Annotated in this window: 55 protein-coding genes and 1 tRNA gene; 26 read left to right on the forward strand and 30 right to left on the reverse strand. The window is 70.2% G+C overall.

Annotated elements, in window-relative coordinates; translation table 11 throughout:
• The 4 genes from G3I71_RS03450 to G3I71_RS03465 all read left to right on the forward strand — a co-directional run.
• A partial coding sequence (locus tag G3I71_RS03450; protein ID WP_164312415.1) for a phosphatase PAP2 family protein occupies positions 1 to 269 on the forward strand: 269 nt, incomplete at its 5' end.
• Entirely contained in the window at positions 266 to 976 is a 711-nt protein-coding gene (locus G3I71_RS03455) for a phosphatase PAP2 family protein (protein WP_164312416.1), read from the forward strand. The genes G3I71_RS03450 and G3I71_RS03455, both read left to right, overlap by 4 nt.
• Before the next feature lie 31 nt (positions 977 to 1007).
• The gene (locus G3I71_RS03460; protein ID WP_164312417.1) at positions 1008 to 1670 is read left to right on the forward strand and encodes a response regulator transcription factor; all 663 of its coding nucleotides are present in this window, start codon (positions 1008 to 1010) and stop codon (positions 1668 to 1670) included.
• Positions 1667 to 3046 (forward strand): HAMP domain-containing sensor histidine kinase, encoded by a 1380-nt coding sequence (locus G3I71_RS03465; protein WP_164312418.1) that lies wholly within the window; start codon positions 1667 to 1669, stop codon positions 3044 to 3046. The genes G3I71_RS03460 and G3I71_RS03465 overlap by 4 nt, the downstream gene beginning before the upstream one ends.
• Here the strand turns inward: G3I71_RS03465 and G3I71_RS03470 are convergent.
• The 14 genes from G3I71_RS03470 to G3I71_RS03535 form a co-directional block, all read right to left on the reverse strand.
• Positions 3027 to 3869 (reverse strand): hypothetical protein, encoded by an 843-nt coding sequence (locus G3I71_RS03470; protein WP_164312419.1) that lies wholly within the window; start codon positions 3867 to 3869, stop codon positions 3027 to 3029. The genes G3I71_RS03465 and G3I71_RS03470 overlap by 20 nt on opposite strands.
• A gap of 1167 nt (positions 3870 to 5036) precedes the next feature.
• Positions 5037 to 5330, reverse strand: coding sequence for a hypothetical protein (locus G3I71_RS50825; protein ID WP_239148896.1), 294 nt, complete (start codon positions 5328 to 5330; stop codon positions 5037 to 5039).
• Between the two features lie 306 nt (positions 5331 to 5636).
• Complete coding sequence (locus tag G3I71_RS03480; RefSeq protein WP_164312420.1) at positions 5637 to 6311, reverse strand: LysE family translocator; 675 nt, start codon at positions 6309 to 6311, stop codon at positions 5637 to 5639.
• A gap of 94 nt (positions 6312 to 6405) precedes the next feature.
• Positions 6406 to 7662 (reverse strand): aspartate aminotransferase family protein, encoded by a 1257-nt coding sequence (locus G3I71_RS03485; protein ID WP_164312421.1) that lies wholly within the window; start codon positions 7660 to 7662, stop codon positions 6406 to 6408.
• Positions 7663 to 7730: 68 nt separating this feature from the next.
• A complete protein-coding gene (locus G3I71_RS03490; protein ID WP_203729269.1) occupies positions 7731 to 8246 on the reverse strand; it encodes a flavin reductase family protein in 516 nt (171 codons plus the stop codon).
• Positions 8243 to 9868 (reverse strand): amino acid adenylation domain-containing protein, encoded by a 1626-nt coding sequence (locus G3I71_RS03495; RefSeq protein ID WP_343242835.1) that lies wholly within the window; start codon positions 9866 to 9868, stop codon positions 8243 to 8245. The genes G3I71_RS03490 and G3I71_RS03495 overlap by 4 nt, the downstream gene beginning before the upstream one ends.
• Before the next feature lie 5 nt (positions 9869 to 9873).
• Positions 9874 to 10890 (reverse strand): hypothetical protein, encoded by a 1017-nt coding sequence (locus tag G3I71_RS03500; protein WP_164312423.1) that lies wholly within the window; start codon positions 10888 to 10890, stop codon positions 9874 to 9876.
• Between the two features lie 73 nt (positions 10891 to 10963).
• Entirely contained in the window at positions 10964 to 11704 is a 741-nt protein-coding gene (locus tag G3I71_RS03505) for a 4'-phosphopantetheinyl transferase superfamily protein (protein WP_164312424.1), read from the reverse strand.
• Positions 11697 to 12866: an acyl-CoA dehydrogenase family protein gene (locus tag G3I71_RS03510; RefSeq protein ID WP_164312425.1), complete on the reverse strand. Its 1170-nt coding sequence runs from the start codon at positions 12864 to 12866 to the stop codon at positions 11697 to 11699. Before G3I71_RS03510 ends, G3I71_RS03505 begins: the two co-directional genes overlap by 8 nt.
• On the reverse strand, positions 12863 to 13120 hold the full coding sequence (locus tag G3I71_RS03515) for an acyl carrier protein (RefSeq protein ID WP_164312426.1): 258 nt from the start codon (positions 13118 to 13120) through the stop codon (positions 12863 to 12865). Before G3I71_RS03515 ends, G3I71_RS03510 begins: the two co-directional genes overlap by 4 nt.
• An 87-nt stretch (positions 13121 to 13207) precedes the next feature.
• Positions 13208 to 14527 carry a type III PLP-dependent enzyme gene (locus tag G3I71_RS03520; RefSeq protein WP_343242836.1) on the reverse strand — a complete coding sequence of 440 codons (1320 nt, stop codon included), beginning with the start codon at positions 14525 to 14527 and terminating at the stop codon, positions 13208 to 13210.
• A complete protein-coding gene (locus G3I71_RS03525) occupies positions 14520 to 16061 on the reverse strand; it encodes a class I adenylate-forming enzyme family protein (RefSeq protein ID WP_164312427.1) in 1542 nt (513 codons plus the stop codon). Before G3I71_RS03525 ends, G3I71_RS03520 begins: the two co-directional genes overlap by 8 nt.
• Positions 16058 to 17332, reverse strand: a complete 1275-nt coding sequence (locus G3I71_RS52575; protein ID WP_164312428.1) for an acyl carrier protein — start codon at positions 17330 to 17332, stop codon at positions 16058 to 16060. The genes G3I71_RS03525 and G3I71_RS52575 overlap by 4 nt, the downstream gene beginning before the upstream one ends.
• Entirely contained in the window at positions 17329 to 17598 is a 270-nt protein-coding gene (locus G3I71_RS03535) for an acyl carrier protein (protein ID WP_164312429.1), read from the reverse strand. Before G3I71_RS03535 ends, G3I71_RS52575 begins: the two co-directional genes overlap by 4 nt.
• Before the next feature lie 518 nt (positions 17599 to 18116).
• On the opposite strand from G3I71_RS03535, the gene G3I71_RS03540 reads away from it, so the two are divergent.
• From G3I71_RS03540 to G3I71_RS03560, 5 genes are all read left to right on the forward strand, one after another.
• Positions 18117 to 18269, forward strand: coding sequence for a hypothetical protein (locus tag G3I71_RS03540; RefSeq protein WP_164312430.1), 153 nt, complete (start codon positions 18117 to 18119; stop codon positions 18267 to 18269).
• Positions 18270 to 18664: 395 nt separating this feature from the next.
• A complete protein-coding gene (gene ectA, locus G3I71_RS03545) occupies positions 18665 to 19219 on the forward strand; it encodes a diaminobutyrate acetyltransferase (RefSeq protein WP_164312431.1) in 555 nt (184 codons plus the stop codon).
• Positions 19216 to 20007, forward strand: a complete 792-nt coding sequence (locus G3I71_RS03550) for an enoyl-CoA hydratase-related protein (RefSeq protein ID WP_164312432.1) — start codon at positions 19216 to 19218, stop codon at positions 20005 to 20007. Before ectA ends, G3I71_RS03550 begins: the two co-directional genes overlap by 4 nt.
• Before the next feature lie 62 nt (positions 20008 to 20069).
• A complete protein-coding gene (locus G3I71_RS03555; RefSeq protein WP_164312433.1) occupies positions 20070 to 20510 on the forward strand; it encodes a hypothetical protein in 441 nt (146 codons plus the stop codon).
• A gap of 185 nt (positions 20511 to 20695) precedes the next feature.
• Positions 20696 to 21565, forward strand: coding sequence for an alpha/beta fold hydrolase (locus G3I71_RS03560; RefSeq protein ID WP_164312434.1), 870 nt, complete (start codon positions 20696 to 20698; stop codon positions 21563 to 21565).
• A gap of 1068 nt (positions 21566 to 22633) precedes the next feature.
• On the opposite strand, the gene G3I71_RS03565 is transcribed toward G3I71_RS03560, so the two are convergent.
• Together G3I71_RS03565 and G3I71_RS03570 are read right to left on the reverse strand one after the other, a co-directional pair.
• Positions 22634 to 23314: a YdcF family protein gene (locus G3I71_RS03565; protein ID WP_164312435.1), complete on the reverse strand. Its 681-nt coding sequence runs from the start codon at positions 23312 to 23314 to the stop codon at positions 22634 to 22636.
• Positions 23311 to 24117, reverse strand: a complete 807-nt coding sequence (locus tag G3I71_RS03570; protein WP_164312436.1) for a GntR family transcriptional regulator — start codon at positions 24115 to 24117, stop codon at positions 23311 to 23313. The genes G3I71_RS03565 and G3I71_RS03570 overlap by 4 nt, the downstream gene beginning before the upstream one ends.
• 793 nt (positions 24118 to 24910) lie before the next feature.
• On the opposite strand from G3I71_RS03570, the gene G3I71_RS50170 reads away from it, so the two are divergent.
• The 16 genes from G3I71_RS50170 (at position 24911) to G3I71_RS03645 (ending at position 36812) form a co-directional block, all read left to right on the forward strand.
• Positions 24911 to 25060, forward strand: a complete 150-nt coding sequence (locus G3I71_RS50170) for a hypothetical protein (protein WP_203729430.1) — start codon at positions 24911 to 24913, stop codon at positions 25058 to 25060.
• 92 nt (positions 25061 to 25152) lie between these two features.
• Entirely contained in the window at positions 25153 to 25419 is a 267-nt protein-coding gene (locus G3I71_RS03575) for a DUF6284 family protein (protein ID WP_164312437.1), read from the forward strand.
• Complete coding sequence (locus G3I71_RS03580; protein ID WP_164312438.1) at positions 25416 to 25733, forward strand: hypothetical protein; 318 nt, start codon at positions 25416 to 25418, stop codon at positions 25731 to 25733. Before G3I71_RS03575 ends, G3I71_RS03580 begins: the two co-directional genes overlap by 4 nt.
• On the forward strand, positions 25733 to 25990 hold the full coding sequence (locus G3I71_RS03585) for a hypothetical protein (RefSeq protein WP_164312439.1): 258 nt from the start codon (positions 25733 to 25735) through the stop codon (positions 25988 to 25990). Before G3I71_RS03580 ends, G3I71_RS03585 begins: the two co-directional genes overlap by 1 nt.
• Entirely contained in the window at positions 25987 to 26889 is a 903-nt protein-coding gene (locus G3I71_RS03590) for a DUF2637 domain-containing protein (RefSeq protein ID WP_164312440.1), read from the forward strand. The genes G3I71_RS03585 and G3I71_RS03590 overlap by 4 nt, the downstream gene beginning before the upstream one ends.
• Positions 26889 to 27281, forward strand: coding sequence for an RRQRL motif-containing zinc-binding protein (locus G3I71_RS03595; protein ID WP_164312441.1), 393 nt, complete (start codon positions 26889 to 26891; stop codon positions 27279 to 27281). Before G3I71_RS03590 ends, G3I71_RS03595 begins: the two co-directional genes overlap by 1 nt.
• Positions 27282 to 27284: 3 nt before the next feature.
• The gene (locus G3I71_RS03600; RefSeq protein ID WP_164312442.1) at positions 27285 to 27602 is read left to right on the forward strand and encodes a hypothetical protein; all 318 of its coding nucleotides are present in this window, start codon (positions 27285 to 27287) and stop codon (positions 27600 to 27602) included.
• A 108-nt stretch (positions 27603 to 27710) separates the two neighbouring features.
• Positions 27711 to 29831: an FtsK/SpoIIIE domain-containing protein gene (locus tag G3I71_RS03605; RefSeq protein WP_164312443.1), complete on the forward strand. Its 2121-nt coding sequence runs from the start codon at positions 27711 to 27713 to the stop codon at positions 29829 to 29831.
• Between the two features lie 203 nt (positions 29832 to 30034).
• Complete coding sequence (locus G3I71_RS03610; RefSeq protein ID WP_164312444.1) at positions 30035 to 30499, forward strand: hypothetical protein; 465 nt, start codon at positions 30035 to 30037, stop codon at positions 30497 to 30499.
• 33 nt (positions 30500 to 30532) lie between these two features.
• Positions 30533 to 31033, forward strand: a complete 501-nt coding sequence (locus G3I71_RS03615) for a hypothetical protein (protein ID WP_164312445.1) — start codon at positions 30533 to 30535, stop codon at positions 31031 to 31033.
• A gap of 87 nt (positions 31034 to 31120) precedes the next feature.
• Entirely contained in the window at positions 31121 to 32404 is a 1284-nt protein-coding gene (locus tag G3I71_RS03620) for a DNA cytosine methyltransferase (protein ID WP_164312446.1), read from the forward strand.
• A gap of 87 nt (positions 32405 to 32491) precedes the next feature.
• Entirely contained in the window at positions 32492 to 33409 is a 918-nt protein-coding gene (locus G3I71_RS03625; protein WP_164312447.1) for a bifunctional DNA primase/polymerase, read from the forward strand.
• Complete coding sequence (locus G3I71_RS50175; protein WP_203729271.1) at positions 33406 to 33756, forward strand: hypothetical protein; 351 nt, start codon at positions 33406 to 33408, stop codon at positions 33754 to 33756. Before G3I71_RS03625 ends, G3I71_RS50175 begins: the two co-directional genes overlap by 4 nt.
• Positions 33753 to 34937 (forward strand): DUF3631 domain-containing protein, encoded by a 1185-nt coding sequence (locus G3I71_RS03635; RefSeq protein ID WP_164312448.1) that lies wholly within the window; start codon positions 33753 to 33755, stop codon positions 34935 to 34937. The genes G3I71_RS50175 and G3I71_RS03635 overlap by 4 nt, the downstream gene beginning before the upstream one ends.
• A gap of 204 nt (positions 34938 to 35141) precedes the next feature.
• Positions 35142 to 35342 (forward strand): helix-turn-helix domain-containing protein, encoded by a 201-nt coding sequence (locus G3I71_RS03640; RefSeq protein ID WP_164312449.1) that lies wholly within the window; start codon positions 35142 to 35144, stop codon positions 35340 to 35342.
• A 72-nt stretch (positions 35343 to 35414) separates the two neighbouring features.
• Positions 35415 to 36812 (forward strand): tyrosine-type recombinase/integrase, encoded by a 1398-nt coding sequence (locus tag G3I71_RS03645; protein WP_164312450.1) that lies wholly within the window; start codon positions 35415 to 35417, stop codon positions 36810 to 36812.
• Between the two features lie 46 nt (positions 36813 to 36858).
• Here G3I71_RS03645 and G3I71_RS03650 read toward each other — a convergent pair.
• The 11 genes from G3I71_RS03650 to bldG all read right to left on the reverse strand — a co-directional run bounded on the left by G3I71_RS03650 (position 36859) and on the right by bldG (position 53586).
• Positions 36859 to 36932, reverse strand: a tRNA-Thr gene (locus G3I71_RS03650).
• Between the two features lie 106 nt (positions 36933 to 37038).
• Entirely contained in the window at positions 37039 to 38568 is a 1530-nt protein-coding gene (locus G3I71_RS03655; protein WP_164312451.1) for an alpha/beta hydrolase, read from the reverse strand.
• Positions 38569 to 38724: 156 nt separating this feature from the next.
• A complete protein-coding gene (locus G3I71_RS03660) occupies positions 38725 to 39930 on the reverse strand; it encodes a DNA polymerase III subunit delta' (RefSeq protein WP_164312452.1) in 1206 nt (401 codons plus the stop codon).
• Positions 39931 to 40136: 206 nt separating this feature from the next.
• On the reverse strand, positions 40137 to 43406 hold the full coding sequence (gene tmk, locus G3I71_RS03665) for a dTMP kinase (protein ID WP_164312453.1): 3270 nt from the start codon (positions 43404 to 43406) through the stop codon (positions 40137 to 40139).
• 187 nt (positions 43407 to 43593) lie between these two features.
• The gene (gene topA, locus G3I71_RS03670; RefSeq protein ID WP_164312454.1) at positions 43594 to 46446 is read right to left on the reverse strand and encodes a type I DNA topoisomerase; all 2853 of its coding nucleotides are present in this window, start codon (positions 46444 to 46446) and stop codon (positions 43594 to 43596) included.
• A gap of 267 nt (positions 46447 to 46713) precedes the next feature.
• Positions 46714 to 46911, reverse strand: a complete 198-nt coding sequence (locus G3I71_RS03675; RefSeq protein WP_164312455.1) for a hypothetical protein — start codon at positions 46909 to 46911, stop codon at positions 46714 to 46716.
• Between the two features lie 521 nt (positions 46912 to 47432).
• Complete coding sequence (locus G3I71_RS03680) at positions 47433 to 48956, reverse strand: class I SAM-dependent methyltransferase (protein WP_164312456.1); 1524 nt, start codon at positions 48954 to 48956, stop codon at positions 47433 to 47435.
• Positions 48957 to 49074: 118 nt separating this feature from the next.
• Complete coding sequence (locus G3I71_RS03685) at positions 49075 to 49671, reverse strand: oligoendopeptidase F family protein (protein ID WP_164312457.1); 597 nt, start codon at positions 49669 to 49671, stop codon at positions 49075 to 49077.
• Between the two features lie 250 nt (positions 49672 to 49921).
• A complete protein-coding gene (locus G3I71_RS03690; protein ID WP_164312458.1) occupies positions 49922 to 52327 on the reverse strand; it encodes a sodium-translocating pyrophosphatase in 2406 nt (801 codons plus the stop codon).
• Between the two features lie 355 nt (positions 52328 to 52682).
• Positions 52683 to 53117 (reverse strand): ATP-binding protein, encoded by a 435-nt coding sequence (locus G3I71_RS03695; RefSeq protein ID WP_164312459.1) that lies wholly within the window; start codon positions 53115 to 53117, stop codon positions 52683 to 52685.
• 127 nt (positions 53118 to 53244) lie between these two features.
• On the reverse strand, positions 53245 to 53586 hold the full coding sequence (gene bldG / locus G3I71_RS03700; protein WP_005475923.1) for an anti-sigma factor antagonist BldG: 342 nt from the start codon (positions 53584 to 53586) through the stop codon (positions 53245 to 53247).
• A gap of 80 nt (positions 53587 to 53666) precedes the next feature.
• Here bldG and G3I71_RS03705 point away from each other — a divergent pair, with 80 nt between their 5' ends.
• Positions 53667 to 56141 carry a DEAD/DEAH box helicase gene (locus G3I71_RS03705; RefSeq protein ID WP_164312460.1) on the forward strand — a complete coding sequence of 825 codons (2475 nt, stop codon included), beginning with the start codon at positions 53667 to 53669 and terminating at the stop codon, positions 56139 to 56141.
• 56 nt (positions 56142 to 56197) lie between these two features.
• Here G3I71_RS03705 and G3I71_RS03710 read toward each other — a convergent pair whose 3' ends face one another.
• The 3 genes from G3I71_RS03710 to G3I71_RS03720 are packed head-to-tail and all read right to left on the reverse strand — an operon-like array spanning position 56198 to position 57181.
• Positions 56198 to 56611 carry an Rv3654c family TadE-like protein gene (locus tag G3I71_RS03710; RefSeq protein WP_164312461.1) on the reverse strand — a complete coding sequence of 138 codons (414 nt, stop codon included), beginning with the start codon at positions 56609 to 56611 and terminating at the stop codon, positions 56198 to 56200.
• On the reverse strand, positions 56608 to 56976 hold the full coding sequence (locus G3I71_RS03715; protein ID WP_164312462.1) for a TadE family type IV pilus minor pilin: 369 nt from the start codon (positions 56974 to 56976) through the stop codon (positions 56608 to 56610). Before G3I71_RS03715 ends, G3I71_RS03710 begins: the two co-directional genes overlap by 4 nt.
• Entirely contained in the window at positions 56963 to 57181 is a 219-nt protein-coding gene (locus G3I71_RS03720; RefSeq protein ID WP_164312688.1) for a DUF4244 domain-containing protein, read from the reverse strand. Before G3I71_RS03720 ends, G3I71_RS03715 begins: the two co-directional genes overlap by 14 nt.
• Between the last annotated feature and the right edge of the window lies 1 nt (position 57182).

Raw genomic sequence — 57182 nt, forward strand, 5'->3', positions numbered from 1 at the left:
GCAACCACGCGGCCATCGCCGCCGCCGCGGCCGTCGCCCTGCTCTTCGTCTCCCGCCGGCTCGGCACGGTCGCCGCAGTGGCCGCCGCCGCGATGGCGGCCTCGCGGGTCTGGGTCGGCGCGCACTACCCCCACGACGTGCTGGCAGGGTGTGTGGTGGGTGTACTCACCGTATTGCTTGCCATGTCCGCCCTGCGCAGGCGCGCGGAGGCCCTCGCTCTGCGGCTCGCGGCGACCCGCCTGCGTCCGCTGATCGCGGTGGAGTCATGAGGCGCAGCGACACCGCCGAACTGGCCGGCAGCTGCGGACTCGGCGCATGGACAGCGTTCGGTGTCCTGACCATGGTCGTGGTGGGCCACGACGGCATACCGCTGTTCACGGACATTGACCTCCTGTCGTGGTCCGTAGGCCACCGACCCGACGTGGCCGTGGCGTTCGCCCGCGGCCTGACCGTCACCGGAACAGGACTCATCCCGTTCACGCTGGCCGCGCTGGCCGGAGTCATCGTCGGGCGCACCCTCCGGCAGCGCGCGCTGGCAGCCGCGCTCTGCCTGGCCTGCCTCGGGGCGGGCCAAGCCCTGCGGTACGCGGTGATGGCGCTCATAGCCCGGCCGCGGCCACCCCTCACGGACTGGAAGACGCATGCCTCGGGATGGGCGTTCCCCTCCGGTCACACCACCACGGCGGCCCTCACCGCAGGACTGCTGATCATCGCCATCTGTGTGCGGAGGCCGCGCGGTAGGGCCCCACTGGTCCTGGTCATCGGAGGCTGGGGCGCGCTGGTCGGTCTGACCCGCGTCTACCTGGGAGTGCACTGGTTCACCGACGTGGTCGGCGGCTGGCTGTTCGCCCTCGGCTGGCTGGGCGTATGTCTGTGCGCCGTGGCCTGCTGGCTGCCCGAACAATGGACCCCCGGGACGACTGACACCGACACAGCACGCGGGACAACAGAAGCGACGGGCACTGCCGAAAGCTGAACGGACCCGGCACGAGAACAGGGGAAGCGCCATGCGTCAGACGATCCTGGTCGTCGAGGACGATCACGCCCTGCGTGATGTGCTGATGCGCGGGCTGCGCGACGAGGACTTCGACACCGTGCCCGCGCCGGACGGCGCCACCGCCCTGCGGCTGGCCAGCGCCGGCATCTCCGCCGCTGTCCTCGACATCGGGCTGCCCGACGCCGACGGGCGGGACGTGTGCCAGGCGATGCGCGCGAACGGATTCCTCTCCCCCGTCATCTTCCTGACCGCCCATCACCGGCTGGCCGACCGGCTGTCCGGGTTCTCCGCCGGGGGCGACGACTACCTGCCCAAGCCGTTCCATCTCGCCGAACTCGCCGCCCGTCTGCGGGCAGCCCTCAAACGGACCGCCCCGCCGCCCGTCGCCACAGCGGGAGACCTGCTCCTGGACGCCGTCCGGCACCTGGTCAGCGTCCGGGGCGTAGGGGTCGATCTGACGCCGACCGAGTTCCGTCTCCTGGCCGCGCTCATGGCGGCCTCCGGCGGTGTCGTGCGCCGCCGCGAGCTGGTCCGGGCGGGCTGGCACGAGGGCGCCCAGGTCCACGACAACACCCTCGACCAGTACCTGACCCGACTGCGCCGCAAACTGCGCGAGGCGGGCAGCGACAGGACGATCGCCACCGCCCGCGGGATCGGCCACCGCCTGTCATGAGCGGCGTCCGCCACCGGCCGCGGCCCACCGTGACCGCCGTCCTCCACCGTCTGGCGCCCCGCACCCTGCGCGGCCGGCTCTCCCTCGTGGCCCTCACCACGGCCGCACTGCTGATGCTGGTCCTCACCGTCGCCTTCAACGCCGTGGCCCAGCGCCGCCTCCAGCACCAGGCGGACGACGAACTGCGCACCCGCGCCGCCGCCGTCGCGACGACCATCGACACCAGCGGCACCAGCGTACGCGTCCTGGAGACCTCCCACGACGACCTCCTCGACACCAACGTGTGGATCTACGCCGGCCGCCGACTGCTGGAAGAGCCACCGAACGCCGGCCCCCTGACCCGCGTCGCCGACGCACTCGCCGGACGCGGCGGACGACGGTGCGTCACCGCCGCCGTCCACGGCCCCCTGCGGCTGTGCTCCCAGCCGGTGCCCGGCGACAGCAGCGAGGCCACGGTGGTCACCGCGCTCGACCTCTCCCCCTACCGCAGTTCGGCCGACACCCTGCTCCTGGGATCGCTCGCCCTGGACACCGTGATGCTCGCCTGCACCTACGCCCTGACCCGCCTGGCGGTCGGCCGTGCGCTGCGCCCCGTCCGCACGATGACCGACCAGGCCATCCAGTGGAGCGCCGTCGCCTCCGAGGAACGCTTCGGCAGCACCGGGCACCCGGCCGAACTCGCCCGCCTCGGCACGTCACTGGACGCCATGCTGGACCGCATCCGCACCCTCCTGCGCCACGAACGGCAGCTCACCGGGGAACTCTCGCACGAACTACGGACACCCCTGAGCCGGATCATCGCCGAACTCGACTGGTGGCACACCCGCCCCCGCACGGACGACCAAACCCGCGCCACCCACCAGGTCATCGCGGACGCCGCCGAGTCCATGCGCGCCATCTGCGACACCCTCCTGGACGACGCCCGCGACGGCACACTCACCACTCCGGACACCGCCGAAGTCCTGCCAACACTGCGTCACCTCACCGAACTCCTGGACGTACCAGGCCACTTGACGCTCACCACCGCCGGCCCGCACCTGCAGGCCGGCGTCCCGCCCGCCCTCCTCGAACGCATCGTCAGCCCACTCCTCGCCAACGCCTGCCGCTACGCCCACTCCAGCATCACCGTCCGCGCGTACCGCACACCCGACGGCGTACGCATCCACGTCACCGACGACGGACCCGGCGTACCGCCCCCGTTCACCTCACGGCTCTTCGAACCCGGCCGACGGGCCGATCCCGGCGACGGACACCACGGAGCGGGCCTGGGACTCCCGCTGGCTCGACGCCTGGCCCGCTCCGCCGGCGGCGAGGTGACGTACGACCCCGGGCACACACCCGGAGCGCGGTTCGTCGTCAGCCTGCCCGCCGGTTGACAGCAGCCTCGCTCGGCGGGAACCGCGCATCACTGCACGCCGCGTCGTGCCGGATGTCCTTGCGAGAGGCGGCCAGATAGCCGACGAAGCCGAGGATGGCCACCGTCCAGGACAGCGTGACCGGCCCCAGACCCAGGCCCAACCCGCCCCGGCTGTGGCCGACGGCCATCCAGTCGGCGACGGACGCACCGAGCGGCCGGGTGATGACGTACGCCACCCAGAAAGCGGTCACCGCGTTCAGACCGCCCCAGCGATGAGCGACAGCCGGAACAGCGATCGCGGCGGCGTACAGAACGGCGGAACCCAGATAACCGAAGCCGATCGTCGCGGTGAGGTCGCCCGCGGCGGTACCCAGCGCGAACGTGGCCAGCACGGCGGCCCAGTAGAAGCTCTCACGGCGCCGGGTGTCGATGCTGTGGATCGACAGGGTGCCTTCGCTGCGGTACCAGAGGGCGAAGACGGCAGCCAGCGCGGCCATGAAGAAGGGGGTCGACAATGTGTACGGCACGCCGAGACCGACATGCAGGACATCGGCGGCCATCGTGCCGAACACACTGACCATGACGATCGCCGTCCAGTAGATCCAGGCCACATACCGGCGGGCGGCGAACTGGACCACCAGGGCGACGACCAGGGCCATGCCACCGAGGCCGACCGCAGGGATCGGGCCGAACAGACGGGCCAGCCAGTCGGAGGCCGTCTCGCCCATGCCGGTCGTCAGCACCTTGATCATCCAGAAGTAGACGGTCACCTCCGGCACCTTGCTCGCCACCTGTCGTGCGTGGCGCGGAGGCCGGTCGTCAGTGAGGTGATCTGTCGTCATGGCAGGCACGATGACATGGCGCCCGACGGTTGCCCCAGCCCCCTTTGCCAGAGTTTTGGCGCTTCCGGTACCCGAGTTTCCCAAGGCCCGCCCGAGCCTGAACACAACCTGAACACAGGGACCGATCGGCTGGTCAGCGGCGCGCGACCGGTGATACCGGCGATCTCCCGACGTTGCCACAACGGCCGAGAAGCAGGAACGCAACACCGACCGCCCGAATGCTCAGTGGGCCGGGCAACCCTGTAGCGGCGTTCGAACTGACTGGGCGGTGATGATGAGCCTTTCGCTCCCCGGGTGCATTCGGCAGGCCGCTCGCGCCCAAGTCACCGTCCGTCCCGGCGTTCGGCCGGTAAGGGCTCACAGATCACTGCTGGCGACGACACCCGACGTTGAACAGCATGAGACAGACCTTCAGCGACCCGTTCCCGCCAGGCCGCCGGTCGCCGGCGTGCCTCCCAGCACAGGTGACCGGTGTGGTGAGAGACCGAGTGCCATGTCCGAGCCGCAGCCGGCATCCGCGTCGAGGTGACAAGGGTCCAAGACGGAAGTGAGACCTGTCAGTACCGGACAGTCCCGACGCCGCCGATCGCCCCATCGGAGACTGGTCCATTCCATCCGTCGTCCCATGGGCAGCAACAGACCCCTGATGGAGTGTCAAGCACGCCTGCCCACCGGTTGTCCACCGGGGCCCTTCGCACGAGCCCACTCCACTCATCCCGAACGAGCAAAAGACCAGGTCAGAGCCTTAGATCGCCTACGCCAACACAGAAGCCGCACCTCTGACCTACGCATTACGATGCATAGACCACACATGCCCGATTAGCCCAGATTCCAAGGTCACCTGAAACACAAAACCCCAGGTCATAGGCCTGACCTGGGGTTCACCATGGAGCCGCCTTCGGGATTCGAACCCGAGACCTACGCATTACGAGACCGTGAGGGATCGTGTTGTCTGGTGCCACGCCATGCTGTCGAGTGACGTTCTGCCTGATCAGATGGCATGCCGCGGGTTGTCCCGTGCCGCCTGGTATGACGTCGTCCAAAGGCATCCGGCCACCGAGCGGCCACCGCGAGCGCCACAGCCGTGAGCACTGCCGCCTCACGTGCCCGCCACACCGATTGTGGCAACCCTCCAAGTCCCAGGGGATTCACGCTGCGGCGTTCGGCCTACGAAACCTGCAGGGAGCGGCATCGGCAGTGACAGCAGCAGTCCGCTCTCGCTTCCTCTTGCGTGGGAATACTCCCGTGACCCTGCGACGGTGTAGTGGGCGCGTGCTCTTCTGCCGCCTCGTCGAGCGTCAGCAGACGCTGAAGGCCGGCGGTCACCACCCGATAGGCGTTACCCAGCTTCAGCACCTTGCACGGATACTCGCCCCGTTTCGCCAGACCGTAGCCGGTGCTCCTCCCGAGCGAAAGAATCCTGTTGGCCGTCCGCAAGCTCACTGTGGGCGGCAAAGCCATCACGTACCTGCGAGTAAGGGCAGCACTCTCAATTGTTCCGGGTTCCTCAGCCACCGCACCCTCCCAACGCCGCCGGGGTGACGTCGAAGCTTCTTCCATCTCCCGGGTTGATATCCAGAGTTACCAACACAAACGAAGAGAATCTCCCCGACCGGCCGATCCACCCATATGAGGTCGAGTAGTGAGCCCGGAGGCCGCTGATGCGGGTCATGAGGTCCCGGGCCCCGGAGGAAAGGCGGGGATCTCATGCAGTCGCGTTTCCGGTGAACTCTGTCGTAACTGCACAGAAGATCGACAACCCGTGTGTCAGGCGATCGTGGCGACGCCGATGCCGATGCCGATGAACAGCCATCCGGTCGTCAGCTCCCAGCGGTGACGGAACCTCGGTCGGGCGAGGAGCGCCCGTAGGCGTGTGGCGACGGCGACCAGGGCGAGCCAGTAGACGATGCCGATGAGGACGTCCAAGGTGCCGAGGAAGAAGATCTGCCGGGTCATCGATCCGTCGCCGTTGACGAACTGCGGCAGGATGCTGATGAAGAACAGTGCCGCTTTGGGGTTGAGCACGTTGGTGAGGAAGCCCTGCGTGAAGCCGGATCGCCACCGGCCTCGGACGGGATCGGCCGTCGCGGGGTCCTCCGGTGCCGGGCCGTCCTCCGGGCCGGCGGGCTTCGCCTGCCCCGCGGACTGCTCACGGGCGGCCCGTCGGGCTGCCAGCACGGTTCGTACCCCGAGGTAGACGAGGTAGGCCGCGCCGAGCAGTTTGATGGCGTCGTAGACCATGGGGGATCGGGCGGCGATCAGCGACAGCCCGGTGGCGGCGGCGAGCATGTGCACGCACAGCCCGGCCTGGGCGCCCAGCCCCGCGGCCCGGCCCTTCGACGGATGTTCGGTCGCGGACCGGAGCACCACGAGGAAGTCCGGCCCGGGCACGAGGTACGCCACCATCACCACACCGAGGAATCCGACGAGGTCGATCGACATCCGCTATCCGTTCGTCAGCCCCGTGGCCGGTCCGCCGCCGGGGGCGGTTGGTCCAAAAGCCTGAGCGCCTGGAGCTGGGACGTCGTGTCCAATGTCAGGCCGCGAAGGTCCGTACGCCTACCACCGAGGCGACGGCCTCGTCGAGTATCCCGAGGCCCTGCTCCAGTTGTCCGTGCGCCACTGTCAGTGGCGGCAGGATTTTGGCCACCTCGTCGTGAGCTCCGGCCGTCTCCAGCAGCAGGCCGTTGCGGTAGGCGGCGTCGCACACCTCGCGGGCCGCTCCCGGACGGTCGAAGGGCAGACCCCATGCCAGGCCGCACCCGCGAGGTGCGGGCAGTCCGTGTCGGCGGGCGGTCTCCGCGAGAGTGCGCCCCACTTGCCCGCCCAGCGCGGTGGTCCTTGTTTCCAGCATGCTGTCGGACCAGAACAGTTCCAGCGCCCGGGCGGCGGTGACGAACGCCGGGTTGTAGCCACGGAAGGTGCCGTTGTGCTCGCCCGGCTTCCACGCGTCGTACTCGGGGCGTATCAGCGTCAGGGCCATGGGCATCCCGTACCCGCTGATGGACTTGGACAAGCAGACGATGTCGGGGACGATCCCGGCCCGCTCGAAGGAGAAGAACGGCCCCGTGCGCCCGCAGCCCATCTGGATGTCGTCCACCACGAGCAGGGTGTCATGCTCCCGGGCCCAGGAAGCCAGAGCGCGCAGCCAGACCGGACGGGCCGGATTGATCCCGCCCTCGCCCTGCACGGTCTCCACCACGACGGCGGCGAGCGGCCCGTCCTGGGCGGCGGTGTCCAGTGCCCGGGTGAGCCGGGCCATCGCCTGGTCGTCGTCCGCGGGGTTGTCGAAGGGTACTGGCACGGTGTGCGGCAGCGGGACGCCGGCACCGGCGCGTTTCATCGGGTTGGAGGTGACCGCCAGCGCCCCGAGCGTCATTCCGTGGAAGCCGCGTTCGAAGTAGGCGACGGTGTGCCGCCCGGTGACCTTCCGGGCGAGCTTGAGGGCGGCCTCGACCGCGTTGGTACCGCCGGGTCCGGGGAACTGGACGCGGTAGTCCAGGCCGCGCGGTGTGAGGATCAGGTCCCTCAACCGCTCCAGGAAGACACGTTTGGCCGTGGTCTGCATGTCGAGCCCGTGTGTGACGCCGTCGCCGGACAGGTACTTGAGCAGTGCTTCTTTCAGCTCGGGCGGGTTGTGTCCGTAGTTGAGGGCGCCGGCGCCGGCGAAGAAGTCGATGAAGGACCGTCCGGACTCGTCCCGCAGCACGGCGCCGTGTGCGGTGGTGAACACGGTGGGCCAGGCCCGGCTGTAGGTGCGGACTTCTGATTCCATGGTGGTGAAAACGCTCATGCTCTTGTCCCTGTCAGACGTGGGTGCGGGTGTGTGTGCGGGGCCTGGCCACGCCGGTGGGGCGGGGGTCAGCCGGTCACGGCGTTCTGCTGATGCCGGTAGAGCACCAGGGCCCGTGCGTCGGGGTCCTGTGCGGTCCACAGGGCACGGCCGATCAGCAGGGTGTGATCGAGGACGGCGGGAGCCTGGTCGAGCCGGCACACCACGGTGGCGGCTGTCCCCGCCAGCACCGGGCAGCCCTCTTCCTGCCGGTGGGGGACGCCCTGGAAGCGCTCCGCCGCAGGCAGCCGGGCGAAACGGTCCATCAGGTCCCGCTGCTGCCAGCTGAGGATGTTGACGGCGAAACGGCCGTGGTCACGGGCGTGCCGCACGGTACGGCCGGCGCTGGCGAGCGAGACCAGTACCGAGGGCGGCTCGGTGGACAACGAGAGCAGGGCGTTGGCGGTGCAGCCGACGGGTCCGTCGGGGCCGGCGGTCGTGATGACGGCGACGCCGGTGGCGAGCTGCGCCATGGTGGCGCAGAACTCCTCACGTCCGGCCAGTTGAGCAGGGGCGGTCGTGGTCGTGGTCGTGGTCGTGGTCACGTCACCGGGTTCCTTTCGGAAGTGGGCCTGCGGCGGGCGCCGGAGGCGGTCTGGTCCGCGGGGCGGGATGCGGTGCCGGGCGCGGCCGGACAGGCGGTGTCCAGGGCGGCGAGTACGGCGTCGCGGTCGGTCTTTCCGTTGAGGTTGAGCGGCAGCGCCGGCAGGCGCAGCAGAGTGCGCGGCACCATGTAGGGGGGCAGCCGCTGCTGCAGTGCCTCCAGCAAGGGCGCCGTATCGGTGGCGTCCCCGGTGTAGACCGCCTGCAGGACGGGCGCGGACCGGTCGGTGCGGGCCACCACGACCGCGTCGACGACGTCGGGGCGCGAGCGCAGCGCCTCTTCGACCTCGCCCAGCTCGACCCGGTAGCCGCTGATCTTGACCTGGCTGTCGAGACGGCCCAGGTGCACCAGATCGTCGCCGTCCCATGTCACCCGGTCCCCGGTGCGGTACCAGTGCGCCTCGGTCAGCTGCCCGCCCGTGTAGGGGGCGAGGCCCTTGCCGGGTTCGCCGGCGGCGAACCGGCCCAGATCGTCGGCCGGGTCCAGGTAGCCGGGGAACCGCTGCGCGCCGCGTACCAGCAGTTCGCCCTCGGCATCGGGGCGCATCTCCCCGTCCGCCACCAGGGTCTCGGCACCTGGGTGGGCCGTGCCGATGGGGACGGTGCCGTTGGCGGTGCGCGGCCAGTCGGCCGGGGCGGCGGGAAGACGGTAGCCGGTGCAGGTGACGGTAAGCTCTGTGGGGCCGTAGAGGTTCTCCAGGCGGGCGCCGGGGGCGGCTGCGGCGAAGGACCGGGCCTGTTGCAGGGTGAGCGGTTCACCCGCGAAGGCCGCGTATCGCAGGGTTGGCATCGAGTTCGGTGCCAGCCGTCGCAGCCGGGCGGCGAGCGAGACCACCGACGGCACGGAGAACCAGTGGGTCAGCCCGTGTCGCGCCACGAACCCTGCCGGGTCCATCAGTTCGTCCCGGGTGGGCACCACGAGGGCCGCGCCGGTGCTCCAGGCCACGAACATGTCGAAGACGGAAGGGTCGAAGGTCAGGTCGAAGGTCTGCGACAGCCGACTCTGCGGCCCGGCTCCGGTCCGCTCGACGGCGTGGTCCAGGTAGGCGTCGGTGTTGGCGTGCTGGATCACCACCCCTTTGGGCCGCCCCGTGGAGCCGGAGGTGAACAGGATGTACGCGGTGTCCTGCGGGCCCGGGCCGGCGAGAGCGCGCAGGTCCGCACCGTCCGCGCGGTCGGTGAGGGCGACCGGAAGGAGCGGTGCGGCCCGGCCCGCCGGACGGGCGTCGCCTGCCGCGTCAGCCAGCACCAGCGCCGCGCCGGCCTGCCGTACGACGGCCTCGTTGCGGCCTGGCGGAGCGGCCGGATTGAGCGGCACCACTGCGGCTCCCAACCGCTGCACAGCCAGGTACGCGGCGTACGTCACGGGTGTCCGATCCGCCAGCAGGGCGACCCGGCGGGGCGGCGGTCCGTCGGCGCACAGCCGGGCGGCCAGTGCCTCGGCGCGGGTGCGCAGCTCCGCGTAGGACAGCGTGGTGTCTCCGGCGGTGAGCGCCGGGCGGTCGGGATGACGGTCGGCCGTGCGGGCGAAGCGGTCCCACAGGGTGAGCGTGGACGTCGGCACCGGAATCACCCTCCCTGCCGCGCGTGCGACCGGGCGGCAGGCCGGGCGGTGGGGACGCCGTAGCCATGAGCCGCGTGCACCGGAGAGGCCGCCGCCTCCAGCTCCGCCAGGGCGGTGAACGCGCCGTCGACCAAGGACGGCCTCGGACGGCCGCGGCGCGCGGAGTTCGCGGCGAACCGGAGCATCCGGGGCAGCTCGCGCCACTTCGCGGTGGTGGCCTCGACGGCCTCCCGCTCCGCTCGGGCGAGCGTGCCGCCCGTCCCGGCCAGCAGGTGGGCGTCGCGGAACAGATGGTGCTGCGCCGCCGCCCAGACGTCCTCCAGCACGCCTCGCGAGCCGTCGCCTTCCAGGTCCGCGGTGAGGAGCCGGGCGGTCTCCTCCAGGGCGGTGGCCCCGGTCGGCCAGGGACCGCCGGGCAACTGCTCCTCGGTGGTCCCCTCCTCCTCGGTCAGCCACTGGTAGGTCTCGTGCGACGGCAGTGCGATCGGGAAGCCGAAGGCCAGGGTGTTGCGGGTGCGGTGCACCTCCGAAAGCCCGCGGGGAAAGGCGAGCACTGCGCTGAACTCGGCCTCGGACAGCTCCCCGGCGAACGGGTCCTGGGAGCCGCCGTTGCTGAACAGGGCTGTGAAGCCGTCCGTCACGTGCCAGTTCCCGTCCGGCGCGCGGCCGTTCACCACGACCAGGTGCGGCGCGTGGCCGTCGGCCGTACCGGACAACCAGGGCAGCGCGCCGCTGTTGGCGACGACCAGGACCCTGCCGCGCTCGGCCAGTTCGGCGGCGATGCCCGTGAGGGCCGTCGCGGCGTCGGGGGCGCCCCGGTATCCGAGCCTGCTACCGCCGGGGAGGTTGTTCAGTGCGCGGTCGTGGTGGGAGAAGCGCCCGGTGGCCGGGTCTACCGCGAGCCGCACGGAGCGGGCCAGCAGGTCGAGGGAGCCGGGGACGCGTGCGGACAGGTAGCCGGCGAGGTTCTCCGTGTAGCAGCTCAGGCCCACGCTGGTGGGCGCGGTGGAATCAGTGCGCATCAGGGGTCCTCCACAAGAAATAGGGGGGATACGGCCGGCCTGTGGCCCCGGGCGGGGCACGGCCGTCGAGGTTCTACGGGGCGTCCGGTCGGTCGCCGGGGGCGTCGGCCGGGTCTTCGGGGCCCGTCTGCGCCGGGCCGAACGCGCAGGCCAGCGCGGCCGTCTCGGTGCCCGCCGCGGCCAGCCAGGCCAGTCGGCGCCAGTGCAGCGGGCCCCAGGTGCCGTCCGGGCCCTCCGGGTCGGCTCGCACCCGCCAGGGCGCGCCCGACAGGCCGGTGCCGCGCGCCTTCACGCACGCCTCCTGCACGGTCCATACCCGGGCGAAGTCGTGGGCGGCGTGGTCGGACTCCATGGACGCCAGCCGCGCCGCCGTCTCCGGCGGACAGCAGCGGCGCAGCATCCCGGCCGACGGCGGCCGGGGTACCTGCACGTCGACACCGATGTCCAGTCCGTCGCCCACGGCGGCCGCCTTGTAGGGACCACTGTGCGAGACGCTCACCCCGGTGTGGGGCGCGCCGGGCAGCCGGGGCCGGCCGGCCGGCTCGGGGACCACCGGCCCGCGGGCGTCCTCCTCATCCATGACCTTGGCGAGGAGCAGCCGCAGCAGCGTCCGGCCGGCCAGGTGCTCGCGGCCCCGCCAGGTCGCCATGTCGGCGGCTGCCCGGTGTTCCTCGGGGCGCAGCCGGTCCAGAGCCGCGGGGGTCGCCAGCACCCGGTCCACCCGGGCCAGGACGAGGGTGACGCCCGGCGCCGGCCTCCACAGGCGGGCGATGGGTTCGTCGGCGGGCGACGGGGCGGTGAGGATGTCAGACAAGGGTCGTCTCCTGGTCCAGCAAGCTGAGCGAGCCGTTGGCCAGAAGCAGCCGGTCGTTGCCGTAGTTCAGCGAGGCGGACCGCAGGTCGCGCAGGGCGCGCTCCAGTGCGAGCGGCTGGTTGCGCAGGTAGCCGTGTCGCAGTCCGACCAGCTCGATCAGTTCCTCCACGGCGGCCGGGCACTGCTCCGAGGCCGTCACCTTCAGGGAGTTGACCAGCAGCTGCCAGGGCGCGCCGCCGCGCTCCTGCTCGGAGAGGGTGCCGTAGACGTCGGCCGTGTGGCTCAGCATGGCCTGCACCGTGTCGATGCGTTGGCGGGCCCGGGACAGGCGGGTCAGCAGCAGCTCACTCTTGAGGTCCCGGCGGCGCCGCTCGTCGGGGCTGCGCAGCAGCCGCAGGGTGCGGGAGAGGGCACCGGCGGCCGTCCCCAGCCAGCAGGCGCTCCAGCCGAGGTGGGCCAGTGGGGCGAAGACGTCGACGGTGACCCGGCGGAAGTCGCCGTGCGCGCCGACGACCTGGTCGTGCGGTATCGCCCCGGTGAAGCGCATCGGCACACTGTGCGTGCCGCGCATGCCCATCGGGTCCCAGCCGCCGAGGACCTGCACGTCCAGCTGGTCGCGTTCGGCGTAGACCAGCGACACCTGTCCGTCGGAGGTGGCCCCGGGGGCCAGGGCGGTGATCAGGTAGGCGTCCGCGTGAGCGCCACCGGTGACGATGGGCGCCATCCGGTCCAGTTCGATCAGGTCGCCCTCACGCCGGGTACCGGTCTGTGAGCTGAGCAGGTGCCCGCCCTTGCCGGCCTCGGTGGTGACCGAGCCCAGGTACAGATCGCCCCGGGCCACCCCCGGCAGCACCCGCTCGCGCAGTTCCTCGGAGGCGTGGTGGACCAGCGCGGCGACCTGCTGGCCGTGCATGGCGAACACCATGGCCGCCGACATGTCCTGCCGGGCGATCGCCTGGGAGACGGCCAGCAGGTCGGGGACAGTGCCGTCCAGGCCCCCGTAACGGGCCGGGACCAGCAGGCCCAGGAGGCCCGAGGTCCGCATCGCGGTCAGGCCCTCCAGCGGGAAGGCCGCCTTCTCGTCGCTCTCGGCCGCGTGCCGCTCGACCGTGTCGAGGACAGGCGCGAGGCGCTGGGCCAGTGCGGGGTCGAGGGACCTCACCGGGTGTCCGTCTCAGTGGCGGAGCGGGCGGTTTCCATGGCCGCCCACAGGGCGCCGGCGGTCTCGAAGTTGGTGTCCGAGAGCTGGTCGTCGGGGAGGGCCACCCCGCAGTTGTCCTCCAGGTCGAAGACGAGGTCGATGGCCTGCATGGAGTTGAGTCCCAGGTCGCGCAGCCGGTCCTCGGGCTGCAGTTCCTGGTCGGGGGTGAGGTAGCGCAGGTGGGGGCGGAGGGTGTCGACGAAGGCCTGGTTCATGGTGGTTCTCCTCAGGACAGGTGGGTCGGACGGTGTGCGTGGTGGTGCGTCAGGTCCTCGGACGGTGCCGAGGGGTCGTGCGGGCGCTCACCCGGCGGCGGCGCGCCGGACGAAGGTCAGCCGGTCGCTGCGCAGCACCCGGTCCCCGTCGGTGACGACTTCGAGCGGGGCCGGGTGGCCGAGGAAGAGCACGAGGCTGGCGTGCAGTCCGTAGGCGCCGGTGTTCGGTACGGAGAGCAGGTCACCGGGAGCGACGGCGGGCAGCGGGTGCGACCTTGCCCAGGTGTCGAGCGGGGTGCACAGCGGGCCGCAGATCATGGCGGGGCCCGGCGGTTCGGCGATGCCCGCCGAAGCGCCGTCCCCGGCCCCGGTGTCTTCTGCCTCGGCGCCGTCCGGCCGGACCACGTCGGGATGGAGCGGCGGCACCCGCCGCAGTCCGGCCATGCCGCCGAGGTGGTTGATGCCTGTGTCCAGGACGACGACCCGCTGCCCGTGCGAGTCCTTCACGTCCAGTACCCGGGTCAGCAACTGTCCGCAGGTGGCCGTCAGGTAGCGGCCGGACTCGAAGGCCACCGTGGGGGCGTTCTGCCGCCAGCCGGGCAGCGCCTCGTCCAGTTCGCCCGCCAGCCGATCGGCCAGCCCCGGATAGGCGGGCAGCTCTCCGGCACGGGCGTAGGGGGCTCCGAAGCCGCCACCGAGGTCGATGGTGTGCAGCGGCACCCCGAGCGCCTTTCGCAGGGTGCGCGCCACGGCGATCGCTTCGCTGAAGGAGTCGCCGAGTGCCTGTTCGTCGGCGATGTTGGTGGCCAGGTAGAGGTGCAGACCATCGATACGGGCGTGCTCGCCGCCGGTGTACCACTCGGGGTGCGCGGCGATGTCCTCGGCGTCCGCGCCGAACGCGGAGGGGTCCCCGGTCATCCGTAGTCCGGCTCCCCGGCTGCCGCCCCCGGGGTTGACGCGCAGCAGATAGGTGACGCGTACGCCGTACCGGGCGGCGGCGCGGTCGAGTTGGCCGACGCCGTGCACGGAGTCCACAGCGAAGTCGCGCACCCCGCCCTTGAGCGCTCCGTCCAGGTCCTCGTCGCGCTTTCCGGGGCCGGTGTACAGGATGTCGTGGGCCGGTACGCCGGCCTCCAGGGCCGCGTCCAGTTCGCCGGGCGAGGTGACTTCGGCCCGGCAGCCGAGGCCGTGCAGCGCGGAGATGATCGCCGGGTGCGGGTTGGCCTTGAGCGAGTAGTACAGCTCGCTCGGCTCCGGCAGACAGGACCGCAGCCGGGCGTGTGCGGAGCGCACCGCGGCCAGGTCGTAGACGTACGCCGGGGTCGGTACGGGCGGTATGGGCGCGGCGGACGGCCGAGGAACGGGGACACGTACGGCAGGCCCGGTAGGGGGCGCGGTGTCAGTCACGGCCGGCCTCAGCGAGCTGCCCGGCCAGTACGGCCTTCGCGGTCTTGCCGTTGGCGTTGACCGGCAGCGCGTCGACGCGGTGGCACACGCGGGGCACTTTGAAGTCCTCCAGGTGCTCACGCAGCCGGGGCAGGACGGTGACGGGATCGGCGGTGCCGGTGACCACCAGAACAGCCTCGGGCCGAGAGCTGTCGGGCGTCAGGACAGCGGCGGTTTCCACGTCGGGCAGCCGACGGGCGGCGGCCTCGACCTCGATGGCGCTGACCCGGAAGCCGTCCTGCTTGTAGACGTCGTCGCGGCGGCCGGCGAAGTACAGCCGCCCCTCCTCGTCGGTCCATCCGTAGTCGCCGGTGCGCAACTCGGGGAAGAGGCCGTCGCGCCGGGGGAAACGTGCGGCGTTGAGCTCGGGGCGCCGCCAGTATCCGGCCATCACGTGCGGTCCACGCACGGTGATCTCACCGACCTCTCCGGCGGGCTGCCGTTCACCCGCCTCGTCGATCACGAAGACCTCGGTGCCGGTGAGCGGAAGCCCACAGCTGCCCGGGCGGATCAGGTCCTCGTCCGGCTCGGCGATGGTGAGCCGCTTGCACTCGGTGAGCCCGAACATCAGCTGCACGCGCAGGCCGGGCAGCACCTCACGCAGTCCGTGCGGGATGTCGGCAGGCAGCGCGGCACCGGTGTTGGTGAGCAGGCGCAGCGGCGGACGCTCTCCGCCGCGTCGTCGTAACAGCCGCAGCAGAGCGGAGGAGACCGGCGGAACGGCCGGCAGTACGGTCGCCCGGCTGCGCACCAGGTTGGCCAGGAGCGCCGGACCGGACTCGGCGGCCGACCCGAGCCACACATGGCTGCCGGCGAGCGCGGAGAGGAACACCTGGTAGAGGCCGTAGTCGAAGGAGAGCGGCAGCGGGCAGTAGACGACGTCGTCCGCCCGGTAGCCGAGCCGCTCGGCGATGGCGTGGAGGGCGAACATCATCTGCTGGTGGGTGCAGACCACGGCCTTCGGCATCGCGGTGGTGCCGGAGGTGTAGATCAGGCAGGCCGGGTCGACGGAGAGCGGCCCGTCGGCGACGTCCACCTTGTCCAGGCGACCGTTCCCGCTCCTGGTGTCGGGCGCCGGCCCGGTCGGCGGCGCCGCGTCCAGGTCTTCGGGGGCGGTCACGGCTACGCCTGCCTCACGCAGGACATCCCGGGTGGCGGCCGACGCGGCCACCGCGAGAGCCGGTTCGCAGTCGGCCAGCACGTGGCGCAGCACATCGCCGCGCACCTGGTCGTGCAGGACGGAGAAGACCACGCCGAGCCGGGAGGCCCCGAACAGAAGCGGCACCAGTGCCGGGCCGCTGTCGCTGGTCACCACCAGCCGGTCGCCGCGGCGCAGTCCGCGGCTGCGCAGCGCCGCCGCGTAACGGTGGCTGGCCCGGACGAGTTCGGCGCGGCTGAGGGTGAGGTCCCCGCACGTGACTGCCGGGGCGTCGGGGCCGGCGATGGGGGCGTCGAGGAGCCCGTGCAGCACGGTGGCTTGCGGGCGGATGCTCATGACCGGGCCACCTTTGTCCCCCCGGCGGTGCGCAGGACGAGGCCGACCAGGCCGTCGATGCGGCGCAGGACGGCCGGTTCCAGGTCTGCGGGGGCGAACTCGACGTCGTAGGCGTTCTCCAGCCGCTCCACCGTCTCCACCATCTGGAAGGAGGCGAAGCCGTCCAGTTCGCTCAGGTCATCGGTGGCGGCGACCAGCGCGGGATCGGCGTCCAGGACGTCGGCGACGGTGCTCACCACCGTTTCGCGTACCTGCGCGGGTTCGTACGGCATGGTGTCTCCTGGTCCGGTGTGCAGGGCGTCGGCAGCGCCCTGGGCGTCCGCGCGAAGCAGTTCGGCGAATGTGGAGTGAATCTGCGGGGGCACGGGGCGCCCGCGCTGCGCCCGGCGCGCGGCCAGATAGCACTGGCCGGCCAAGGCGTCCCACGCATCGGCCTGGTCGTGAGCAAAGCGCGCGCGAGCGGAACCGGGCATGTGATGGGCCGCCCACGCGGCGTGCAGTCGGCGGGAACGGTGCAGCAGCCAGCTCTCCAACAGCAGCGTCGTGCAGGCCTCCTGCTGGTCCGGGTGGTCGCGGAAGGCTGCGGCGTAACGCTCCGGGGCGTCGCCCGCCAGCAGCCGGACCGCCTCCCGCGCGTTGTCCGCCAAAATCACCTCCACCGGCTGGTGGGCGGGGAGCGTGGGCCGTACCGCCACCGGCAGGCTGGGCGAGCCGTCGAAAAGAGCGGCTGCCTCCGCTCGTTCGAAGGCGCACACCACCGGCTCCGCCCGGCCATAGGGCGTCTCGTTGTCGTAGGCATCCACCGCCTCGACGCCGGCTCCACCGTCCACGGCTCGCAGCAGCACGCTGTGGTCCATGTGCTGGTGACCGTGGTACGGCAGCCAGGGCATGCAGTACGCGTCGCCGACGACGTACAGCGGACTGCCGTCCTTGGGCAGCAGGTCCATCAGCGCCCGGCCCTCTGCCACCGGCCGCCCGGCGTCCAGGGCGAGCCCGAGGGGACGGCCCATCCGTTCGATCTGGTCGGCCGGGGGCTGCTCGACGGTGGGCAGACGCCCGCCGCCGGGACAGTGCGGAGCGAATCGGAGCCGGGCGCCGAGCTCGAGATGGGTGCCGGGCCCGTGTGCCGTGTCGGCCAGGACGGCCGCGTTGACCTGGACGCAGTCCAGTGCCGTGGTGTCGATCCCCCGGACGGCCTCGGCCGGCGAACTGGTGGGAACGGCGGATCCGGAGGCGGACGCGGTGGCGGGTGTCGGCATCGTCGTGCTCACGCGGCACGTCCTTCGGACCCGGCCGTGGTCATCACGATGTCGACCAGGTCGCCAACCGTGTAGACGCCGGCGAGTCGATCGTCGGAGATGGTGATGTCGAAGGACTCCTCGATGTCCTCCAGTACGTGAACTATCACCAGTGAGTCCATCCGCAGGTCCTGTTCCAATCGGGTGTCGGGCGCCAGGCCGGACGGGCCGGCGGGGAGATGTTCGGTGCGGGCCCGGATCAGCGGGGTGAGGCGGTGCAGGATGTCGTTCGTAGTCATGGGTGGACTGTCTCCTCCGCGTACGGGAGCGGGACGGGCAAAGGACAGGGCAGAGGCATGGCCGCTGCCGTGCACCGGACGAGGGGTGAACGGCGGGGCCGCACGGTCGCGGCCGTGCGGCCGGGCACGCAGCAGAGAAGGCCGCTTCAGGCCCGGCGGCTACGGCGAGCCGGCGCGCTGGGTGACTTCGGGGGCCCCTTGGGTATCCCCAGAGCTGAAGAAAACGGTGCCGGTAACGGGCAGGCCGCAGAGTGCCGCCGCCGGGCGGAACAGCCCGACTTGTCAGTGTTCCGGCAGCGCAGAAATAAGGCGGGTGATTACCGGTTCCTCAGGAAACAGACCGCATCACAACAGCGGAAGGGAGGTCCGGCGGAAACGCGCTCCGTGAAAATAACCTCCGTCGGGGCGGTCTCCTCATGAACGTCACTCGTTTCTTTGAATCATCTTTCCGTCGCAACTGACATAACGGGTTCAGAAAATTTGTGGTTGAAGGTCGGGTAGCCCCGATCTTCGCCCCCATGTCCGACGACCAGGAAGTGTCTGAAAAGAACCTATGGCCGGATAATTTTCGTTTATGCTCAATTTTTCCCGCAAACTGGGAACCGCTTGCCACCCTCAGCCCCGCAGCGCATCAAAAACCGCTGATGAGGCTCTTTCCGCACGGTCAGTGAGTCTCTCGACCAGAGGTGCCGAGCCAACTTCCAGAGCATGATCGAGACGGTGAATTCTCTACAGAATCAGCCACAGGAGGCCCTGGCTGCCCGCTCAAAACCACGTCGCCAGGTCCGCATTGAAAAAATCTGGCCGACACTGGCGCGGTTCCGCCATACCGTGCTAGACAGATTTAATCGCATTATCCGGACTGGCGGAAAAACCCTCCCCGGCAACCCTTGATATGCGTTCTCACGATTGCCCGAACCTCCGCGTCGCCCGCTCCCCTCGGGCCGCCTCCGCCCCTTCACCGCGGACGCCGATATGAAGATCACCAAAAGCTTCGCCACGGCAGGCGTGCACAATCTCCTCGCAGAATTCATCGCAGCTTCGTCCGAGATGCTGAAAGGCCTATATGAGTGACCTCGACGCCCACCGCATCACCCTGCGCTCGCCCCGCCCGGCAGACGCGCCGGCGGTCTGGAAACTCGTGCGCGACTCCGACATTCTGGACACCAACAGCCTCTATTACTACAACCTCTGGTTCCGCGACTTCGCCGACACCTCCATCGTCGCGGCCACCTCGGACGAGCAGATCGTCGGCTTCGTCACCGCTTACGTGCGACCGGACCTGCCGGACACCCTCATGGCCTGGCAATCGGCCGTCGACCCCGGCCAGCACGCACCCGGCCTCGCCGTACGGATGATGCACGAGCTCGCCGATCGCGCCGCCCAACGGGGAGCGACCTGCCTCGAGACCACCATCAACCCCGGCAACCGCGCCGTCGCCCTCATGCTGCGGCGCTTCGCCCACGAACGCGGGCTCGACATCCACACCGAAGTCCTGTTCGCCGCCGAGAACTTTCCCGGCGACGGGACGCACACCCACGCCCCGGAGGTGCTCTACCGAATGACCCCGGCCGTGCCGGCCCCGGCACGCCCCGGCACCGCCGCCGTGGCTGCGCGATGAGCGGCGCGCCCCTCCACATCAGCGTGGACCACGGACTCGCCACGGTCACCATCGTCGGCAGCGGTAAGGGGAACGCGCTCGGCGGCACGTTCTGGGACGACCTACGGGACTTCATGGAGACCGTCCGTGCCCGTGACGACATCCGTGCCGTCGCCCTCGTCGGAGAGGGCGACACCTTCTCCGTCGGCATGGACCTGCGCTGGTACGTCGTACGTCTGCGGCGCGCTGAGCGCTCCGGGACCCCTACCTTCATGGACGACGACGTACGGCGCCTCCAGCACGCGGTGACCACTGTCGCGGACTGCCCCAAGCCGGTCATCGCCCTCATCAACGGCGAGTGCACCGGGGCCGCTCTGGAACTGGTCAGCGCCTGCGACATCCGCTACGCCACCAGGCGCGCCCGGTTCTCTCTGCCCGAGGCCGAGTTGGGAGTCGTCGCCGACCTCGGCGGTCTGCAGCGACTTCCCCTGGTAATCAACCAAGGGCACCTGCGCGAGCTGGCCTTCACCGGCAAAACCATCGACGCCCAACGCGCCGCGCGCATCGGCCTGGTCAACGACGTGTACGCCGGCTCCGCGGCCCTGCACGACGCGGCCCGCACCCTCATCGGCGACCTGAGCCGGCACCCCGCGCACGTCCTGGAGGGCATCAAACGAGTCCTCGGGGAGACCCACCAGGAAGGAATTCGGCGCGGACTCGGCCAGTGCGCGCACTGGAACAGCACACACACCGGGGCCGACGGACTCCGCCACGCCATGACCGCCCGACTCGACGCGATGGCGCCCTGACCGACCTCCAGTCGGCCGCACAGGCCTCCCGCCGCACGAAGCCACCCACGAGGAGAGACCTCATGCACTCGCCCGTACCGGAGCGGCCCCGGCCGCGCCCCGCGCTCGTCCGCGGCCTCGCGCTGCGCTTCGTGCTGGTGATCGGCGACCCACGGCTCGCCCACGCCATGCACGTGTCCTGCGTGGACGAGACGATCGACGTCCAATACCCCGAGAGTCACATCAGCTGCCGCCTCCGGCGACTGCCGTCCACCGGCCGTCTGCTGTGCTCCTTCAGCGCCACCCATCTGGCTCCCGACGGCTCGGCGGAGGAGCACCATCACGTGGACCTCGCGCTGGAGGGCACCCCCGGATCCGTGACCCAGCGCGAGGCCGTCCTCGACCACATCCACGCTTTCCATTGCGCCGCCGCAGCCTCCCGCGTCCGGATCGCCACCCGCGTGTTGCGGCGCGACCGTCTCCTGCGCCGACCCCACGATCACTTGTTCCTGGCCGCGTCCTGAGAGGCAGTTGTGTCCGGGCACCTGCGGGGGGGCAAGAGGAAGCCTGCGTCGGTTCAGCACTCGCCGACGAGGAGGTCCAGCTTGCGCAACCTGTTGGCCCGGTGGTCCTCACGGGCTGGTGCGGGGTTGTCCTGAGCCGGTAGGTGCAGTGGGCCGTGTGTCAACGAGGGCGGGAGGTTCAGGTCTTGTTCGAGGACTTTGAGACCAGGCGGGTTCAGGTCGACGAAGCATCGATTTTCGTTCGCCACGGTGGGGAAGGGCCGCCGGTGGTGCTGCTGCACGGCCACCCCCGGACGTCCGCGACCTGGCATCGCGTCGCCCCACTCCTCGTCCGGCGCGGTTTCACCGTGGTCTGTCCCGATCTACGGGGATACGGCCGGTCCACCGGCCCTGCGCCTGCCGCGGACCACGCCGGGTACTCCAAGCGGGCCGTCGCCGGTGACATGGTCGAGGTGATGCGCTCCCTCGGCCATACCCGGTTCGCACTCGCCGGGCACGACCGCGGAGGCAGTGTCGCCCTGCGTCTCGCGCTCGATCATCCCGACGCGGTCTCGCGAGTGGCGCTGATCGACTGTCTGCCCCTCACCGAGCACCTGTCCCGCATCACGACCGAGTTCGCCACGAAGTGGTGGCACTGGTTCTTCTTCGCCCAGCCGGACATCCCCGAGCGAGTCATCAACGCCGACCCGGACAACTGGTACCGCGGTGATCCCCAGAGCATGGGACAGGACAATTACGACGAGTGGCGCGCGGCCACGAGGAACCCCGACGTGGTGCGGGCAATGCTGGAGGACTACCGGGCCGGCCTCACAGTCGACCGGCGGCACGAGGAGGACGATCGCGCCGCCGGGGTGCGGATCCGGTGCCCGGCACTGATCCTCTGGTCGCTCCGGGACGACCTCGAGGACCTGTACGGGAACCCGGTGAAGATCTGGCGTCAGTGGGCACCGGACGTACGGGGCCACGGCATCGACTCCGGGCACCACGTAGCCGAAGAGGCTCCAGAAGCGCTCACGTCCTCCCTTGCGGGCTTCTTCACCGGACGGTCCGAGTAAGAAACCTCTGGGCCGCTTCCCGCAGAACAACGTAGGGAAGTGCTCAGCGCACGAGCTCTACGCAGCGGGCCGCGATGATCATCTAGCGCTGTCAAGTATCTCTACGAATCAACGAGTTAATGCCCTTTCGGGCAAGTTGGTCATTTATGGGCGAGATCCACGCGGCCATACCGTGCAGGCATTGATCGTCCACGGCAGGCAGGAGGGGCGGCGGTGCCCCTCCCGGACCCGACAGAACGGGTGGGAAGACCTGTCGCCCGCCACGGCTTCGACTTCCGCGGGCATCCCCGGCGGGCGGCCACCAAGTACCGACGGCGGCCGGACGGCCGTCACCTTCACCGGCGTTGGCCTCGACCGCTTCGCCCTCGCGGCCCGGGCCATCGGCCGCCGCGGACCGCTTCCGCCCTCAGCGCCCCCTGAGCAACAAGTCGACGGTTCAGAAAGCCGGGCGACTCCTGCCCACACCTGCTCATCAGAAGGCACACCACCCCATCCCGGTCCACTGGAGAGGCGCATCTGCGCGGGCTTGATTGTCGAGATCGCACAACCCTCACTCCGGTCGCTCCGACCAAATACAAGGCCGACAGGGATGCCTCCGCACGCTCGCTGCACACTTGGCCACCAGGCCGAACCGAGCAGACAGGGGCAGACCCGCCGAGTGGCACATAAGACCAGGTCACAGCCCCATAGCGCTTACTGGCTACGCCCCGCCAACATAAGACCTACGCATTGCGATGCGTAGACCGCGCATGCCCGATTTTGTCGGCGGCGGGTGAATCACCCGTCGCCGACAGATTTGCCGTGATCCGAAGGTGACGAGCAACAAGAAACCCCAGGTCACGGCGAGTGAGTCCTGGGGTTCCTCAGAGCCGCCTTCGGGATTCGAACCCGAGACCTACGCATTACGAGTTGTCCGATCTTGGTCCGGGGGTGTCCATGGACGTCCGCGATTCGGCTTGCGCTGCTGGTCGGAGCGCTTGCCGGACGTTGGCGGACAATCGCGAACGCCCCCGGATTGAGCGGCATCTGAGACCGCAATTGAGACCACGGTCAGAGCCGCGCCCCGTATCACCGGACGCCCTCCCCCGGCATCGAACCGACCCCGGGCACGAGTCGGCTCGTAAAGCCACGGGACGCGAGACGCTCGTACGCGCCAACCACGTCCGCCGGTACATCCAGCTCGATCATGAACCCCTGCGCGGGGTAGATCAGTAGCCGTTGCAGCGACCCGACAAGCATGTCTACGACAAGGCGCGCATCCTGGATGGAGTCGACGTAGTCCGGGAGCGTCATGGGAGTTGACGCGCTGACGAACTCGACTCCCGGCCAGAGCTTCCGGGCCGTAGCGTATGCCCGGCGCTCCTCGTACGGCTTGCTGACGAGCAGCACAGACGAGACGTCGATCCCGCGCTCTTCGAGCAGCGCGCGCGACAGCGTGATGTTCTGACCGGTGTTGCGAGCGTGCGGCTCAACAAGGATGACGTCAGCCGGTACGCCCAGCTCAAGGGCGCGGTCCCGGTAGTGCTCGGCTTCGCCGCGCGGCATGCGACCCTCGGTGGTTCGGCTGGTTGCTCCGGTGAAGACGATCAGGGGCACCATTCCGCGCCGGTACAGGTCGACCGTGGTGTCGGCGACTCCCAGGTCATGACTACCGAGACCGATGCCGACCGAGCAGGGACGCGGTTCGTGTCCCATCTGCTGGTAGTCCCACAGGAGTTGGGTGTCCTGCCAGTCTTGTACGGAGATCACGCAGACCCTTCCTTGTCACTACCGTTGTCGTTGGCGGAGTCGGGCACCTTGAACTCGTATTCCCACGCGAAGCGTGAGGCCGCGTGAACACCGACCGCGAACTCAACCACCGTGCCATCCGCCGTGTACGTGGTCCGGTGAAGTTCGACCACGGGTTCCCCCATTGGGAGCTGTAGAAGCTTCGTCTCGTCTGCGGTCGGGATGCGAGCGTGCAGTGCCTCCTTCATGTGGTCGATCTCGTATCCGGCGTCATACAGCACCCGGTATCCGCCCCCACGGCCGGCGGGCCCCGGGGTCGGGTCGACGATCCGCGTTCCTTCGACGTGTTCCGGCCGGTAGTAGCTGGTCAGAGTGTGCGTTGGCTGCGTGCCTTCCTTCACCAGGCGGGCGCGCGCGTACACGTCGGAGCCGAGGGGGACACCAAGCCCCTCAGCCACTAGGCCGCTCGCCTGGACGCGGCTCACGGACTGCGTCTGCTCGTTGCGCTTGTAGGCGCGCCCCGACGCCACACGGTCCGCGATGAACGCGACTTCGTCCCCGTCGCGCCATTTCACCTTGTCGTACCGCGCGATACCGAGCCGCTTGAGTCGGGTACGCGGGCGCACCACGGTGCCGTGCCCGCGCGATGAGGTCACAAGTCCTTCCGCCTCAAGCGCCTTGTACGCCTGATGCACGGTGGACTTGGAGCCTTCCCCGGCCTCGACCTGGTCTCTGATCTGCGGCAATGCCTTGCCGGGTTGGATCTCACCGCTCCTGATCTGCTCCGCGATCCGGTCTGCCAGCTCACGCCACTTCGGTGCCATGCAGGGGACTCCTCTCGATGCCTCTCAGTGAAGCACAGTCCCAGGACTGTTGACAGTCCTGGGACTGCGATGCATAGTCATCTCAGGTGGTTCGCAGTCCCAGGACAGCGGATCGGAGAGGCCTTCTTTGGGCTGCTTCAAACGCCGTGCTGGTTCGGGATAGCTCGCTTCCATATGGGGCCCTGAGCTGGTCGTTCCTTGAGAACTGAACAGTGATCGTGCGGGGCTGACGCGAGAGCGGCGGTCACGGAAGGTGCCTAGGGCGAGAGCCCGGGGGCAAACCGCCGTGATGAACGCAGCTCTCCCCCTATGCGCCTGGCAGGCGCCATCCGGTGACGGGTGTGGGGAGGTACAGCGGGCTCCAACGCACGTGGCGGGATGAGAAGACCGCCCCCGAGACGACCGGGTGACGTCGTCGGCGGCACGCCACCTTGCACCGTTCGTTTCGTGCAAGCCGCCCTGCTGAGCGTCACAGCAGCCACGCTGACGCACCCGAATTCACCGGCTCGGGACCGGTCCGCCCCTCAAGGGCCGACCGGTGAAGCCGTTTCCCCTTCTCTCTGAGGGAGGTCGGTGTGAACCGACGACATATCAAGGCGCCGCCGTGAGACCGACCGGCGGCGCCGTACATCCCCGGTCCATCCCTGGTTCCGCAGCACGAACGCGCTGCGGGCCGGCTGCCTCTCCCACCCGTCCGGACCCGCTTCAGTGCGGGGGCCGTACGGATGGGAGCGCGGGGAGCCGGCCGGTTCGTCCGGCCTGGTCCACCACCTACGACACCTCAGGAGCACCTGTGTTCGACACGAAGTCGCAGGAGTCCACCACCGACCTGACCTCCCCGGAAGCCGTACAGCGCGGTCAGGAGGTCTACGACCGCATCACGTCCGGCGAGTGCAAGGACGTGATGGCGGAACTGAACGAGGCCTACGGCCGCACGAGCTGACCAACCCCCACCACATCAACGGCGCGCGGCGCCCGGGTTGCCCCCCGGACGCCGCTTCGGGCCGTACCACCCTGCGAGAGGAACCACGACCCATGAAGCACATCGCTGCTGATCAGGCGACTGTTACCACCGACCTTCCCGACCGCGAGCCGACGTTCGCTGAGCTGGATGCCATCTGGGTTGAGATGCCGCTGATCCTGGCGGAAGTCGAGTTGCTGGACGCACAGATCATCACGTTGGACCGCACCCCCACTGAGCTGGACGCGCGGCGTATCCGCCGGGCCCGCCGCAAGGTGCTGGCCGCCCGCCTCGCGCTGGCGAACCTGACCACGATGCACATCCCGGGGGTGGGAGCGTGAGCGGGACCCTGGCACTGGACTGCCTCACCGCTCCGCTGCGGGCGTTGCGGGTGCTGGCGGTGGACTTCGGGCACCTGCCCGCGCCGCACGTGGACGTCACCACGGTCTACCCGGACCGGCTGCGACTGAGCTTCCATGACGACCTGTCCGTGTTCGAGGCGTGGCGGGAGGCCCTGGGGGTCGACCCGGACTCGGTCGAATACGGCGAGCAGAGCGCCGGCCAGACGCGCGTACTGAAGGTGTTCGTCGACTTCTCGGGCGCCGTGCTGGAACTGACCGGCTACAGCGACATGCCCGTTGCGGCGGTGGCGTGATGGGCCGCCGCTTCAAGGACATGCAGACCCCGGAGCAGCAGTACGCGGCTCAGCAGGCCGCCCGCCGCGCTGACACTCCCGCGCCCTCGCGTCCGGTCGCTGCTGCCACGCACCGCGAGTGGGTGGCCATGTCGGCTCACCAGCAGGCCGCGCACCTCGCCCGGCTGGACGGCCGCGAGGACGAGGCCCGCCGCTGGGAGCAGCAGGAAGCCAAGCTGACCACCCCGGCGCCCAAGAAGCGGGGGTGGTTCCGGTGAACCTCAACCGCAAGGGGCGGACTGCTCTCGTGCTGGCCCTGGTCGCGGTCGTCGGCATGGCGTTCCGGGTGTCGTGGAACGCGCTGCGGGACATCGCGAACGCGGTGGGCGCGGATGACACCGCCGCGACCCTCTACCCGTTCGTGGTCGACGGTCTGATGGCTCTGGCCCTGGTCGCCGCCCTCGTGCTCGATGGCAAGGATCGGAAGTTCGCGCTGCGGGTGCTGGGCGCCTACACGCTCGCCTCGCTGGTCCTCAACTACGTGCACGGTCTCGTTCCCGAGCTGCACGACGCTACGGCCGGTTGGGGACGGCTCGCCGCCGGCGAGTACGCCAACTGGGCATTGGTGCTGCTGGCGACGTCGCTTCCGGTCGGGTCGATCTACTTCGGATCCGACCTGGTCGCGAAGGTGCTGCACCACCGACCCGTACCGGTCCCGGACCCGATTCCGGCACCGATCACGAATGCGGAGGAATCGACCGAGACCATTGGTTATCGGTCTACCCCTGACCTGCTGGAATCGACCCCGCCGCCCGCCCTTCCGGCTGCGGTGCGGGTGCCCGATCCGGTCGCGGTCGACGTGCTGAAGTCGGCCCCGGAACTCAAGCCGATGCCGACCGCCCCGATCCCCGTCAACTCGATCGTCCGCAGTGCGGTGGCGGCTGAGTCGGTCCGCCCGCGTCGGGCGACCGGTCGGGTTCCCGCCGCCGCCCGCCCGACCCGATCCAGGCGCACACCCGATCAACTCCTGCATGAGGCACGGAAGGTGACGGCCGGTTGGCCTGACGCGAAGCTCACCGCCGAGGGCATCCGCCTCGAACTGCACACGTCCCCGGTCAATGCCCGGATGCTGCGCGACACCCTCAAGGCCGAACGCGCCGCTACGGCGGTCATCTGATGTCCGCCGCCTACGGCAAGTGCTTCGACCCGACCGGCGCCCGCTACGGCATCCCCACCTTCCCCTGGAAGTTCGCCCCCGACGACGAACAGTTCGCCACCCGCCGCCAGTTACGGGCGCGTGGCTTGCGTCCGGGGGGTCAGCCGATAGCGGCGCAGGTCATGCGCGTCAACCGGCGGGCGGGCGGGGTCAAGGTCGCCTACCTGTACCGGATCGACCTCGCCAAGCCCGTCCGCCCCATGACCTCACGGAAGTGGGGCGCCCTCGCGCTGGCGATGCTGGCCCGCCGCACCTGCCCCAACTGCAAGGTCATCTACAGCTACTGCATGCCGACCTCGCTCGGCATGTGCGTCATGTGCGCCTACCCCGAACCGACCCCGAAAGAGGGCTGACCCGTGTCCAAATCCGAGATCCGCCGCATGGACCGCGAGATCCACAAGGCCGCCGCCAAGCTGGCAGCGGTCAAGCGCGGTGAGTCGTGGCCGCTCAACGGTGCGGAACGCCGGGCCATGGCCCGCGCCACCATCGGCGGCTCCTACAAGGTCGTACGGGGCAAGAGCACCGCCCGCGCTGAGCAGCAGATCGACACCACCACGTCGAATGCGGAGATGCGGCTGACCGCCGAACTGTCCGCCCTGCACGGCGAGAAGCAGCGCCTGATCACCGAGGCCGCCCGCGAGAAGGCGGCGAAGAAGCGTTCCGGCTGGTTCTGACCAGCCGGACCAGGCGTCGGGGTGCCCGCTCTTTCCACGGACCCGGCCACCCCGACGCCCTTTCCTCCCACTCCCGCCCCCGAGGGGGCAGTCAGGAGCACCACCAGCATGACCGACAACATCGTTCCTCTCGTCAAAACCCCCCTGGCCGGCGCTGAGTCGGACGTGACCTCCACGGTGCTGACCGTGGTGCCCGATGCCCCGCCCGCGCCGCTGGTGCCGTTGTGGGTGCGCTCCGGGCGTGCCGTGAAGACCGTGGTCACCCACGAGAACACCCGCACCGCTGCTCGTGCGGTGGCGCGTCACAGTCTCTACACGTTCAACGGGGGCCGGATCGTGGCCCGCCGCACCTGGGACGGCAAGACCGGTGCCCGTTACGAGCGCATGATCCGCACGGCGGAAGCGGCGGGGAACTTGGAGGCCGCCGAGGAGTGGGAGGAGCGGTTGCAGCGCTTCCGCCAGGCCCGCCACCACCGCCGCATGGACCTGCTCCACTCGCCCGTGGAGGCCGCCAAGGGTCTTGCGGTCGGTACCGGGGTGGGCATCGGGGTGCTGGTCGCCCTCGGGGTCGTGATGGCGATCAACAACCATGACGTCACCGACGTCATCACCCCGCTGAAAGCCACCATCGAGTTCATCGCCCTGCTGATCCGGATCGTCCAGGTCACATGGGGTACCGCGCTGATCGTCGGTCCGTTGCTCGCTCTGTTCGCGCTGTGGGCGGTCGGCAGTAAGCAGCAGGCCGCACCGCAGTGGGCGCTGCCCGCCAACGTCCGCAGCGGTGAGGGTGAGCCGGTCACCCCGTCCATCGTCGTCAAGGCCCTGCGCGATCTCGGGGTGCCCGCGCTGCGCAACGCCATCAAGGACATGGGCGACGCCGGCGCCTCGATGCTGGGTCCGATCCGGATCGCCGGATGCGGCGTCGAAGTCGACGTCACCCTTCCCTCAGGGGTCTCCACGATCGAGGTACAGAACCGGCGCCGCAAGCTTGCCGAGAACCTGACCCGGCATGAGCACGAGGTGTTCATCACGATCCCGCAGGCGGCCCGTACGGTGCGGCTGTGGGTGGCCGACTCGGGGGCGTTGGATGAGCCGATCGGCCCGTCTCCGCTGGTCACGGACGAGACGATGACCGCCGACTACACCAAGGGCAAGGCGCCGTGGGGTCAGGACCTGCGCGGTGACATGGCGGCGCTGAGCGTGTATCAGCGCCACCTGCTGATCACCGGGTTGTCGAACCAGGGCAAGACCGTGGCCCTGCGCTCCCTGGCCCTGTGGCTGGCGTTGGACAAGTCGGTGCAGTTCTGGATCGGGGACCTCAAGGGCATCGGTGACTGGAAGATGTTCTACGGCCTGGCCGACGTGCTGATCCAGGGCCCCACCGACGACCACGTGATCCAGGTGACCGAGATGGTCGAGAACGCCGTGGAGGAGATGAACCGCCGTATCCAGGCCCCGCCCGGCACGGTGTTCCCCGCCCTGATCGTGATCGTGGACGAAGCACAGATGGCGTTCATGTGCCCGGTCCTCGACGACGAACGGCGCCCCTACGGCGGCTCCAAGGCCACCTCGCGGTACTTCATGGCGGTCCGGAAGATTCACAACCAGGGCCGTGCCGTGAACGTGCTGATGTGGCAGGGGACGCAGGACCCCACCGACCAGAACCTTCCCAAGCTGGTCCGTGAGGGTGCCCACACGCGTGCCTCGCTCGCGCTGGGCACGGAGTCGCAGGCGCGGATGGCGCTGGGGGACAAGGCGGTCGACGGGGGCGCGGCCCCCAACCTGCTGCGCCCCGGTCTGGATCAGGGAACTCTGGTTCTCGCCTCGTCCGGCATCGCCATTCCCGCCGGGCAGGCCTCCATCACGGTCCGCACGCACTACATCGACGACGACGCGGCCGAAGCGATCACCGACCGCGCCAAGGCGATGCGCTCGGGGATCACCACGCTGACCGTGATCGAGCGGGGTGAGGAGCGTGACCCGCTCGCGGACATCCTCGGGGCGATGGGTGACGCGCCTCGTCTGCTCACGCTCGACATCCTCAAGCGCCTCGCCGTGCTGGACGAGACGGCCTACGACGGCTGGACGTTCGGCGACCTCAAGCGCGTGCTGGAGGCCGAGGGCGAGGAGCCGAAGAAGTCCAACGGGCGCATGGTCGTTCACCGCGATCACGTCCTGCGCGCCCTCGCCAACCGCGACGGCGACGGTTCCGCTTCCGTCTCCGGATGACAGGGAGGCGCACCCTCCCACGGCAGGGAGGCGGGGATACACCCCCAACCCCCTCCCTGCCCCATATCCCTGGCCCTGACCTGCGCAAATGATCGTCAGGGAGTCAGGGAGGCCCCGCAGGTCAGACCCCTGAAACCCCCTCCACAGCCCACCCGTCAGGGGGTGTCCCTGCCTCCCTGGCCTATCGCCGGAAGGGATTCCGTATGTACCCCGACCACACCCAATCCACGTCCGCTCAGCGGGCCCTGGACGTCCACTACCCCACCCCGATACAGCCCGTCATCGCCGTTCCGGCGCCGCTCGTTCCCGTCCAGCCGGGCAGCATCCCGGCGGTCGCGTCCGTCGTGCTGCCCGACGGGCGGGTCGTCACCGGCTACGCCATCGACCCCATGCGGCCCGAACCGGTCGCCACCCCGCCGGCCGTCTCCCGGACGGCCGTGAACGTCGCCCTCGGGGGCGTCGGGTTCCTCGCGGTGTGCGGCGGACTGCTGCTGCTCACCTCGTTCATTGCGGCCCTGACCGCGTTCGTCACCCAGCTCATCACGCTCGCGGCCGTGATCTTCGGCGGCTGGATCGCCGTCCAGGTGTTCAGCGCGAGCGGCCACAAGGGCGGGACCACGGTCAACATCCGCAAGGCAGTCATCAAGCGCAACAAGTTCTACGGCTGAAAGGGCCCAACTCCCGTGCCTCGAAAGGAAGCCATGACCACGCCCGCCACCACATCCGCCGCCCTCCGGGAAGACGACCCGCTCACGGAGGCCATCGCCCTTGCCGTCTGGGAACAGTGCGAGCGGCAGGACTACCGCACCACCAACGACGACCCCCGCAACATCGCCGCCGTCGCCGCCACCGTGGCCCGCGCACTCCTGCTGCCCGACACCACCGCCCACGACGACCCCGGACCGGAGCCGGAGCCGTGGCCGACGGCGGAAGACGCGTACGCCAGCGCCCCGAACCCCCGTGACGAGTTCGAGTGGCTCGTCAACGAGGCGCACGCCGGCAGGCGCGACCGGGAGTGGTGGCTGCGCCGCGCGGCCGTCGTCGACCGCAGGAGCGCCGATCTCCCCTCCGACCACTGTCTGAGGGACGAACACGCCCTCGACCTGGCCCGCTTCCTGATCGAGCTGGACGGCGCCACCGTCACCGGCGACCCCCGCCGCTACGTCCGCCGGCAGTACCTCTACTGGGCCAGGAACAACTAGCTAGGCCAAGGGCGGCCCCCATTCCGCCAAGAACCCGGGGCCGCCCTTGCCAACCAGTCCGCAACAGACCTGTTGGAGGCATCCAGCATGACCCATCATCCCGCCGTCCCGTCGGAAGGCGGCAACATCAGCCTGTGCACCGGCTCCGGTGCACTGGACGTAGCCGTTCACGCCGTCACCGGCCTGCCCACGGTCATGGTCGGCGAGAAGGACCCGGCGGCGTCCCGGCTGCTCGCCGCGCGTCTGCCCCACGCGCGCAACCTGGGTGACATCACGGCCGTCGACTGGCAGGCGCTGTCCGCCACCGTGGCGCGTCCGTCGGCGCTGACCGCCGGCTTTCCCTGTCAGGACATCTCCAATGCCGGACCTCGGGGAGGGATCGCCGGTGACCGCTCAGGACTCTGGAAAACCATCGTCCACGCCATTCGCCATCTTCGACCCCGCCTCGTCTTCCTGGAAAACGTCGCCGCCCTCCGCAGCCGGGGACTCGACGTCGTCGCCGCCGACCTGGCCGCGATCGGGTACGACGCGCGGTGGATGTGCCTACGCGCTGGAGATCCCGAAGTCGGAGCCTGCCACCGGCGAGACCGCTGGTTCGCCGTCGCCTATCCCGCTGCTGAAGACCCCCACCTCCCAGTTGGGGCGCAACGGGGGACCCCAGCATCCGGACAAGCGCAAGGCGGGCGGGCACGGGCCCACGCTGGAGGACGAAGTGGTCTTCTTGCTGCCCCCGACCGAGGCCTGAGGCTGCTGCCCACCCCCGCCGCCTGCGACGGCACCGGCGGCCCCGGCACCTCCCCCAAACGCCAGGGCGGCATGAACCTGCGCACCGCCGTGACCCTGCTGCCCACCCCGGCGGCACGCGACTGGAAGTCCGGCGCCTCCAACCTGCTGGGCACCAACTCGCGTCCGCTGAACGAGGTGGTGGTCAACCTGCTGCCCACCCCGACAGCTCGCCGCTACGGCCGCAACCGGTCCGCCTCACAGGGTGCGAGCTCGCGCCCCTCCATCGAATACCTCGCCCGCGACCTGGTCGACGACCGGCGGTGGGTGGCCACCAACGGCACCGACTACGGACCCGCCATCCACCGCTGGGAAACCGTCCTGGGACGCACCGCCCCGGAGCCCACCGAAGCGGGCACCAAGGGCAACCGCCGCCTGTCCCCGGCGTTCGTCGAATGGATGATGGGCGCCGACCTGGGCTGGGTGACCAGCCCCGACCTGGGCCTGTCCCGCTCCGACCAGCTCAAGATCCTCGGCAACGGCGTCGTCATCCACCAAGCCGCACTCGCCTACCGCACGCTGCTCGCCGCCGGCGCACCCGCCACCGCGAGCCCCGTCCCCACCCAGCTCGCCCTGGACATCGCCTAGACACGCCAAGGGCGGCCCCCATTCCGCCAAGAACCCGGGGCCGCCCTTGCCAACCAGTCCGCAACAGACCTGTTGGAGGCATCCAGCATGACCCATGACCCTCGTTCCGCGCTGCTGTCCGCAGCACTGTCCGCCGCCGCGCGCGGCTGGCACGTCTTCCCCCTCCGACCTGGCACCAAGCGGCCCGCCCTGCACGGTGAGGCTGCGTGCCCCGGCACCGGCCCGTGCGCGGCAGGACACCGGAAGTGGGAACAGCGCGCGACCACCGACCCCGATCTGATCCGCGCCGCCTGGTCGCGGGCCCCGTTCAACGTCGGCATTGCCACCGGTCCTTCCGGGCTGCTGGTCGTCGACCTGGACATGCCCAAACCCAACGGCAAGAGCGGGAAGGGCAGTTCGGACGCGCCTGACGGCGCGACGACTTTTACGGCGCTCTGCGAGCGCGCCGGCCACCCCGTCCCCGGCACCTACCGGGTGCGGACTGCGAGCGGCGGATCGCACCTGTACCTCGCCGCCCCGGACGCCGTGCGACTGGCCAACACGGCAGGAACCGTAGGGGAGTTGGTCGACACCCGCGCGTGGGGCGGCTACATCGTCGCTGCGGGCAGTATCACCCCCGCCGGACCGTACGAAGCTCTCAGCGACTCTGTGGCGGCCCCGTTGCCCGGATGGCTGCTGAGCATCCTGACACCGGCCCCCGCATGCCCCACGGGGCCGCTCAGGCTCCCCAGGGTCGACGGGAGCCGCGCGGCACTGGCCGCACTGCATGGGGAGTGCGCGGTGGTGTCCGCAGCCCCGGAATCGCAGCGCAACATCACGCTCAACCGGTCCGCCTTCAAGGTGGGGCGGTTCGTCGCGTGGGGCGACCTCCCCCGGCACGTGGCAGAAGACGCCTTCCAAGCGGCCGGAGAAGCCCACGGCCTCACCGCTGCGGAGTGCCGCGCCACGATCCGCAGCGCCCTGAACAGCTCCATCCGCAAAGCCCGCCCCCGGGACGCGGCATGAGCGCCCCACCCCGCAATCCCTTGGAAGGCCAACCCGGCGCCGCCGGGCCGAAGCCCGCCGAACCGGCCGCACCACGAACAGCCGAGGGCGAACCCAAGGGCGTCGCCGAAGGCGTCCCCATTGCCGTTCTCCCGAACTCGCCGCGTGGCGACGGCCGTTACCCCGTCGCATGGCTCCACATCTGCGCGCCGGGCAGGGCCACCCCGACCGCCACCTCACGGTGCGAGTGCGGCCGTGACCGCAGCGCCGTAGGACACCCCCGCGTGCTCGCCCTGATCGACGACCACACCGCGCACCGCGACACCTGCCCGCTCCGCACCACCACGGAAGGAAGGGCCGCCGCATGACCAAGTCGACCCCCACCCCGCCCACCATCGACGGGGCCGCACTGCTCAACGAGGTGGAAGCCTTCCACCGCCGTTTCAACATCTTCCCCACCGAAGCCGCCTACGTCGCCGTCGCCCTGTGGGACGCGCACGCCCACCTGCTCGACTGCTTCGACTCCACACCGCGTCTTGCGTTCCTCTCCCCCGAGCCGGGGTCGGGCAAGTCGCGCGCGTTGGAGATCGTGGAAACCCTCGTGCCGCGCCCCATGGTCGCGGTGAACGCGTCCGCGCCGGCGCTCTTCCGCGCGGTGTCCGGTCCCGACGGACGGCCCACGATCCTCTTCGACGAGATCGACACCGTGTTCGGCCCGAAGGCGGGCGACAACGAGGAACTACGGGGGTTCCTGAACGCAGGTCACCGCCGTACCGGGGTCACCTACCGGTGCGTGGGTGACAGTCAGACCGTGACTCCGTTCCCGTCCTACACCGCCGTCGCGGTCGCCGGACTCGGCTCCCTGCCCGACACGATCCTGACCCGCTCCGTCATCATCCGCATGCGCCGCCGCGCCCGGAACGAGACGATCGAACCCTTCCGGGCCCGCCTGCACGAGAAGGAAGGCATGGCCCTGCGGGACCGACTCGCCGCATGGGCCGAGCAGGCGCGTGGATGGGTCATGGGCGCCTGGCCCGAGATGCCCGAGGGCGTCACCGACCGCCCCGCCGACGTCTGGGAACCCCTGCTCGCTATCGCGGACGCCGCCGGGGGCGACTGGCCCAAGCGTGCCCGCGAAGCGTGCGTGGCCCTGGTCAAGGCCTCGCAGGCCAACGACAAGGGCAGTCTTGGGGTGCGGCTGCTCACCGACCTGCGCGACCACGTCATGGTGGGCATCGACCGCTTGCCCACCGTCGCCATCCTCGACCGCCTCAACGCCCTCGACGACGCCCCGTGGGCCGACCTCAACGGCAAGCCCCTCGACAACCGGCGCCTGTCCCGGATGCTCGGGGAGTACGTCACCGCAGACGGCGACCCCGTCGCATCCCGGAACATGCGCACCAGCGGCGGCATCCTCAAGGGCTATTTCAGCGTCGACCTGCACGACGCCTGGACGCGCTACTGCCCGCCCCCTCAGACGGGCGCCCCGGAAAGTCCGCTACTCCCGCTTCAGCCGCTACAGCCCAGTTCAGAGGCCACATCGGCGTAGCGCGAACCACCCCGTGTAGCGGCTACACACGCCCGTGCTGCGGACCCTGCACACCCTGACCACCCCGGGGCCGCAGCACGCCGTAGCCGCTACACCCCACCCCTCCGCTACGCGAAACACACCGCTGACCTGCGATGTAGCGGCGAAGCGCATGTAGCGGACTTCTGAGAGACACCCCGAGACCCTCAGAGGAGACAAGGCCAGATGAGCACCGCGCTCCCACCCGCCGATCAACTGCTCTACACCCCTGAAGCCGCCGCCAAGGTGCTCTCGTACGGCCGCTCCACCATCTACGAGCTGATGGCCGAGGGACTCCTGAAGTACGTCAAGCGGGGCCGCTCCCGCCGCATCCGTCGGAGCGACCTTGAGGCCTACGTGAACGGCCTCGAACCGACAACTCACTGACCCAACCGACCAACGCTCGAACGAGGCGGCCCCGGACACCGGTCCGGGGCCGCCTCTCGCATGGAGGAACACATGAGCCCCCGCAATCCGAACATGGAGTCGTCCGTCTACGAGGGCAACGACGGTTGGTGGCACGGCCGCGTGACGATGGGCGTCAAGGACGACGGAAGCCCCGACCGCCGCCACCGCAGGGCCCGCACCGAGCCTGAAGTGCGCCGCAAGGTACGCGAGTTGGAGAATCTCCGGGACAAGGGACGCGCCCCCAAGGCGGGCCGCAAGCCGACCGTAGAGCAGTGGATGACCACGTACCTCACGGACATCGCGAGCCTGAAGCTCAAGCCCCGTTCCCTGGATGACTACTGGTCGAAGACCCGAAATGACATCGTCCCCGGCGTCGGCAAGCACCGCCTGGACAAGCTCGCCCCGGAGCACCTGGAACGGATGTACCGCGTGATGCTCGACAACGGCCACGCGCCCTCTCACGTGGTCAAGGTCCACCGCATCCTCTCCCGCGCCCTGAAAATCGCGCACCGCCGCCGGATCATCGGCGAGAACGTGGCCACCCTCGTGGACCCGCCCACGGTCGACGAGACAGAGGCGAACCCGTTCACGACCGAGCAGGCAAAGGCGTTCCTGCAAGCCGCCGCCAAGCGGCCCACCTTCATGCGGTGGTGCGTGGGCGTCGGGATGGGTTTCCGGCAGGGGGAGACCCTGGGACTCCGGTGGGCCTACGTCGACTTCGACGCCGAACTGTTCAATCCCCAGTGGCAGCTTCAGCGCCTCACCTGGCGCCACGGATGCGCGGACGCCCTCGCGTGCGGCGAACGTCTCCACCGATTCGACCCGTGCCCGCCGGACTGTCGGACGCACAAGAACTACACGCGCGGTTGCCCCAAGCCGTGCCCGAAGGACTGCCGGCGGCACGCCACTGCCTGCCCCGAACGAAAGGGCGGCGGACTGGTCTTCACCCGACCCAAGACCAAAAAGAGCACGAACCCCGTTCCGATCCCACCGCCGTTCGTCCCCTACCTGCACGAGCACAAGAAGCAGCAAGAGGAGATGCGCGCCGTCGCCGGAGACGAGTGGCAGGAGTACAACGCGCTCTTCACACGGCCGGACGGCCGTCCCCTCGACCCCCGAGCCGACTGGGAGGAGTTCAAGGAACTACTTCAGGAGGCAGGCATTACCGACCGTCGCCTCTACGACGGAAGCCGCCACACCGCCGGCACGATCCTCAACGAACTCGGGGTCGACATGCCCACGATCATGGAGATCCTGCGACACACCCAGATCAGCCAGACCAAGCGGTACGTCAAGGGCCGATCCCACCTCTCCAAAGACGCGATGCGCCGCATGGGAGACCACTTCATGCCCGCGCCCGAACCCGCGCCGGAACCCCTCACTGAGACCACAACTGAGACCAGGGACCGCAGGGCAGCACGCGCTCAGCGCCGCCGACGGGTCAAGTAAAAGGAAAAACCCCAGGTCACGGCGAGTGAGTCCTGGGGTTTTCCGGAGCCGCCTTCGGGATTCGAACCCGAGACCTACGCATTACGAGTGCGTTGCTCTGGCCAGCTGAGCTAAGGCGGCGCGCTGTCCACACCATGGTGCGGTCAGCAACGTCGGCAAGTCTACACAGTTTCCGGGGGTGCTCCGCACACCCCCAGAGGCCTCCCAACCGGCGCTCGCCCCGCCGTTACGAGCACCGCTTCCCCTCCGCCGGAGGGGTCCCCCGGAGCAGATACGTGTCGATCGCGTCGTCGATGCAGTCGCTGCCCCGCCCGTACGCCGTGTGACCGTCACCCTCGTACGTCAGGAGGCGGGCCGAGGAGAGTTGGCGGGAGAGGGACTGGGCCCAGCGGTACGGGGTCGCCGGGTCGCGGGTCGTGCCGACGACCACGATCGGAGCCGCGCCCTTCGCCTCGATGCGGTGCGGCTCGCCGGTCGGCCGGACCGGCCAGTACGCGCAGCTCAGGGAGGCCCAGGCCATGACCTCGCCGAAGACGGGGGACGCCTTCTCGAAGGACGGCAGCGCATCGCGCACCTGGTCGGGGGTGGCGTACGCCGCCGGGAGGTCGAGGCAGTTCACGGCCGCGTTGGCGAACATCAGGTTCGAGTAGCGGCCGTCGGCGTCACGCTCGTAGTAGCTGTCGGAGAGAAGCAGCAGGCCCGCGCCGTCCTTGTCCCGCATCGCCGACGTCAGCGACTCGCGCAGTTGTGGCCAGGTGCTCTCGTCGTACATCGCGGCGATCACGCCGGTCGTGGCGAGGGCCTCGCCCAGCTTGCGGCCGTCCGCGTCACCCGCCGGAATCGGCGACGTGTCGAGGCGGTCGAAGAACGCCTTCAGGTTCGTGCCGATCTTCCCCTCCTCCGTACCCAGCGGGCAGTCCCGCTGCCGTACGCAGTCCTTCGCGAACGCGTCGAACGCCGTCTCGAAGCCGGCCGTCTGGTCGAGGTTCAGCCGTCGCGCGGGCAGGGAGGGGTCCATCGCGCCGTCCAGGACCAGTCGGCCCACGCGGTCCGGGAAGAGCCCCGCGTACGTCGCCCCGAGGAACGTTCCGTAAGACGCCCCGACGTACGTCAGCCGCCGGTCGCCCATCACCGCCCGCAGGATGTCCATGTCCCGGGCAGCCTCCACCGTGGACACGTGCCGCAGAAGGTCGGCCGAACCGCTGCCGCAGCCCTCGGCGAACTCCTTGTACGCGCCGACCAGTTCGTCGGTCTCCCGTTCGTTGTCGGGAGTCGTGTCCGTCTGCGTGTACGCGTCCATCTCGCGCCCGTCGAGGCACTCGACCGGCTCACTGCGTGCCACCCCGCGCGGGTCGACCGCGACCATGTCGTAGCGCGCGCGGATCTCGGCCGGGTAGCCGATCCCGGCGTACGCCTGCAGGTAGCCGACCGCCGAACCGCCCGGCCCGCCCGGGTTCACCAGCAGCGAGCCGAGCGGCTTGCCCGCCCCCGTGGCCTTCTTGCGGGAGACGGCCAGCCTGACGTCACCTTCGGCCGGAGCCGCGTAGTCGAGGGGTGCCTTCATCGTGGCGCACTGGAAACCGGGCACACCGCACGACCGCCAGCTCAGCTTCTGCGCGTAGTACGACGCGAGGCCGGTCGGCGTCACCGACGAACTCGCCGCACTCGTCGAACTCCCCGTGGAACAGGCGGAGACGAGCAGCGCGGCGACAGCGAGCAATGTCCAGGTCTGGCGAGGTGTGCGCCTCATATGCATTCAGCGAGCGTAACCCCGTGAAACCATTCGAATACTATCCGTCCACAACATGACTCGTACGAGTTACGGGTTACGAGATACGAGTTGCGCGGGATGAGCCACCAGGCAGCAGGCACCAGTCACCAGTGACAAGCAATGAGTTGCCGGTGCCGACTGTCAGCCCGCTCTCAGCGCAAGCGTCATCGCCTCCACCGCCAGCAGCGGTGCCACGTTGCGGTCCAGGGCCTCGCGGCACGCGGCGATCGCGTCGATGCGGCGGAGGGTCGACTCGGGTGAGCCGGCGCGGGCCAGGCGCTCCAGGGTGTCCTCGGCCTCCGCGTTGGCGATCGCCAGACGGGAGCCGAACTGGAGGGCGAGAACGTCTCGGTAGAAGCCGGTGAGGTCGATGAGGGCCAGGTCGAGGGTATCGCGCTGTGTACGCGTTCTCCGGCGCTTCTGACGGTCCTCCAGCTCCTTCATCACGCCCGCCGTGCCGCGCGGCATCCGGCCGCCCTGGGCCGCGCCCATCGCCTGCTTCAACTCCTCCGTCTCCTTCACGTCGACCTCCTCGGCGAGCTGCTTGGCGTCCTCCGATGCCGAGTCGATCAGCTCCTGGGCCGCCTTCAGACAGCCGCCGACGTCCTCGACGCGGAGCGGCAGCCTGAGGACGGCGGCCCGGCGCTCCCGGGCCCGCGCGTCCGTGGCGAGCCGACGGGCGCGGCCGATGTGGCCCTGGGTGGCTCTGGCCACGGTGTGTGCGACGTTCGGCTCGATACCGTCCCGGCGGACGAGGATGTCGGCGACCGCTTCCACCGGCGGGGTACGCAGGGTGAGGAGACGGCAGCGGGAGCGGATCGTGGGCAGCACGTCCTCGATGGACGGGGCGCAAAGCAGCCACACCGTGCGCGGCGCGGGCTCCTCGATGGCCTTGAGCAGGACGTTGCCCGCGCCCTCCGTGAGGCGGTCCGCGTCCTCCAGGACGATGACCTGCCAGCGTCCGACAGCCGGTGAGAGCTGGGCGCGCCGGACCAGGGCGCGGGTCTCCTTGACGCCGATGGAGAGCTGGTCCGTACGGACGATGTCCACGTCGGCGTGCGTGCCCGTCAGACTGGTGTGACAGCCGTCGCAGAACCCGCAGCCGGGGACTCCGCCGAGGGCACGGTCGGGGCTCACGCACTGCAGGGCGGCGGCGAAGGCGCGGGCCGCTGTGGACCGGCCGGAGCCGGGCGGGCCGGTGAAGAGCCAGGCGTGCGTCATCTTCGACGCCTCGGGCTGGGGCTCTCTCGCGGCGACGGCGGTGACCAGGGCGTCGGCATCCCGCGCGGCGGCCTCCAACTGCGCGCTCACCTTCTCCTGACCCACCAGGTCGTCCCACACCGGCATGGGAGCACCGCCCTTCCATCAGACCTTGTCGGTCATGCCGCTTCGTCAAGCCGCTTTGTCACGCCACTCCGTCAAGCCGTTTCGTCACGGCTTGCCTCGCGAAGTCCATTGTGCGGGTCCCCACTGACAACGGATCCCACCGGCAACGGATCCCACCGGCAACGGGCTCCGAGTGACAACTGGCTCCCGCCGGCAACGGCACCGCCTCAGCGGCGCCGCCCGCCCCGGCCCCGCCCCTCGTCCCGGTCGTCGTCCGCGTGTGCCCCGAACAGTTCGTCGGCCAGCGTCGGCAGGTCGTCCAGCGGAGTCTCCTCCGCCCAGTCGGAGCGCGGGCGCCGACGCGGGGTGCCATCGGTGTCGAGCTGGGGCAGTTCCCGCGTGCGATCCTCGCCGGCCCCGGACTGCCCGTCCGCACGCTCGTCCCGGAAGAACCCCGGCGGCACGCGATCCACGGGCGCACCGTCCCGCCGACCCGCGCCGTCCTCCCGTACGGCAGGCAGCACCGCGGTCTCATCGACCGCACCCGGCACCACGGGCGGCAGCACGGCCGTCTCGTCGGCGGCCCCCGGAGGAACCGACGGCAACACCGCGGTCTCGTCCGCCGCACCCGGCACCACAGGGCGCAGCACAGTCGTCTCGTCCGCCGCCCCCGAAGGAACCGGCGGCTTCTGGAACTTGGCCGTCACCTCGGAATCGGAACCGCCGGACCGACCGGCCCCCACCGCACCGAATCCCGCAACGCCAGCCCCAGCCCCAGCCCCACCTGAGCCCGTACCCGAACCCTCTCCCCCCGCATCAACCGCAGAAGCCGCCGCCGCAGAAGTCGCAGAAGCAACGGCAGCCGAAGCCGCGGCGGCCGTCGCAGCAGCGGCAGCCGCAGCCTCCGCGAGTCGCCGCCGCTCCGCCTCCGCCCGGACCAGCGCCTCCTCGGCCTTCCGCTGCTTCTCCAGGCGCCGTTCCTCCGCCTCAGCGTGCAGCCGCGCCTCCTCCTCGGCCTGCCTGCGCCTGCGGTCCTCGTCGGCCTTGCGGCGGGCCTCGGCCTCGGCGCGGGACTTCTCCTCCGCGAGCAGCCGTACCCGCTCCTCCTCGGCGCGGCGGCGCGCGTCCTCGGCCCGCTGCCGGGCCTCCTCAGCCTGGCGTTCGGCCTCGCGGCGCTGCGCCTCCTCCAGCTCGCGACGCTTGCGCTCCTCCTCCTCGGCGCGCAGCCGGGCCAGCGTCTCCTGGCGCTCGCGCTCGACGCGCTCCTCCTCGGCCTTGCGCGCGGCCTCTTCCTCCGCCTTGCGCCTGGCCTCCGCCTCCGCCGCCTTGCGGGCCTCCTCCTGGGCCTTCACCTCGGCCTCGGAGAGGGGGAGCATCAGGTCGAGCCGGTGGCGGACGACCGTCGTGACGGCCTCGGGCTCCTGCGCCGCGTCCACGACCAGATAGCGGCCCGCGTCGGCGGCGGCCAGCGTGAGGAAACCGGACCGTACGCGCTCGTGGAACTCGGCCGGCTCCGACTCCAGCCGGTCCGGCGCCTCCGTGAACCGCTCGCGGGCGGCCTCCGGGGAGACGTCCAGCAGGACGGTCAGATGCGGGACCAGGCCGTCGGTCGCCCAGCGTGAGATGCGCGCGATCTCCGTCGGGGAGAGGTCCCGGCCGGCGCCCTGATAGGCCACCGACGAGTCGATGTACCGGTCGGAGATGACGACCGCGCCGCGCTCCAGGGCCGGCCGTACGACCGTGTCGACGTGCTCCGCGCGGTCCGCCGCGTAGAGCAGCGCCTCCGCGCGGTGCGACAGACCGGCGCTCGACACGTCCAGCAGGATCGACCGCAGCCGCTTGCCCACCGGGGTCGCCCCCGGTTCGCGCGTGACCACGACCTCGTGGCCCTTGGCCCTTATCCACTCGGCGAGCGCCTTCGCCTGCGTGGACTTGCCGGCCCCGTCGCCGCCCTCCAGGGCGATGAAGAAGCCGGTCGAAGCGAGTGCCTGCACAGGGTCGTCGCCGCCGCGCAGCGCGTCCCGCAGGTCGTGCCGCAGGGGTACGCCGGAACGGTCGTCGGCCTTGGCGAGGACCAGCGCGGCCACCGGCAGCAGCAGCGCGCCCACCAGCATCAGCGTGAACGCCGCGCCGCCGTGCGCGAACACGAACTTGCCGCTCTCCAGGCGGTGCGGGCCGATGAGGGCCGCCACCAGGGGGGCGATCAGCGCGGCCAGCGCCACGGACACCCGTACGACCGCGTGGAGGTGCTCGGTCAGCCGTGTCCGCCGCTGGTCCTCGGTCTCCTGGTCGAGCAGCGTGTGCCCGGTGTTGGCGGCGACTCCCGCGCCGATACCGGCGAGCCCGACGATCAGCAGCACCGTCGTCACGTCCGGGACCAGCCCGGCGGCGAGCAGCGCGACCCCGGTGAAGGCGACGGCCAGTGCGAGCAGCCGGCGCCGCGACAGCGCCACCAGCACCTTCGGTGCCGTACGGATGCCGACGACCGTGCCGCCGGTCAGCACGAGGACCAGCAGCCCGAACGTCACCGGGCCGCCGCCCAGGTCCTTGGCGTGCAGGACGGCCACGGAGACGGCTGCCGCGACCGCGCCGGAGACGGCCGCGCAGGCAAGTACGAGCAGCGGGATCGCGCCCGTACGGCCCGTGTCGGCGGCTGTGCCTGACTTGGGGCGGCGCAGGCCTTCGAGCGGTGACCGCGCGCGCGGGGTGCGTACGGCGGGCAGTTCCAGGGCGGTGAGCACGGACAGCGAGGCGGCGAACAGTCCGGCCGCGACATACGACCCGAAGGCCGCCTGGTGCCGGTCGAACCAGTCGATCCCGGTGCCCAGCAGGTTGTTGACGAGCCCGGCGACGACGAGCGCGGCGCCCGCGAGCGGCACCGCGACGAAGGTCGTACGCAGGGACAGGCGCCGCAGGGCGTCCATGTGGTCCGGCAGCGGACGGACCGTGGCCCCCTCCGGGGGAGGCGTGGGCAGCAGCGCGGGCGCCGCGCTCTCCCGGCACACCGTCCAGAAGCGCTCGGCGACGCCGGTCACGAAGGCGGTGACCAGGAGGACGGCGAGGGCGTTCTCCGGCGTCCAGTCGATCCACAGAGGCGCGATGATCATGAGTATGGTGCGCAGCCCGTCGGCGCCGACCATGGTCCAGCGGCGGTCGAGCGGGCCCTCTCGCGAGGTGAGCGACGTGAGCGGGCCGAGCAGGACGGCACCGAAGAGCAGTGTGGCCAGAACGCGTGCCCCGAAGACCGCCGTCACGGCGAGCGCCACACCCCGGTAGCCGCCGCCGAACGAGCCCTCGGCAACGGCCGCCTGCAGGACGAGCACGACCAGGACCAGCAGCGCGAGAGCGTCACCGACACCGCCCACCAGCTGCGCGCTCCACAGCCTCTTCAACTGGGGCTGGCGCAGCAGGGCGCGAACGGCGCGTTCGCGGGAGTCCGCGACCAACGCGTCGTCGGGGGCCTGGGGGATGGCCGTTGGCTGCTCTGCTGGCGTCATGCTTTCAGCCTATCGGCAGCCACCGACAGCTCGAAGTGGCCGTCCGGACGTACGACCGCCCCGACACCTGATGGTGCCGGGGCGGTCGTTTCACGAAGCCGGCGCGAAGACGAAGCGAAGATCACTCACCGAGACCGGTCGCGACCATTCGCCGGCGCTCCTCAGCGGCCGACGGTCCCACTCGGATTCACTCCTCGGCCGTGGCCCTCGCAGCGGTCGCCTTCTTGGCCGGAGCCTTTTTGGCGGCCGTCTTCTTCGCGGTGGTCGTCTTGGCGGCCGTCGTCTTCTTGGCGGCGGCGGTCTTCGTCGTAGCGGCCTTCTTGGCGGGGGCCTTCTTCGCCGGAGCCTTCTTCGCGGTCTTCTTGACCGGCGACTTGGCACGCTTCTCGGCGAGCAGCTCGTAGCCGCGCTCCGGGGTGATCTCCTCGACGCTGTCGCCGGAGCGCAGGGTCGCGTTGCTCTCGCCGTCGGTCACGTACGGCCCGAAGCGGCCGTCCTTGACGACCACCGGCTGTCCGCTGACCGGGTCGGTGCCCAGCTCCTTCAGCGGCGGCTTGGCGGCGGCCCGGCCACGCAGCTTGGGCTGGGAGTAGATCTCCAGCGACTCTTCGAGGGTGATCGTGAAGAGCTGGTCCTCGGTCTGCAGGGACCGCGAGTCCGTGCCCTTCTTGAGGTAGGGCCCGTAGCGCCCGTTCTGCGCGGTGATCTCCACGCCCTCCGCGTCCTTGCCGACGACCCGGGGCAGGGACATCAGCTTGAGCGCGTCCGCCAGCGTCACCGTGTCCAGTGACATCGACTTGAACAGCGAGGCCGTACGCGGCTTGACGGCGTTCTTGCCGGTCTTCGGGGTGCCCTCGGGGAGCACCTCGGTGACGTACGGGCCGTAGCGGCCGTCCCTGGCGATGATCTGGTGGCCGGACTCGGGGTCGGCGCCCAGCTCGAAGTCGCCGCTCGGCTTGGCGAGCAGTTCCTCCGCCAGTTCGACGGACAGCTCGTCGGGAGCGAGGTCCTCCTGCACGTCAGCGCGCTGGTGGTTCTCGGAGTCCTTCTCGCCGCGCTCGATGTACGGGCCGTAGCGCCCGACGCGCAGCACGATGTCGTTGCCCACCGGGAACGACGACACCTCGCGGGCGTCGATCGCGCCCAGGTCGGTCACCAGCTCCTTGAGACCGCCGAGGTGGTCCCCGTCGCCGTTGCCCGCCTCGGCCGCGCCGCCGACGGCGGGAACGGGAGCGCCATCGGTGCCCACACCGAAGTAGAAGCGCCTCAGCCACGGCACGGACTGGGCCTCGCCGCGGGCGATGCGGTCGAGGTCGTCCTCCATCCGGGCGGTGAAGTCGTAGTCGACGAGCCGCCCGAAGTGCTTCTCCAGGAGGTTGACGACGGCGAAGGACAGGAAGGACGGCACCAGGGCCGTGCCCTTCTTGAAGACGTAACCGCGGTCGAGGATGGTCCCGATGATCGACGCGTACGTCGACGGGCGGCCGATCTCGCGCTCTTCGAGCTCCTTGACCAGCGACGCCTCGGTGTAGCGGGCCGGGGGCTTGGTGGCGTGCCCGTCGACCGTGATCTCGTCGGCGGACAGGGCGTCGCCCTCGTTCACCTGGGGCAGGCGGCTCTCGCGGTCGTCCAGCTCGGCGTTCGGGTCGTCGGCGCCCTCGACGTACGCCTTCAGGAAGCCGTGGAAGGTGATCGTCTTGCCGGAGGCGCTGAACTCGGCGTCCCGGCCGTCGGCGGACGTGCCCGCGATCTTCACGGTGACCGAGTTGCCGACCGCGTCCTTCATCTGGGAGGCGACCGTGCGCTTCCAGATCAGTTCGTAGAGCCGGAACTGGTCGCCGGTCAGGCTCGTCTCCGCCGGGGTGCGGAAACGATCACCCGACGGGCGGATCGCCTCGTGCGCCTCCTGGGCGTTCTTGACCTTCCCGGCGTACACCCGCGGGGACGCAGGTAGGTAGTCGGCGCCGTACAGCTGGGTGACCTGGGCACGGGCGGCGTTGACCGCCGTCTCCGACAGGGTCGTGGAGTCCGTACGCATATAGGTGATGAAGCCGTTCTCGTACAGCTTCTGCGCCACCTGCATGGTCGCCTTCGCACCGAAGCCGAGCTTGCGGGCGGCCTCCTGCTGGAGCGTCGTCGTACGGAACGGGGCGTACGGCGAGCGGCGGTACGGCTTCGACTCGACCGAGCGGACGGCGAAGCTGGTGTCCGCCAGGGCGGCGGCCAGGGCGCGGGCGTTCGCCTCGTCGAGGTGGAGGGTGTTCGCGCTCTTCAGTTGTCCCAGGGAGTCGAAGTCGCGGCCCTGCGCGACTCGCCTGCCGTCGACGGCCGCGAGGCGGGCGACCAGCGACGACGGGTCCGACGAGTCCCCCGCGCGGCCGGTCGCGAAGGTTCCCGTCAGGTCCCAGTACTCAGCAGAACGGAAAGCGATGCGCTCGCGTTCCCGCTCCACCACAAGTCGCGTCGCGACCGACTGGACACGGCCCGCCGACAGCTTCGGCATGACCTTCTTCCACAGGACCGGCGAGACCTCGTAGCCGTAGAGACGGTCGAGGATGCGGCGGGTCTCCTGGGCGTCGACCAGCTTCTGGTTCAGCTCGCGCGGGTTGGCCACGGCGGCCTGGATCGCGGCCTTGGTGATCTCGTGGAAGACCATCCGCTTGACCGGGACCTTGGGCTTCAGAACTTCCTGGAGATGCCACGCGATGGCCTCGCCCTCGCGGTCCTCATCGGTGGCGAGGAAGAGTTCGTCGGAGTCCTTCAGCAGGTCCTTGAGCTTCTTGACCTGGGCCTTCTTGTCCGCGTTGACCACGTAGATCGGCTGGAAGTCGTTTTCGACGTCCACGCCCAGGCGGCGCACCTCACCGGTGTACTGCTCGGGTACCTCGGCGGCGCCGTTGGGGAGGTCGCGGATGTGCCCGACGCTCGCCTCGACGACGTATCCGGGGCCGAGATAGCCCTTGATCGTCTTCGCCTTGGCAGGGGACTCGACGATGACGAGTCGGCGGCCGCCCTTTGCGGTCTCGCTGGTCGGGGACAACTTCGCTCTTCTCTCCGGTCGACACTGGGGGTCTCCCCCGGCCTTGTTCCCGGGGTCGGGTCATGCTGACGCTGCGGAGTGTGACGGTACATCCCGCCCCCGTGTCAAACGGGAAAAGCCCGCAACGGCCACTCGAACGGTAACCCGACTACCGCCATTCCTGCCGCCCGGAGTGTCGACCTGCCCCTTCGAGCTTATTCGGAGGGTGACCTACCGGATACCTGCGCGGCCACGCCGTATGCGCCGCTCATACGCCTCTCGCCCACCTCACACACGGGTCAGGCACCATACGCCGACCCCGAGGGCGACCAGCGCGGCGACGCTCGCGAGGGCCGCCGATGCGACGGGGTTCACACCATGGGCGACCGGCGCCCGGTGCCGCACCCGGGCCGCGGTCCACACCAGCAGCCCGCCTCCGAACAGGGCGAACACCACTCCCACGAAGATCGCCGGTCCGCTCTCCATACCCCTGTGCGCCCCTTTCCTACCGCCCGGGAGTCCCCGGACCCGGGAGGCTGGCACGTCCGGGAAGCGTCCGCGCGAACCCGAGGTGAACGCCGGGCGGACAGCGGACGCGCGTCCCGGTGAGGACCCGCCGGCCAGCCTCGCAGCCCTCGTACGAACGGGCCCGCCGACCACGTTCCGTCGCGAGCGACTCCCGTGAATCTCACAGCCGACTTGGGCGGCCCGCCCCGGACCGGCCGCCCAAGTCGGCGTGAATATGCCGCCCGAACCTCGCCACCGACACGCTCGGTACGACGGCACAGGCGCCGCAAGCGGTCGGCCCACGCCACCCGCACGCCTCCCCACGCCCCGCGCGCCGCCCCTGCACCTCCCACTGCCGTACGGCGGATGCGTACGCGACCTGCCGTACCCGTATCGGCCGCGGAGCCCCCCTCCACCATGGACGCCACGGCGTAGACGACAGCCTCACGGCGACGGAACCGGCAGTACAGGGCCCCACGGCACCACACCCGAGCACACGCTCACTGGCTCGACGGCTCCAGGAAGCCCTGCTCCACCAGCAACCGGATCTGCGCGGGCGTGCGGTCCCGCAGCGACACCGGGTCCTCGCCGACCAGTTGGGCGATGGCGTCCAGAATCCGCCCGGCGCTCATTGTGCCGTCGCACACGCCTGCGAAGCCCGCGCCGACCGTGTCCACCTTGGTGGCGCGGCGCATCCCGCGGTTCTGGCGCAGCACCACGTGTTCGGGGTCCTCGGCGCCGGGCAGCCCGACCTGCTCCTGCACGACCTCGTCCGCCAGCCTGAAGTGCGCGGCGAGCAGGGCGGCGTCGTCGTGCGCACGCAGGTAGTCCAACCGCTCGAAGTGCGCGCGAACCGTGTCCCCGAGCGGCTGTTCGACGGGATGCGGCCACTCCTCCACGGTGATCGAAGGCGCGGCAGCCCCCGTTCTCCGCAGGGTGATCCAGCCGAACCCGACGGACTTCACCTTGCGCGTCTCGAACTCGTCCAGCCAGGCGTCGTACCGCGCCCGGTACTCCGCCGGGTCGGAGCGGTGGTCGCCGGCGTCGCGCAGCCACAGTTCGGCGTACTGCGTGACGTCCTGCACCTCGCGCTGCACGATCCAGGCATCGCACCCGCGCGGCACCCAGGACCTGAGTCTGTCCTGCCAGTCCTCCCCTTCCACGTGCTGCCAGTTGGCGAGGAACTGTGCGAACCCGCCCTCACGCAACCGCTCCCCCGCCTCCTGAACGAGCGTGCGGCACAGATCGTCCCCGCCCATCCCGCCGTCCCGGTACGTGAGCCGCGCGCCCGGCGAGATCACGAACGGCGGGTTGGAGACGATCAGGTCGTACGTCTCGTCCGCCCGGACCGGTTCGAAGAGCGAGCCCTCGCGCAGGTCTGCCGCAGGGGCGCCGGACAGTGCGAGCGTCAGCGCGGTGATGTGCAGGGCACGGGGGTTGAGGTCGGTCGCCGTCACGCGCGTGGCGTGCTGGGCGGCGTGCAGCGCCTGGATCCCGGAGCCGGTGCCGAGGTCGAGCGCGGAGCCGACCGGCGTACGGACGGTGATACCGGCGAGGGTCGTGGAGGCCCCGCCCACCCCCAGGACAACACCCTCGTGGTGACTGCCGATGCCACCGGCTCCGCCGACCGCGCACCCCAGGTCGGACACGATGAACCAGTCCTCGCCGCCCGGCCCGCCGTACGGCCGTACGTCGACGGCGGCGGCCACCTGACCGGCGTCCCCGGACACCAGCCACCCGCTCGCCAGACAGTCGTCGACGGGCAGCACGCCCGCCACACGCGCGTGGGGCACGGCTTGCTGCAACAGGAACAGCCGTACGAGCAGTTCAAGCGGCGTGTCGCCACGGGTCGCCCGGAGCGCGGGCACGGTCTCGCTGCGCGCCAGGGCGGCGTACGCGGGCGCGCCGAGCAGGTCGAGCAGCCCGTCGGCGGTGAAGTCGGCGGCCAGAAGGGCGTCCCGGAGGCGCCCGGCGGCATCGGGGCGGTCGGCGGAGGGCAGGGCGTGCAGGCTGGCGTTACTCACGCCCCCCATTGTGTCCGTCCTGCCGCTCCACCGCGCCCGCCTGTGGACAGACGCGCGCGGACACCCCGTACGCCTGTGGAAAACTCCCGCCGCGACGCGGCAGGGCCTGCCGGAGCGATCAGCCGGACGTCGTGGAGGCCGCAGGCGACACCGGGGTCGACTTGCAGCTCTCCTGCTCGGCCATCGACTTGCCGACGTCGCCCTCTTCCAGAGCCTTCAGGGCGTCGTTCCCGCTCTGGCTGAGCTTGTCCAGCTGCGTGGCGACACCCTTGAGACCGTCGGCGAACTTCGCCTGGTTCTTGATGTCGAGTCCGTCCACCTGCTTCTTCAGGCCCGCGTAGGACGCCGCGATGTCGTTGAGTTCCTTGACGGCGTTCGTCTTCTTCGTCTCGCCGTCGTCGACGTTCGGGGCGCCCGCGGTGTTCACGGCCGTACCGATCGCCTTGTAGGCGTCCGCCATGTCCTGGAAGGCCTGTGCGTCGGTCTTCTGGACGGCCGCCGGTGTGCTGTTGTCGGAGGTCTCCTTCTGGATCGCGGAGTTGGCGGCCTCGATCTTCTGCGCCTGCGGTTTCACCGCGTCGCACACCTGCTTGGCCCAGGCATCCAGCTTCTCGTTGCCTTCGTCGCCGCTGCATCCCGACAGCGCCAGTACCAGTACCGCACCGCCGGACAGTGCGACCGCGAGCTTCTTGTTCACCGGATTGGTCCCTTCCATGGCTCTCGGCCCCGGAACATACACGCCAACTGGGCGACATCGACGTGACGGACATCCAGTTGGTGTGTTATTGCAGCCATTTGCACCAAGAGGGAACCAAGAGAGAGAAGGCTCACGGAAAAGGCGTGCAACCCACGTCAAGCGGGCGGACGACGCGTCACGACGCGTCGTCCGCCCGCTCGTTGGCCGGTTCTGACCGGCCGTAAGACACCGTCGGAGACGAAACCGTGCTCCGCGGACCCTGCCCGGGCTACGAAACCACCGCGGGATCAGCCGACTTGGCCTCCCGTTCCGCCTCCTCCGCCTCGTCCTCCCCGGCGACCCCGCGCCGCTTGGAGACGTACACCGCGCCCACGATCACCGCGATCGACACGATGGCGATGACGATGCGCAGGGCGAGGTTCTCGTCGTCGCCGTAGCTGAACTTGATGATCGCGGGCGCGATGAGCAGCGCGACCAGGTTCATCACCTTCAGCAGCGGGTTGATGGCCGGGCCCGCGGTGTCCTTGAACGGGTCGCCGACGGTGTCCCCGATGACGGTCGCCGCGTGGGCCTCACTGCCCTTGCCGCCGTGGTGGCCGTCCTCCACCAGTTTCTTCGCGTTGTCCCACGCGCCACCGGAGTTGGCGAGGAACACCGCCATCAGCGTGCCGGTGCCGATCGCACCCGCGAGGAACGAGCCGAGCGCGCCGACGCCGAGCGTGAACCCGATGGCGATGGGCGCCAGGACAGCCAGCAGTCCGGGTGTGGCGAGTTCCCGGAGCGCGTCCTTGGTACAGATGTCGACGACGCGCCCGTACTCCGGTTTCTCGGTGTAGTTCATGATCCCGGGGTGCTCGCGGAACTGCCGTCGCACCTCGTAGACGACCGAACCCGCCGACCGCGAGACCGCGCTGATCGCCAGTCCGGAGAACAGGAAGACGACCGCCGCGCCGGCGATCAGACCGACCAGGTTGTTGGGCTGCGAGATGTCCATCACCAGGTTCATCGGCCCGCCCTCGCCGACCTTCTCGCCCACCTCGCGCGCCGCGGTCGTGATCGCGTCGCGGTACGACCCGAAGAGCGCCGAGGCGGCCAGGACGGCGGTGGCGATGGCGATGCCCTTGGTGATGGCCTTGGTGGTGTTGCCGACGGCGTCCAGGTCGGTGAGCACCTGCGCGCCCGCGCCCTGGACGTCGCCGGACATCTCGGCGATGCCCTGCGCGTTGTCGGAGACCGGCCCGAAGGTGTCCATCGCGACGATGACACCGACCGTGGTGAGCAGGCCGGTGCCGGCCAGTGCCACCGCGAACAGCGCCAGCATGATGGACGTACCGCCGAGGAGGAACGCCCCGTACACGCCGAGGCCGATCAACAGGGCGGTGTAGACGGCCGATTCGAGCCCGATGGAGATGCCGGCGAGGACGACGGTGGCCGCGCCGGTGAGGGAGCTCTTGCCGATGTCCCGTACGGGTCGTCGGGTGGTCTCGGTGAAGTAGCCGGTCAGTTGCTGGATCAGGGCCGCCAGCACGATACCGATGGCCACCGCGAGGAGCGCGAGGATCCGCGGATCGCCGCCCTTGCCGGCGATCGCCGCGTCGGTGACACCGTCCAGATCGGCGTACGACGACGGCAGGTAGACGAAGACCGCGAGCGCGACGAGTGCGAGGGAGATCACAGCGGAGATGAAGAATCCGCGGTTGATCGCGCTCATGCCGCTGCGGTCGGAGCGCTTCGGCGCCACCGCGAAGATGCCGATCATCGCCGTGAGCACGCCGATCGCGGGCACCAGGAGCGGGAAGGCGAGTCCGGCGTCGCCGAAGGCGGCCTTGCCGAGGATCAGCGCGGCGACGAGCGTCACGGCGTACGACTCGAAGAGGTCGGCCGCCATGCCGGCGCAGTCGCCGACGTTGTCGCCCACGTTGTCGGCGATGGTCGCGGCGTTGCGCGGATCGTCCTCCGGGATGCCCTTCTCGACCTTGCCGACCAGGTCGGCGCCGACGTCGGCGGCCTTGGTGAAGATGCCGCCGCCGACACGCATGAACATGGCGATGAGGGCTGCGCCGAGGCCGAAGCCTTCGAGCACCTTCGGCGCGTCGGCCGCGTACACCAGCACGACGCAGGAGGCGCCCAGCAGGCCGAGGCCCACGGTGAACATGCCGACGACGCCGCCCGTGCGGAAAGCGATCTTCATCGCTTTGTGAGAGACGTCGGTGAGATCCTTTTCCGGCTCGCCTTCCGCCGGAGTCGCCTCCCGTGCCGCGGCGGCGACACGCACATTGCTGCGCACCGCGAGCCACATGCCGATATAACCGGTGGCCGCCGAGAACGCGGCGCCGATCAAGAAGAACACCGACCGCCCGGCGCGCTGATTCCAGTCGTCCGCGGGCAGCAGCATCAGCAGGAAGAAAACGATCACGGCGAATACGCCGAGCGTGCGCAACTGCCGTGCCAGGTAGGCGTTCGCGCCTTCCTGGATCGCCTTCGCGATCTCCTTCATGCTGTCGGTGCCCTCGCCCGCCGCGAGCACCTGGCGCACCAGCACCCCGGCGACCGCGAGCGCAGCCAGGGCCACGACGCCGATGACCATCACGATCAGTCGGTTGTCGTCGGTCAGTACTGCGGCTGCGAAGGTTGTGGGTTGATCGAACCGCTGAGGGGTAGAAAGCCCCGCCATTCGTCCTCCTTGACGCTTGGACTGAGCTCAAGATGTGGACGGATTGTAGGTACCGGAAACTGATCAAAACAGTACGCGGAAACGGAATAGATCGCCCCATGCTATTCAGCAAATGATCGGCGGAAGATCCGTGGAAGATCCCCGGGTGATCCATTGACCCACTTGGCGTAATGCCGCAGACGCATTGACGCTTGATCGAATTATCGCGCAACCGATCGTGAATACCTTCACGAAGGGATCGTGAATACCTTCACTAATTCCGGAGCCCCGCCAGAAAAACCTCAAGGGCCCTGCTCAGCAGGGCCCTTGAGGTTGTACGGACTTGAGGTTGTACGGGGTGGGTCGGGGTCGGGTGTCAGGGGAGGAGCGTGACCGGCGGCGTGGTCGGCCAGCTCATGCGGATCGATCCGCCGTTCTCCCCCGAGGTGACCTCGACGTCGTCGACGAGGCCGCTGATGACCGCGAGGCCCATCTCGTCCTCCTCGGCATCCACGTCCACGCCACCGTCGGCACCCTGAGCGTTGTCACCGGGAGCCGAGCGGGGCGCTTCGTCGCCGACCTCGATGGAGAACAGCTTCTCCTCCTCGACCAGCGTCACCCACACCGGCTCCGAGATGCCGCTGCTCTGGTGCAGTCCGACGGCGCGGGAGCAGGCCTCGCCGACGGCGAGTCGCACCTCGTCGAGAACGGCCTCGTCCACTCCGGCCCTGCGCGCCACCGCTGCCGCCACCAGTCGGGCGGTCCTGACGTGCTCGGGCAGCGCGCTGAAGCGGAGTTCAACGGTGGCCATGCATCCCCCTCGGAATACGGGCGTGCGGTCAGGGGGTCGGGTCGCCGAGACCCGGACCCCCCTCGTTAACTTCTTCCGTCACCGGACGCACCTACGGGTGACCGCGTGCGCGTCCGGTAAACGGCCGTCAGTCGGTGGCCGCCACCGCTTCGTCGACCGAGGTGTGGATCGGGAACACCTTGGTCAGACCGGTGATACGGAAGATCTTCAGAATGCGCTCCTGGTTGCAGACCAGGCGCAGCGAGCCCTCGTGGGCACGCACACGCTTCAGACCGCCGACCAGTACGCCGAGCCCGGTGGAGTCGAGGAAGTCGACGCCCTCCATGTCGACGACGAGGTGAAAACTCCCGTCGTTGACCAGCTCGACCAGCTGCTCACGCAGCTTGGGCGCGGTATAAACGTCAATTTCGCCACCGACCTCGACGACCGTACGATCGCCGACGGTACGGGTCGACAGGGACAGGTCCACGGATCCTCCAGCACCTTGCTATCGAGCGGTCATCCCGAGGGACACCTCGGCAGAGTCCCCAGGTTGGTTCGCCAGCCGCGATGGCATTCAATCACTTACCGCAGGGCGTGCACGACGCCTTGGGCCCATTGTCCGTCACGCCAGTGACACACTCGATGCCGATGGCCAAGAATCACCGATCCGAACGACCCTCGGCTTTCGCCGCGTCGCGACCCGATCCGGGGACGATCCTGGACCGGCTCGCCTCGGGCCCGAGCCGGGCTTCGCGCATCACTCATACGGAGCACTTGCCCCCGCGTGCGGGCCGCCATGCCGTCTGGCCCGACCGGATTCGCGCCGAGGTGATCGCGGCCGTCCAGGCCGCCGGTATCGAACACCCCTGGGCCCACCAGGCACTGGCCGCCGAGCACGCCCTGGACGGCGACAACGTGATCGTCGCCACAGGCACCGCCTCGGGCAAGTCGCTCGCGTACCTCGTGCCGGTCCTCTCGCGCCTCCTGGACGGCTCCGAGGCTCCCAACGGCCGCGGGGCGACCGCCCTGTACCTCGCGCCGACCAAAGCCCTCGCAGCCGACCAGCGCCGTTCTGTGAAGAAACTTTCACAACCATTGGGAAACGCGGTACGACCTGCCGTGTACGACGGCGACACTCCCGTCGAGGAACGCGAGTGGGTCCGCCAGTACGCGAACTACGTCCTGACCAACCCGGACATGCTCCACCGGGGGATACTCCCGTCCCACCCCCGCTGGGCCTCCTTCCTCAAATCGCTGAAGTACGTCGTCATCGACGAGTGCCACACCTACCGCGGTGTCTTCGGCTCCCACGTCGCCCAGGTCCTGCGCCGGCTGCGCCGCCTGTGCGCCCGCTACGGCGCCTCCCCCGTCTTCCTGCTCGCCTCCGCCACCTCCGCCGAGCCGTCAGCCTCAGCCGGCCGTCTGACGGGCCTCCCGGTGGTCGAGGTCGCGGACGACGCCTCGCCGCGCGGTGAACTGGTGTTCGCCCTCTGGGAACCGCCGCTCACCGAACTGCACGGCGAGAAGGGCGCGCCCGTCCGCCGTACGGCCACCGCCGAGACGGCCGACCTGCTGACCGACCTCACCCTCCAGGGCGTGCGCACGGTGGCCTTCGTACGCTCCCGGCGCGGCGCCGAGCTGATCGCGGTGATCGCCCAGGAACGGCTGGCCGAGATCGACCGCTCGCTGGCCCGGCGCGTGGCCGCCTACCGCGGCGGCTACCTCCCCGAGGAGCGCAGAGCCCTCGAACAGGCCCTCCACTCCGGCGAACTCCTCGGCCTCGCCGCCACCACCGCCCTCGAACTCGGCATCGACGTCTCGGGGTTGGACGCCGTCGTCATCGCCGGCTACCCGGGCACCCGTGCCTCCCTGTGGCAGCAGGCGGGCCGCGCCGGACGTGCCGGACAGGGCGCGCTGGCGATCCTGGTCGCCCGCGACGACCCGCTGGACACGTTCCTCGTCCACCACCCGGAAGCCCTGTTCGACCAGCCCGTCGAGTCGACGGTCCTCGACCCGGACAACCCGTACGTCCTGGCCCCCCACCTGTGCGCGGCGGCGGCCGAATCCCCCCTGACCGAGGAGGACCTGGAACTCTTCGGACCGGAAACGGCGGCCCTGCTCCCGCAGTTGGAGGCCGCGAAGCTGCTCCGCCGCCGCACCAGCGCCTGGCACTGGACACGCCGTGAGCGGGCCGCCGACCTGGCCGACATCCGGGGCGGTGGTGGCAACCCCGTCCAGATCGTCGAGGAGGGCACGGGACGGCTGCTCGGCACGGTCGACGCGGGCGCCTCGCACACGAGCGTGCACGAGGGCGCGGTCCACCTCCACCAGGGCCGCACCTATCTCGTCCGCTCCCTCGACCTGGCGGACTCGGTGGCCCTGGTCGAGGAGGCGAACCCGCCGTATTCGACGGTCGCCCGCGACACGACGTCCATCACCGTCCTGGAGACGGACACTGAGATCCCCTGGGGCGACGGGCGCCTCTGCTACGGCTCCGTCGAGGTCACCAACCAGGTCGTCTCCTTCCTGCGCCGACGCGTCATCACAGGTGAGGTCCTGGGCGAGACGAAGCTCGACCTCCCTCCGCGTACGCTGCGTACCCGTGCCGTGTGGTGGACCGTCACCGAGGACCAGCTCGACGCGGCCCGCATCAACCCGGAGATCCTCGGCGGCGCCCTGCACGCCGCCGAACACGCGTCGATCGGCATGCTGCCCCTCTTCGCGACCTGCGACCGCTGGGACATCGGCGGCGTCTCCGTCCCGCTCCACCCGGACACCCTCCTCCCGACGGTCTTCGTGTACGACGGCCACCCGGGCGGCGCGGGCTTCGCGGAGCGCGCCTTCCACACCGCCCGCTCCTGGCTGACGGCCACCCGCCAGGCCATCGCCTCCTGCGAGTGCGACGCCGGCTGCCCGTCCTGCATCCAGTCCCCCAAGTGCGGCAACGGCAACGAGCCCTTGCACAAACGGGGAGCGGTGCGGTTGCTGACGGTTCTGCTGCAGGGGGCGCCGGAGGAGAAGGCTCCGGACGAGAAGGGTTAGCGCTCGCCCGACACCCGCCCGTACAGGCGTACGAGTGACGGGTGCACGGGGCCGGCTCAGGTCGGTCTCAGCGCGCCAGGGGGCCCTGGTGGACCCGCTCTCGACCTGACCTCCGCCCCGAACAGGCCCCGTCCGGACATCACCGTCAGGTCCGACGTCTCGCCCACCATCGCGCACCGGACGAGCCGGGTGCCCTGGGCCGAGGCCACCCGGTCCGCCCGCGCACAGGCCGCCGAGGCGCCCTCCGTCCAGTGGTCCGCCGCAGCGAGCGCCGCCAGGTCCGCACCCGCGGCGGCCCGATGCCGGGCCACTGCGGCCTGTCCCATGGCGAGCACCACGCCGAACACCACGCACAGGACGGCGACGGCGCCCACGCTCCAGACCGTCGCGGAACCACGGTCGGAGCGGACCGAGCGCGCGGATACGGCTCTGGCGAGCCTGGCGGGCCACCCGCCTCCCCAACGCTTCACGCGCCCACCCCCACCGTCTCCTCCGCCAGCGCCACCGCTTCGTGCGCCACATCGACGGTGAGGCCACCGAGCCCCGGCGGCTGCGCCACCACCCGCACACGCACGAGGTCGCCCTCCCTGGTGACGGTGACCTCCGCCCGGCGCGGGGCCGCGCCCCGGGCCACCGCGACGACCGCGTCGGCCGGGTCCTGCCGGGCGGCGGCCCGGGCACCGGCCCGGGCCGCGTCCACACACTGGATCTGCGCGGCGGCGACGAGCAGCGCCCAGACCAGCGCCATCGAGAACAGCACCAGCGCGGGCAGCACCACGGCGGCCTCGGCGGTCACGAACCCCCGGTCCCGGCCCAGGCGTTCACATTTTCGCATCGAGGGCCTTCTTCACGATGGCCTGCAACTCCGAGCTGACCTGCCCGCTCGTCACCACCTTGTAGAGCACAGCGGCGAACGCCACTGCCGCGATAATGCCAACAGCATATTCAGAGGTCACCATTCCGGCATCCCTCCGCACCGCCAGCACCGTACGCGTCCTGCGCACCAGGGCCCACATCTGTTCCCGCATCACTGTGAACATC

Source organism: Streptomyces sp. SID12501 (assembly GCF_010550245.1).
Classification (GTDB): domain Bacteria; phylum Actinomycetota; class Actinomycetes; order Streptomycetales; family Streptomycetaceae; genus Streptomyces.

Excerpts from the sequence above, each read along its gene's own strand:
- G3I71_RS03455 (WP_164312416.1), top strand. The coding sequence starts at position 266 with ATGAGGCGCAGCGACACCGCCGAACTGGCCGGCAGCTGCGGACTCGGC.
- G3I71_RS03460 (WP_164312417.1), top strand. The coding sequence starts at position 1,008 with ATGCGTCAGACGATCCTGGTCGTCGAGGACGATCACGCCCTGCGTGAT.
- G3I71_RS03465 (WP_164312418.1), top strand. The coding sequence starts at position 1,667 with ATGAGCGGCGTCCGCCACCGGCCGCGGCCCACCGTGACCGCCGTCCTC.
- G3I71_RS03470 (WP_164312419.1), bottom strand. The coding sequence starts at position 3,869 with ATGACGACAGATCACCTCACTGACGACCGGCCTCCGCGCCACGCACGA.
- G3I71_RS50825 (WP_239148896.1), bottom strand. The coding sequence starts at position 5,330 with ATGGCTTTGCCGCCCACAGTGAGCTTGCGGACGGCCAACAGGATTCTT.
- G3I71_RS03480 (WP_164312420.1), bottom strand. The coding sequence starts at position 6,311 with ATGTCGATCGACCTCGTCGGATTCCTCGGTGTGGTGATGGTGGCGTAC.
- G3I71_RS03485 (WP_164312421.1), bottom strand. The coding sequence starts at position 7,662 with ATGAGCGTTTTCACCACCATGGAATCAGAAGTCCGCACCTACAGCCGG.
- G3I71_RS03500 (WP_164312423.1), bottom strand. The coding sequence starts at position 10,890 with ATGCGCACTGATTCCACCGCGCCCACCAGCGTGGGCCTGAGCTGCTAC.
- G3I71_RS03515 (WP_164312426.1), bottom strand. The coding sequence starts at position 13,120 with ATGAACCAGGCCTTCGTCGACACCCTCCGCCCCCACCTGCGCTACCTC.
- G3I71_RS03525 (WP_164312427.1), bottom strand. The coding sequence starts at position 16,061 with ATGAGCATCCGCCCGCAAGCCACCGTGCTGCACGGGCTCCTCGACGCC.
- G3I71_RS03535 (WP_164312429.1), bottom strand. The coding sequence starts at position 17,598 with ATGACTACGAACGACATCCTGCACCGCCTCACCCCGCTGATCCGGGCC.
- G3I71_RS03540 (WP_164312430.1), top strand. The coding sequence starts at position 18,117 with ATGTCCGACGACCAGGAAGTGTCTGAAAAGAACCTATGGCCGGATAAT.
- ectA (WP_164312431.1), top strand. The coding sequence starts at position 18,665 with ATGAGTGACCTCGACGCCCACCGCATCACCCTGCGCTCGCCCCGCCCG.
- G3I71_RS03550 (WP_164312432.1), top strand. The coding sequence starts at position 19,216 with ATGAGCGGCGCGCCCCTCCACATCAGCGTGGACCACGGACTCGCCACG.
- G3I71_RS03555 (WP_164312433.1), top strand. The coding sequence starts at position 20,070 with ATGCACTCGCCCGTACCGGAGCGGCCCCGGCCGCGCCCCGCGCTCGTC.
- G3I71_RS03570 (WP_164312436.1), bottom strand. The coding sequence starts at position 24,117 with ATGGCACCGAAGTGGCGTGAGCTGGCAGACCGGATCGCGGAGCAGATC.
- G3I71_RS03575 (WP_164312437.1), top strand. The coding sequence starts at position 25,153 with ATGAAGCACATCGCTGCTGATCAGGCGACTGTTACCACCGACCTTCCC.
- G3I71_RS03585 (WP_164312439.1), top strand. The coding sequence starts at position 25,733 with ATGGGCCGCCGCTTCAAGGACATGCAGACCCCGGAGCAGCAGTACGCG.
- G3I71_RS03595 (WP_164312441.1), top strand. The coding sequence starts at position 26,889 with ATGTCCGCCGCCTACGGCAAGTGCTTCGACCCGACCGGCGCCCGCTAC.
- G3I71_RS03605 (WP_164312443.1), top strand. The coding sequence starts at position 27,711 with ATGACCGACAACATCGTTCCTCTCGTCAAAACCCCCCTGGCCGGCGCT.
- G3I71_RS03610 (WP_164312444.1), top strand. The coding sequence starts at position 30,035 with ATGTACCCCGACCACACCCAATCCACGTCCGCTCAGCGGGCCCTGGAC.
- G3I71_RS03615 (WP_164312445.1), top strand. The coding sequence starts at position 30,533 with ATGACCACGCCCGCCACCACATCCGCCGCCCTCCGGGAAGACGACCCG.
- G3I71_RS03620 (WP_164312446.1), top strand. The coding sequence starts at position 31,121 with ATGACCCATCATCCCGCCGTCCCGTCGGAAGGCGGCAACATCAGCCTG.
- G3I71_RS03625 (WP_164312447.1), top strand. The coding sequence starts at position 32,492 with ATGACCCATGACCCTCGTTCCGCGCTGCTGTCCGCAGCACTGTCCGCC.
- G3I71_RS50175 (WP_203729271.1), top strand. The coding sequence starts at position 33,406 with ATGAGCGCCCCACCCCGCAATCCCTTGGAAGGCCAACCCGGCGCCGCC.
- G3I71_RS03635 (WP_164312448.1), top strand. The coding sequence starts at position 33,753 with ATGACCAAGTCGACCCCCACCCCGCCCACCATCGACGGGGCCGCACTG.
- G3I71_RS03640 (WP_164312449.1), top strand. The coding sequence starts at position 35,142 with ATGAGCACCGCGCTCCCACCCGCCGATCAACTGCTCTACACCCCTGAA.
- G3I71_RS03645 (WP_164312450.1), top strand. The coding sequence starts at position 35,415 with ATGAGCCCCCGCAATCCGAACATGGAGTCGTCCGTCTACGAGGGCAAC.
- G3I71_RS03655 (WP_164312451.1), bottom strand. The coding sequence starts at position 38,568 with ATGCATATGAGGCGCACACCTCGCCAGACCTGGACATTGCTCGCTGTC.
- G3I71_RS03660 (WP_164312452.1), bottom strand. The coding sequence starts at position 39,930 with ATGCCGGTGTGGGACGACCTGGTGGGTCAGGAGAAGGTGAGCGCGCAG.
- tmk (WP_164312453.1), bottom strand. The coding sequence starts at position 43,406 with ATGACGCCAGCAGAGCAGCCAACGGCCATCCCCCAGGCCCCCGACGAC.
- G3I71_RS03675 (WP_164312455.1), bottom strand. The coding sequence starts at position 46,911 with ATGGAGAGCGGACCGGCGATCTTCGTGGGAGTGGTGTTCGCCCTGTTC.
- G3I71_RS03685 (WP_164312457.1), bottom strand. The coding sequence starts at position 49,671 with ATGGAAGGGACCAATCCGGTGAACAAGAAGCTCGCGGTCGCACTGTCC.
- G3I71_RS03690 (WP_164312458.1), bottom strand. The coding sequence starts at position 52,327 with ATGGCGGGGCTTTCTACCCCTCAGCGGTTCGATCAACCCACAACCTTC.
- G3I71_RS03695 (WP_164312459.1), bottom strand. The coding sequence starts at position 53,117 with ATGGCCACCGTTGAACTCCGCTTCAGCGCGCTGCCCGAGCACGTCAGG.
- G3I71_RS03705 (WP_164312460.1), top strand. The coding sequence starts at position 53,667 with ATGGCATTCAATCACTTACCGCAGGGCGTGCACGACGCCTTGGGCCCA.
- G3I71_RS03715 (WP_164312462.1), bottom strand. The coding sequence starts at position 56,976 with ATGCGAAAATGTGAACGCCTGGGCCGGGACCGGGGGTTCGTGACCGCC.
- G3I71_RS03720 (WP_164312688.1), bottom strand. The coding sequence starts at position 57,181 with ATGTTCACAGTGATGCGGGAACAGATGTGGGCCCTGGTGCGCAGGACG.